This window comes from Avrilella dinanensis (genome assembly GCF_002807015.1).
Classification (GTDB): Bacteria; Bacteroidota; Bacteroidia; order Flavobacteriales; family Flavobacteriaceae; genus Flavobacterium; species Flavobacterium dinanensis.
Genome location: NZ_NIPO01000003.1, coordinates 1 through 52,510 on the forward strand (window position 1 = coordinate 1; position 52,510 = coordinate 52,510).

48 protein-coding genes, 3 tRNA genes and 1 riboswitch are annotated in these 52,510 nt (G+C 38.2%); of the genes, 27 read left to right on the plus strand and 24 right to left on the minus strand.

The window, feature by feature from the left end:
• Positions 1-295: 295 nt before the first annotated feature.
• The 6 genes from CDL10_RS11075 to clpX all read left to right on the plus strand — a co-directional run bounded on the left by CDL10_RS11075 (position 296) and on the right by clpX (position 6,884).
• Entirely contained in the window at positions 296-1,540 is a 1,245-nt protein-coding gene (locus CDL10_RS11075) for an OmpP1/FadL family transporter (protein WP_100678740.1), read from the plus strand.
• Between the two features lie 11 nt (positions 1,541-1,551).
• Entirely contained in the window at positions 1,552-3,129 is a 1,578-nt protein-coding gene (locus CDL10_RS11080; protein ID WP_100678741.1) for an SGNH/GDSL hydrolase family protein, read from the plus strand.
• Positions 3,130-3,131: 2 nt separating this feature from the next.
• Complete coding sequence (locus tag CDL10_RS11085) at positions 3,132-3,470, plus strand: phage holin family protein (RefSeq protein ID WP_100678742.1); 339 nt, start codon at positions 3,132-3,134, stop codon at positions 3,468-3,470.
• A 99-nt stretch (positions 3,471-3,569) separates the two neighbouring features.
• Positions 3,570-4,892, plus strand: coding sequence for a trigger factor (gene tig, locus CDL10_RS11090; RefSeq protein ID WP_100678743.1), 1,323 nt, complete (start codon positions 3,570-3,572; stop codon positions 4,890-4,892).
• 78 nt (positions 4,893-4,970) lie between these two features.
• Positions 4,971-5,642 carry an ATP-dependent Clp endopeptidase proteolytic subunit ClpP gene (gene clpP / locus CDL10_RS11095; RefSeq protein WP_100678744.1) on the plus strand — a complete coding sequence of 224 codons (672 nt, stop codon included), beginning with the start codon at positions 4,971-4,973 and terminating at the stop codon, positions 5,640-5,642.
• Between the two features lie 3 nt (positions 5,643-5,645).
• Entirely contained in the window at positions 5,646-6,884 is a 1,239-nt protein-coding gene (gene clpX, locus CDL10_RS11100) for an ATP-dependent Clp protease ATP-binding subunit ClpX (protein WP_100678786.1), read from the plus strand.
• Between the two features lie 76 nt (positions 6,885-6,960).
• Here the strand turns inward: clpX and CDL10_RS11105 are convergent, their stop codons facing one another.
• A complete protein-coding gene (locus CDL10_RS11105; protein WP_100678745.1) occupies positions 6,961-7,959 on the minus strand; it encodes a T9SS type A sorting domain-containing protein in 999 nt (332 codons plus the stop codon).
• A 314-nt stretch (positions 7,960-8,273) separates the two neighbouring features.
• Here CDL10_RS11105 and CDL10_RS11110 point away from each other — a divergent pair, with 314 nt between their 5' ends.
• The 6 genes from CDL10_RS11110 (at position 8,274) to CDL10_RS11135 (ending at position 13,357) form a co-directional block, all read left to right on the plus strand.
• Positions 8,274-8,813 carry a hypothetical protein gene (locus CDL10_RS11110; protein WP_133119494.1) on the plus strand — a complete coding sequence of 180 codons (540 nt, stop codon included), beginning with the start codon at positions 8,274-8,276 and terminating at the stop codon, positions 8,811-8,813.
• An 11-nt stretch (positions 8,814-8,824) separates the two neighbouring features.
• Positions 8,825-9,334 (plus strand): hypothetical protein, encoded by a 510-nt coding sequence (locus CDL10_RS11115; protein WP_100678747.1) that lies wholly within the window; start codon positions 8,825-8,827, stop codon positions 9,332-9,334.
• Between the two features lie 200 nt (positions 9,335-9,534).
• Positions 9,535-10,557 (plus strand): ferrochelatase, encoded by a 1,023-nt coding sequence (gene hemH / locus CDL10_RS11120; protein WP_100678748.1) that lies wholly within the window; start codon positions 9,535-9,537, stop codon positions 10,555-10,557.
• A gap of 3 nt (positions 10,558-10,560) precedes the next feature.
• Entirely contained in the window at positions 10,561-11,118 is a 558-nt protein-coding gene (locus CDL10_RS11125) for a CopD family protein (RefSeq protein WP_100678749.1), read from the plus strand.
• A 34-nt stretch (positions 11,119-11,152) separates the two neighbouring features.
• Positions 11,153-12,571 (plus strand): sensor histidine kinase, encoded by a 1,419-nt coding sequence (locus CDL10_RS11130; protein WP_100678750.1) that lies wholly within the window; start codon positions 11,153-11,155, stop codon positions 12,569-12,571.
• Positions 12,572-12,577: 6 nt separating this feature from the next.
• Complete coding sequence (locus tag CDL10_RS11135; RefSeq protein WP_100678751.1) at positions 12,578-13,357, plus strand: enoyl-CoA hydratase/isomerase family protein; 780 nt, start codon at positions 12,578-12,580, stop codon at positions 13,355-13,357.
• A gap of 70 nt (positions 13,358-13,427) precedes the next feature.
• Here the strand turns inward: CDL10_RS11135 and CDL10_RS11140 are convergent, their stop codons facing one another.
• Complete coding sequence (locus CDL10_RS11140; RefSeq protein ID WP_100678752.1) at positions 13,428-14,696, minus strand: mechanosensitive ion channel family protein; 1,269 nt, start codon at positions 14,694-14,696, stop codon at positions 13,428-13,430.
• Positions 14,697-14,875: 179 nt separating this feature from the next.
• Here CDL10_RS11140 and CDL10_RS11145 point away from each other — a divergent pair.
• A tRNA-Gly gene (locus tag CDL10_RS11145) sits at positions 14,876-14,948 on the plus strand.
• An 87-nt stretch (positions 14,949-15,035) separates the two neighbouring features.
• Here the strand turns inward: CDL10_RS11145 and panB are convergent.
• Positions 15,036-15,854 (minus strand): 3-methyl-2-oxobutanoate hydroxymethyltransferase, encoded by an 819-nt coding sequence (gene panB, locus CDL10_RS11150; RefSeq protein ID WP_100678753.1) that lies wholly within the window; start codon positions 15,852-15,854, stop codon positions 15,036-15,038.
• Positions 15,855-15,978: 124 nt separating this feature from the next.
• A complete protein-coding gene (locus CDL10_RS11155; protein WP_100678754.1) occupies positions 15,979-17,694 on the minus strand; it encodes an AraC family transcriptional regulator in 1,716 nt (571 codons plus the stop codon).
• Positions 17,695-17,930: 236 nt separating this feature from the next.
• On the opposite strand from CDL10_RS11155, the gene CDL10_RS11160 reads away from it, so the two are divergent.
• The 4 genes from CDL10_RS11160 (at position 17,931) to CDL10_RS11175 (ending at position 20,484) form a co-directional block, all read left to right on the plus strand.
• A complete protein-coding gene (locus tag CDL10_RS11160; protein ID WP_100678755.1) occupies positions 17,931-18,521 on the plus strand; it encodes a basic helix-loop-helix domain-containing protein in 591 nt (196 codons plus the stop codon).
• 310 nt (positions 18,522-18,831) lie between these two features.
• The gene (locus tag CDL10_RS11165; protein ID WP_100678756.1) at positions 18,832-19,431 is read left to right on the plus strand and encodes a hypothetical protein; all 600 of its coding nucleotides are present in this window, start codon (positions 18,832-18,834) and stop codon (positions 19,429-19,431) included.
• Positions 19,425-19,982, plus strand: a complete 558-nt coding sequence (locus tag CDL10_RS11170) for a hypothetical protein (protein WP_100678757.1) — start codon at positions 19,425-19,427, stop codon at positions 19,980-19,982. Before CDL10_RS11165 ends, CDL10_RS11170 begins: the two co-directional genes overlap by 7 nt.
• Before the next feature lie 133 nt (positions 19,983-20,115).
• Positions 20,116-20,484, plus strand: coding sequence for a hypothetical protein (locus CDL10_RS11175; RefSeq protein WP_100678758.1), 369 nt, complete (start codon positions 20,116-20,118; stop codon positions 20,482-20,484).
• A gap of 682 nt (positions 20,485-21,166) precedes the next feature.
• On the opposite strand, the gene CDL10_RS11185 is transcribed toward CDL10_RS11175, so the two are convergent.
• Both CDL10_RS11185 and CDL10_RS11430 read right to left on the minus strand, forming a co-directional pair.
• Positions 21,167-22,585, minus strand: a complete 1,419-nt coding sequence (locus tag CDL10_RS11185; protein WP_100678760.1) for an L-serine ammonia-lyase — start codon at positions 22,583-22,585, stop codon at positions 21,167-21,169.
• A 5-nt stretch (positions 22,586-22,590) separates the two neighbouring features.
• Entirely contained in the window at positions 22,591-22,767 is a 177-nt protein-coding gene (locus tag CDL10_RS11430) for a hypothetical protein (RefSeq protein ID WP_165773018.1), read from the minus strand.
• Positions 22,768-22,862: 95 nt separating this feature from the next.
• Here CDL10_RS11430 and dnaK point away from each other — a divergent pair, with 95 nt between their 5' ends.
• Positions 22,863-24,758 carry a molecular chaperone DnaK gene (dnaK, locus tag CDL10_RS11190; protein ID WP_100678761.1) on the plus strand — a complete coding sequence of 632 codons (1,896 nt, stop codon included), beginning with the start codon at positions 22,863-22,865 and terminating at the stop codon, positions 24,756-24,758.
• 250 nt (positions 24,759-25,008) lie between these two features.
• On the opposite strand, the gene CDL10_RS11195 is transcribed toward dnaK, so the two are convergent.
• The 4 genes from CDL10_RS11195 to CDL10_RS11210 all read right to left on the minus strand — a co-directional run bounded on the left by CDL10_RS11195 (position 25,009) and on the right by CDL10_RS11210 (position 28,268).
• Positions 25,009-25,081: transfer RNA gene (locus CDL10_RS11195), tRNA-Lys, on the minus strand.
• 24 nt (positions 25,082-25,105) lie between these two features.
• Positions 25,106-25,187, minus strand: a tRNA-Leu gene (locus CDL10_RS11200).
• Positions 25,188-25,390: 203 nt separating this feature from the next.
• Entirely contained in the window at positions 25,391-26,431 is a 1,041-nt protein-coding gene (locus tag CDL10_RS11205) for a YncE family protein (RefSeq protein ID WP_100678762.1), read from the minus strand.
• A 4-nt stretch (positions 26,432-26,435) separates the two neighbouring features.
• Positions 26,436-28,268, minus strand: a complete 1,833-nt coding sequence (locus tag CDL10_RS11210; protein ID WP_100678763.1) for a TonB-dependent receptor plug domain-containing protein — start codon at positions 28,266-28,268, stop codon at positions 26,436-26,438.
• Between the two features lie 27 nt (positions 28,269-28,295).
• Positions 28,296-28,471: riboswitch (cobalamin riboswitch) on the minus strand.
• Positions 28,472-28,577: 106 nt separating this feature from the next.
• On the opposite strand from CDL10_RS11210, the gene CDL10_RS11215 reads away from it, so the two are divergent.
• The 6 genes from CDL10_RS11215 to CDL10_RS11240 all read left to right on the plus strand — a co-directional run bounded on the left by CDL10_RS11215 (position 28,578) and on the right by CDL10_RS11240 (position 35,315).
• Positions 28,578-29,699, plus strand: a complete 1,122-nt coding sequence (locus CDL10_RS11215) for an ABC transporter substrate-binding protein (protein ID WP_165773019.1) — start codon at positions 28,578-28,580, stop codon at positions 29,697-29,699.
• Positions 29,700-29,734: 35 nt separating this feature from the next.
• Positions 29,735-30,721, plus strand: a complete 987-nt coding sequence (locus CDL10_RS11220) for an iron ABC transporter permease (protein WP_317045752.1) — start codon at positions 29,735-29,737, stop codon at positions 30,719-30,721.
• Between the two features lie 128 nt (positions 30,722-30,849).
• Positions 30,850-32,712, plus strand: a complete 1,863-nt coding sequence (gene mutL / locus CDL10_RS11225) for a DNA mismatch repair endonuclease MutL (protein WP_100678766.1) — start codon at positions 30,850-30,852, stop codon at positions 32,710-32,712.
• Entirely contained in the window at positions 32,709-33,476 is a 768-nt protein-coding gene (locus CDL10_RS11230; protein ID WP_100678767.1) for a rhomboid family intramembrane serine protease, read from the plus strand. The genes mutL and CDL10_RS11230 overlap by 4 nt, the downstream gene beginning before the upstream one ends.
• A complete protein-coding gene (locus CDL10_RS11235) occupies positions 33,466-34,284 on the plus strand; it encodes a rhomboid family intramembrane serine protease (protein ID WP_100678768.1) in 819 nt (272 codons plus the stop codon). Before CDL10_RS11230 ends, CDL10_RS11235 begins: the two co-directional genes overlap by 11 nt.
• Positions 34,284-35,315, plus strand: a complete 1,032-nt coding sequence (locus CDL10_RS11240) for an endonuclease/exonuclease/phosphatase family protein (protein WP_100678769.1) — start codon at positions 34,284-34,286, stop codon at positions 35,313-35,315. Before CDL10_RS11235 ends, CDL10_RS11240 begins: the two co-directional genes overlap by 1 nt.
• A gap of 33 nt (positions 35,316-35,348) precedes the next feature.
• On the opposite strand, the gene CDL10_RS11245 is transcribed toward CDL10_RS11240, so the two are convergent.
• The 11 genes from CDL10_RS11245 to bshC all read right to left on the minus strand — a co-directional run bounded on the left by CDL10_RS11245 (position 35,349) and on the right by bshC (position 46,122).
• The gene (locus CDL10_RS11245; RefSeq protein ID WP_100678770.1) at positions 35,349-36,218 is read right to left on the minus strand and encodes a tetratricopeptide repeat protein; all 870 of its coding nucleotides are present in this window, start codon (positions 36,216-36,218) and stop codon (positions 35,349-35,351) included.
• Positions 36,209-37,294 (minus strand): hypothetical protein, encoded by a 1,086-nt coding sequence (locus tag CDL10_RS11250; protein WP_100678771.1) that lies wholly within the window; start codon positions 37,292-37,294, stop codon positions 36,209-36,211. The genes CDL10_RS11245 and CDL10_RS11250 overlap by 10 nt, the downstream gene beginning before the upstream one ends.
• A 21-nt stretch (positions 37,295-37,315) precedes the next feature.
• A complete protein-coding gene (locus CDL10_RS11255; RefSeq protein WP_100678772.1) occupies positions 37,316-37,936 on the minus strand; it encodes a WbqC family protein in 621 nt (206 codons plus the stop codon).
• 95 nt (positions 37,937-38,031) lie between these two features.
• On the minus strand, positions 38,032-39,645 hold the full coding sequence (lepB, locus tag CDL10_RS11260; RefSeq protein ID WP_100678773.1) for a signal peptidase I: 1,614 nt from the start codon (positions 39,643-39,645) through the stop codon (positions 38,032-38,034).
• Positions 39,646-39,682: 37 nt separating this feature from the next.
• Positions 39,683-40,393, minus strand: a complete 711-nt coding sequence (gene dapB, locus CDL10_RS11265; RefSeq protein ID WP_100678774.1) for a 4-hydroxy-tetrahydrodipicolinate reductase — start codon at positions 40,391-40,393, stop codon at positions 39,683-39,685.
• 1 nt (position 40,394) lies between these two features.
• Positions 40,395-40,865, minus strand: coding sequence for a DUF5683 domain-containing protein (locus tag CDL10_RS11270; protein WP_133119495.1), 471 nt, complete (start codon positions 40,863-40,865; stop codon positions 40,395-40,397).
• Between the two features lie 90 nt (positions 40,866-40,955).
• Positions 40,956-41,849, minus strand: a complete 894-nt coding sequence (locus tag CDL10_RS11275; protein WP_100678776.1) for a ParB/RepB/Spo0J family partition protein — start codon at positions 41,847-41,849, stop codon at positions 40,956-40,958.
• Positions 41,849-42,616 (minus strand): ParA family protein, encoded by a 768-nt coding sequence (locus CDL10_RS11280; protein ID WP_100678777.1) that lies wholly within the window; start codon positions 42,614-42,616, stop codon positions 41,849-41,851. Before CDL10_RS11280 ends, CDL10_RS11275 begins: the two co-directional genes overlap by 1 nt.
• Before the next feature lie 270 nt (positions 42,617-42,886).
• Positions 42,887-43,768, minus strand: coding sequence for an SDR family oxidoreductase (locus tag CDL10_RS11285; protein WP_165773020.1), 882 nt, complete (start codon positions 43,766-43,768; stop codon positions 42,887-42,889).
• A 102-nt stretch (positions 43,769-43,870) separates the two neighbouring features.
• Complete coding sequence (locus CDL10_RS11290; protein ID WP_100678778.1) at positions 43,871-44,530, minus strand: class I SAM-dependent methyltransferase; 660 nt, start codon at positions 44,528-44,530, stop codon at positions 43,871-43,873.
• A 2-nt stretch (positions 44,531-44,532) separates the two neighbouring features.
• A complete protein-coding gene (gene bshC / locus CDL10_RS11295) occupies positions 44,533-46,122 on the minus strand; it encodes a bacillithiol biosynthesis cysteine-adding enzyme BshC (RefSeq protein ID WP_100678779.1) in 1,590 nt (529 codons plus the stop codon).
• Between the two features lie 98 nt (positions 46,123-46,220).
• Between bshC and CDL10_RS11300 the strand changes: the two genes are divergently transcribed.
• Positions 46,221-46,619: a putative signal transducing protein gene (locus CDL10_RS11300; RefSeq protein WP_100678780.1), complete on the plus strand. Its 399-nt coding sequence runs from the start codon at positions 46,221-46,223 to the stop codon at positions 46,617-46,619.
• Positions 46,620-46,645: 26 nt separating this feature from the next.
• Here the strand turns inward: CDL10_RS11300 and CDL10_RS11305 are convergent, their stop codons facing one another.
• Genes CDL10_RS11305 through CDL10_RS11315 form a run of 3 tightly spaced genes read right to left on the minus strand, consistent with a single transcriptional unit; the run spans position 46,646 to position 50,334 of the window.
• Positions 46,646-48,562 carry an LTA synthase family protein gene (locus tag CDL10_RS11305; RefSeq protein WP_100678781.1) on the minus strand — a complete coding sequence of 639 codons (1,917 nt, stop codon included), beginning with the start codon at positions 48,560-48,562 and terminating at the stop codon, positions 46,646-46,648.
• 58 nt (positions 48,563-48,620) lie between these two features.
• Positions 48,621-49,853 (minus strand): 3-deoxy-D-manno-octulosonic acid transferase, encoded by a 1,233-nt coding sequence (locus CDL10_RS11310; protein ID WP_100678782.1) that lies wholly within the window; start codon positions 49,851-49,853, stop codon positions 48,621-48,623.
• Between the two features lie 10 nt (positions 49,854-49,863).
• A complete protein-coding gene (locus tag CDL10_RS11315) occupies positions 49,864-50,334 on the minus strand; it encodes a DinB family protein (protein ID WP_100678783.1) in 471 nt (156 codons plus the stop codon).
• 97 nt (positions 50,335-50,431) lie between these two features.
• On the opposite strand from CDL10_RS11315, the gene CDL10_RS11320 reads away from it, so the two are divergent.
• Both CDL10_RS11320 and CDL10_RS11325 read left to right on the plus strand, forming a co-directional pair.
• Positions 50,432-51,562 (plus strand): DegT/DnrJ/EryC1/StrS family aminotransferase, encoded by a 1,131-nt coding sequence (locus tag CDL10_RS11320; protein ID WP_100678784.1) that lies wholly within the window; start codon positions 50,432-50,434, stop codon positions 51,560-51,562.
• 20 nt (positions 51,563-51,582) lie between these two features.
• Positions 51,583-52,398 (plus strand): M23 family metallopeptidase, encoded by an 816-nt coding sequence (locus tag CDL10_RS11325; protein ID WP_100678785.1) that lies wholly within the window; start codon positions 51,583-51,585, stop codon positions 52,396-52,398.
• Positions 52,399-52,510: the final 112 nt, after the last annotated feature.

The following is a 52,510-nucleotide window of genomic DNA, read 5'->3' on the forward strand; positions in this document are numbered from 1 at the left end:
GCTATAACTGCGTTAAATTTTAAAACGATAGCTCTGCTATCCTTTGAAAATTTGCCTTGTTCTACCTCAAAAATAACCTATAAACATTTTTACAATACAAATACAGGCTCTAACAAAAAACCTGAAAAAGGTGGTATTGTTTAAATAGCATTCTTGTACCAGCGAGGAAAAAACCAAATTAATAGTTTTTCATCAGATTTTAAATCTTATTTAGTAATCAGATTTCTCTTAAAAAAAGTTTAAAAATTTCAAAAAAATAAGTATATTTGGAATTGTACATTTAAAAAACAATGATATGAAAAAAATAATTATTCTGTCTGCGGCCGCGATGCTGGCCGGAAGTGTTTATGCAGGAGGATATCGTATCAGTATGCAAGGACAAAGACAGTTGGCAATGGGGCACACCGGAGTCGCTGTTATCAACGGCAACGCTGAAAGTATTTTCTTCAATCCTGCCAATGGAGTTTTTCTGGAAAACCGGTTCAGTTTCTCAGCCGGAGCATCGGCTTTGTTTGCTAATACGAAGTTTCAGAACTCTACTTATAACTGGACAAACAGTTCCGAAAATTTAGGAACACCTGCGTACTTTTATGCTAATTACAAAATTTCTGACCGTTTTGCTGTCGGATTAGCCGTTTACACGCCTTATGGTAGTGCGGTGGACTGGGATACCGACTGGCAGGGTTCGCATTTGGTAAACAACATCGACCTCAAAGCATTTTTCATTCAGCCTACTGTTTCTTACATGGTTAATGATTATGTAAGTATCGGAGCCGGATTGATTTATGTTAATGGCGGCGTAGAGTTCAACAGAAACCTGTCCAGAAGCATGACTGACGACCAAGGTAACCGCTCTGATGTTACCCTTGATGCCAAAGGCGTTACTGCCTGGGGATACAATGTGGGATTAACCGCCCGGTTAGACGACTATGTTACTTTTGGGGTTAATTATCGCTCTCATATAGATATGGAAGTTGAAAACGGCGAAGCTACATTCTCGGATTTGCCTGATTTTCTGAAACCTACTTATGAAGGAACAACTTTTTCAGCAAGTATGCCTTTACCTGCCGAGCTGACTTTCGGTTTTTCTTACCAAATCAATGAACAATGGCTGGCAGCAGTCGAGATGAATCATACTTATTGGAATAAATATGAGTCATTGGATATTGAATTCAGTAACGGAACAAGTTCAGTTAACCCGAGAAGGTATAAAAATTCTAATACATATCGTGCCGGAGTGCAATACACGCCGAGCGAAAAACTATCTCTCAGAGTAGGAGGGTATTACGACGAAACACCCGTTCGGAGTGGTTATTTTGCACCGGAAACACCAAGAAACAACTCTTTAGCAGGTACATTAGGATTTACTTATAACATTACGCCGAAATTGGGTGTAGATGTATCGGCATTGTTCATTCACTTTGATGAATTTGAAGGACATTATGACCATTATATCGAAGATGGATTGCCAGTGTCGTTCGGAGGAACATACCGTTCGGCGGTTGGCTCTGTTGGATTGGGATTATCGTATAATTTTTAAAATTTTGAGAGATGAAAAATAAATTTATATATCTGTCTGTATTAGCTCTCGGATTAGTTGCCTGTGAGCCTGAGTTTGACAACGAATTAACACCCGACTCATACAGCAGTGGCGAAGCTGATTTTACGACTTATGTGGCGATAGGAAACTCGTTAACTGCCGGATACATGGACGGTACCATGTTCAGAAGCGGACAGCAGAACTCATTCCCTAATTTGCTGGCACAACAATTCAGTGTAGTTGGCGGAGGCGAATTTACACAGCCTTCTTATGCCGATGATGTAAATGATTTGGGAGGGCTATTGCTTGGTGGACAGCCTATTCAGGGCTTTCCAACCCGTATGGCAATATTGATGACGGCTGATGGTTCAGGACCGGTTAATTTAGCCGGAACATCTTCTATCGAAGTGAGTGATTTGCAACAAACGGCATACAATAATATGGGTGTTCCCGGAGCGAAATCATTCCATTTGGTTGCACCGGGTTATGGTAACATCGCCAATTTAGCTACCGGGCGAGCCAACCCGTATTTTGTCAGACACGCTACTTCGCCTGACGCATCGGTTTTGTCAGATGCTTTGAGTATGAATCCGACATTTTTTACCAACTGGATTGGTAACAACGATGTGTTGTCTTACGCCACGTCGGGTGGAACAGGTGTTAATCAGGAAGGAAATATTGACGTAACAACTTACGGTGGCAATGATATTACCGACCCGCAGGTATTTGCATCGGTATATTCTACCCTTATAGATGGATTAACAGCTAACGGAGCGAAAGGAGTTGTAATGACTATTCCTTCTGTTACTTCAATTCCGTATTTTACAACTGTACCGTACAATCCGCTGACAGCAGAACAGCTTGGCGGCGATGCGGTAATTGATATGCTTAACGCTCAGTTGGGGCAATTAAAACAAGTGTTGGCAGTATTCGGCGAAGGCGACCGCTTGCAGTTGTTTTCCAAAACAGCCGCCAATCCGGTGTTGATTAAAGACGAAACACTAACTGATTTGTCACAACAGATTACTGCGGTATTGCTATCATTGCCTGATGCTGGTTTTTCTCAGGAAGAAGCCACGGCGATAGGGACTATATTCGGACAGGCACGACATGCAACAGCAGATGATTTGTTTACTTTAACAGCAAGTGGAGTAATTGGGCAAACGAGCTTGGTCTTGCCTAATCCTTTTAATATCATGGGAGTTACTTATCCGTTAGATGATATGTATGTGTTGATTCCGGCAGAACAAGCGGAAATCAGTACGGCAACTACGCAATTCAATCAGATAATAAGAAGTATTGCCGCATCGAAAAACTTAGCTGTAGCTGATATGAACGATATTTTAAATCAACTGGTTTCCGGGATACGGGCGACAGATGGTCAGATTTATACTGCTGATTATTTCAGTGGTGTAGGAAATATGAACAGAGTTTTGTTCTCTTTGGACGGTGTTCACCCGAATGCCAGAGGATATGCTTTTGTGACCAATGAAATCATTAAGGTAATAAACAGGCATTATAAAGCACATTTGCCTTTGGTAAACGTAGCTGAATATCCGGGACCGAAAATTGTAACTTCAAATAATTAGATATGAGATTTATTATAAATTTACTGATTACGGCATTGGTCGTTTTCGGATTGGCACATCTTCTGCCAGGTGTCAGCGTAGATAGTTATATCACTTCGTTGTGGGTAGTGGTGGCTCTCGTGCTGCTCAACCTGATTGTTAAACCGATTTTGCAGATATTGACATTTCCTATCACTATTCTCACGTTAGGTTTGTTTCTCTTTGTCATCAACGCAGTAATTATCATGTTGTGTGATTACTTTGTGGGCGGATTTAACGTAGAGAATTTCTGGTATGCTTTGCTGTTTAGTCTGGTGCTTTCTTTGGTAGAGTCCGTTATCGGCGGAATGCTTACCGAATAACATTCACTAAGCGTAGCATAATCAATCGATTAAAAAATTGGTTGGCTTGTAAAAATATCTTAATTTTGCAAGCCAATTTTATTATGTAAATATCAAACAATGAATATCACAAAAAATAATGTAGATGCATTAAATGCAATTGTTACGATTGATGTAACCCGAGATGATTTCCAAAATAACGTAGAGGAAGTGCTTAAAAACTATAAAAAAAACGCTTCAATCCCGGGATTCAGAAAAGGACAAGTGCCGATGTCTTTAATCAAAAAGCAGTATGAAACAGCTGTAATGATTGACGAAATCAATAAATTACTTCAGGAAAAACTCAGCGAATATATCCAGGAAGAAAAACTTGACATATTAGGAAATCCACTACCGGTAGCAAAAGATATAGACTGGAATTCAGATACTTTTTCTTTCGATTTTGAATTAGGTTTGGCACCGGAATTTGACGTTGATTTGTCTGCAAAAAATGACATCGTAAGATATGAAATCGAAGCTGACGAGGAAATGTTGAATGAGCAAGTGGAATATATCCAGAAACAATACGGCAAAGAAGTACACAAAGAAAACGTGGACGAAGACGATGATATTACCGTAAAAGTAAGCAATGAAGAAGAAAACATCGAGAACACATATACTTTCAATGTGTCTGAAATCAGAACAAAAACCAATCAAAAGAAATTTATCGGTAAAAAAACAGGCGATACCGTAAAAATTTCAACCAAAGGTTTGTTTAAAGACGACCATAAGTTGATGGAAATGCTAAATGTGGATCACGATAAAGTTCACGGATTAGAAATCGACGTTGACTGCACGGTTGAAGATATCGTAAACAGAGAAAAAGCAGAACTAAACCAAGAGTTTTTCGACAGACTTTTCGGCGAAGGTAAAGTAACTTCGGAAGCTGAATTGAAAGAAAAAATCAAAGATGACGCCGAAAAACAGTTTGCTCAGCAAGCCGACCATAAATTTACTAATGATGTGGTGGAGTTTTTGGTAGCCAACACCAAAGTTGATTTGCCGGAAACTTTCCTGAAAAAATGGTTACAAACCGTAGGCGAAACCAAACTGGACGAACAACAAGCCGAAGAAGAATACAACAAATCAGAAAATGGATTGAAATACCAGCTGATTGAAGGTAAACTAATTAAAGATAACGAGTTGCAGGTAACGATTGAAGAAATAAAAAATCATGCAGCAGATTTAATCAAACAACAACTGGCACAATTCGGGCAAGCTGATATAGCTGAAGACGAAGTAAACAACATCGTTGGAAGAGTATTGACTAATCAGGAAGAAACACAAAGAATCTCTGAGCAGATAATGAACGAAAAAATGCTCAAATTGTTCTCTGATAACGTGAAAGCCAAAGCCAAAAAAGTAACTTACAAAGATTTTGTTAAGGAAGTATATGGCGAATAATTAAGTCAGAAAAAATAATTACCTTTGAACGTCAAATCACATTCGGTTTGACGTTTCTTTTATTTAAAAAACAAAATTATGGATTACGGAAAAGAATTTAAAGAATACGCAACTAAACATCACGGAATCAATAGTATGTACTACGACAAAATCGTATCAAGCATGACTCCGTATATTATCGAAGAACGCCCGATGAATATCGCCTCAATGGACGTTTTCTCTCGTTTAATGATGGACAGAATCATTTTTTTAGGCACAGGAGTTGACGACTATGTTGCCAATATCATTCAGGCACAGCTTTTGTTCCTGCAAAGTGTGGACAGTAATAAAGACATCAGCTTGTATATTAATTCACCGGGAGGGAGTGTTTATGCCGGATTAGGGATTTACGACACCATGCAGTTGGTTGAGCCGGACGTGGCGACTTTGTGTGCCGGAATGGCAGCGTCTATGGGAGCTGTTTTGTTGTGTGCAGGAGCTGAAGGAAAACGTTCTGCGTTGCCACATTCTCGTGTGATGATTCATCAACCGTCGGGTGGAGCACAAGGCGTGGCTACCGATATGGAAATCAACCTCAAAGAAATGTTGAAACTCAAAGAAGAATTATATCAAATCATCTCTCAGCATTCCGGACAGCCATACGACAAAGTGTTTAAGGATTCAGAAAGAGATTACTGGATGAGAGCCGATGAAGCCAAAGAATATGGTATGATTGATGAGGTTTTAGTGAGAAATAAGAAATCAGAATAGATGATGGATAACGAAGAATATGGTGGATGTTCATTTTGCGGAAGACCCAAAGCCGAGACGCAGATTTTAGTTGGTGGTATAGATGCCAATATCTGTGAGAGATGTATTGAACAAGCCCACCATATAGTATTAGAGGAAGCTGCACACCGTGGTGGAGAAAATCTGCAAGATGAATTATTGTTGAAAAAACCAATAGAAATCCGGGAATTTTTGGATAAATATGTGGTAGGACAAGACAAAACCAAAAAAGTATTGTCCGTAGCGGTATATAATCATTACAAAAGATTGTTGCAGCCGGAAGACAGAAATGATGTAGAAATCGAAAAAAGTAATATCATTGTTGTTGGACAAACCGGAACAGGTAAAACCTTGGTAGCGAAAACAATAGCAAAAATGCTTAATGTGCCTTTGGCTATCGTTGATGCAACCGTATTGACAGAAGCAGGTTATGTCGGCGAAGATGTGGAAGGTATTTTGACTAAACTTTTACAAGCCGCCGATTATGATGTGGAAAAAGCTGAAAAAGGAATTATTTTTATTGATGAGATAGATAAAATTGCCCGGAAAAGCGACAATCCGTCGATTACCAGAGATGTTAGCGGAGAAGGTGTGCAACAGGCATTACTGAAATTGCTGGAAGGGTCAATCGTGAATGTGCCGCCAAAAGGAGGTCGTAAACATCCTGACCAGAAATTTATTGAAGTAAATACGCAAAACGTCTTGTTTATTGCCGGTGGGGCGTTTGACGGTATTGAAAGAATCATTTCTAAAAGAATGAATTTCCAGGCAATCGGTTATGGTTCCGGGGAGGAAAAAGCGAATGTAGATAAAGAAAATCTTTTGCAATACGTTATTCCAAAAGATTTGAAAGATTTCGGATTGATTCCCGAAATTATTGGTCGTTTGCCGGTGCTTACCCACATGGATCCATTGGACCACAAAACCTTACGAATGATATTGACCGAACCGAAAAATGCTTTGGTAAAACAATACCAAAAACTTTTTGATATGGACGGTATCCGTTTGGAATTTACAGAAGACGCCTTGGATTATCTGGTAGATAAAGCCATGGAGTATAAACTCGGTGCACGAGGATTGCGTTCGTTGTGTGAAGCCGTACTGACCGATGCAATGTATGAATTGCCGGGCAGTGATATAGCTGAATTAACGGTGGACGAATTATATGCTAAAAATGCCATCGACAGAAATTTGAGTACGCAATTAGAGGCAGTAAGTGCATAGCATTCTTAAAAATTGGTAAATAAAAAAACCGGCAAGATTTTAAAATCTTGCCGGTTTTGTATTGACTGTGAATATATTATTGTTTACTCACTTTCACGGTTTGGATAGTTCCGTTGATGTTTACTTTCACAAAATAATTCCCTGTTGGCAATGCACTCATGTCAATTTGAGTAGTCGTTGCATTTACAGCTTTTGTGATTACGGTTTGACCGAGTGTATTAATAACCGCTACATCAGTAATTTCTTCATTATAAGAAATATGGAAGAAATCTTTGGTAGGATTAGGATAAACTTTGAATGCTTGTTTGTCAAAATCGTTAGCACTTGTGGTAAGTGTTACGGTAACTGCCAACGCATCATCACTTGTACAATCGCCTACAGTTTGTGTTACAAAATAAGTGGTGTTGTCCTCAGCCGGTGTGTCAGCCGGAAGTTCATTTTCTAAATCAGCATCAGCATACCAGGTAAAAATTGCATCTTCCTCGCCTGTAATAATTAAATCAGCCAATGTTTGTCCTTCGTCAAGTGTTTGCTCAGCATCTCCTGACGGAGCATCGAGGTCACAAGGTTCGACTTCGCTATATCCCGTCCATTCGATGTTGTCTAATGTTATTTGTGCTCCGGTTGCACGTATTTCTATAGTAAATTCTCCTTCAATATTGATATCGTTAACCTCAAAAGGATAAATAGTTGGATCTTCCCCACTTTCAAAGTTTAATACAAACTCGTCGCCAATAAGAACACCGTTAATAAGTAATTCCAAACCTCTCGCTCCGCCTCCGGTAAATGCTTTGCGTGTGTCAACAGAGAAATTTCCAATACCTCCCTGAATGGTTGCTGTTAAATTACCACCTTCGTTGTTATTTCTCAGCATTATACCTTCTTCGGTAATAGGGTAACTACCCTCGTCTCTCGCTTCGGTATATTCCCAAGTGATGCCGTCATTTCCTACAAAAGAACCGTCAGAATAACTGTTTCCTGGTAGTTCTGTAGCATTGTCAAAAGTTTCCAAACCTTGTGCAGATACTATCATGACAGATAGCAATGCAAAAAGCATACATGTAATCTTCTTCATAGTTATAAAATTTAATAGTTAGTGGTACAAAATTAATAAAAAAATTAATTAGATAATATGCTGTGGGGATTTTTTGAGGTTATTTTATTGTAAAGTAATTATTTTGTTTGTTGTTTTCCTACTTCAAATCCTGTTACCGCACGACTCAAGCGAACAGGCGAAGTAATCCTTTCGTGTGGTGGGGCATTGTATTACTTTAAAAAAAAGAGTATATTTACAAAACGGTCGTAGAAAAGACGTTTAACGAAGATCCAAAACAACCTCTAAAAATTTGTAAAACTTCATTAACAGATTAGATGAAAAATAGATGGATTATGAGATTATATATTTTACTGATTTTAATTGTATGTAACACAAATGTTTTTTCTCAAAAATTAGATATAAGATTTGATGAGGAGTGTCATAACGAAAATTCAGAAATATTATTAGATGTTATGGAAGATGTTTTGGGAGAAAAAAGAGTGAAAAAGATTGTCAAAAAAGGATATAAAATAGAGTTTATAGATCCAGATATAAATATTTTCAAATACCAAAGAGAGGTTAGAGCGTCTGTAACATTTGATGTGTTGGGTACGATTAAAGATGTTGAATTTAATGCTTATGACAATTTATTGACGAATAGAGATAAGAAAAAAATCTGGAATTATATATTAGAGAATCAAACACCGTTTAATATATGCTGGTATAATATGTACGAATTAAAAAAGCGTTTAAATGCAGGTATAGATATAAATACCATAAGAGAGGCATTCTATATTAGTTTGTATAGAAATGATTTAGGAAATAGTAGATATACGCTTGATATTGAATTCCCTGGACTTATAACCCAAGAATTCTATGATAAATATCTTTAAAGATTTGAAATATGAAAACTAGTTTTACAATCATAACATCACTATTTATTTTGTTAACGAGCTGTACCAAGTCAAAGAAAGAAGAATTAAAAGCTTATCTAACCAACGACTCTATATCAATGTGGGATATTACAATGAAAAGATTAGCCGTATTGAGTGACACTACATATTATCATCATTACTTTAGAAGTATTAGTTTTGGTGGAAATTTTGAATGTAATCAGTATGCTTATACAATATATGGAGATAGAATTATAGATTTTTTAGGGCCTAAACCCAATTATTTAGGCTTATGCAACAAATGGGAAATATTAAACGACTCCACAGTAAAACTCAATTGTAGAGATGTCTTCGTAGTAAAGGTAATTAGTAGAGACACGGTACATTTGATAGATACTTTAGGAGTAAAACAACACGAAATGTATAGAGTACAACCTCCATGGAATATTGACGAAGAGACTGTGAAAATAAGAGATCAAAAAGTGAAAAGTGGTGAATATTTAGATAAAAGAGTATATTAACAACGACAATACCCCAGCTATGTTGCTATCTGATGACCTCTAAAAAATAAATGCAAATTAATTTTTAAACGAATTACACCTATAATTATAATTATTTATGATACGGAAAGCTGTGTTATTAATCTCTTAAACCAGACTTCTGAAATCTGATTCCTACCGGCTATAAAGCTAAAATCCGTATCTTTGCTAAAATTACAATAATGAAAGGTGTTTTAATAGTCAATCTCGGCTCACCTGAGTCGCCTACGCCGGAAGCGGTCAAACCTTACTTGGAAGAATTTTTGATGGACAAACGCGTGATTGATCTTCCATATTGGTTGCGAGCTCTTATTGTGAAAGGAATTATACTAAGAACCCGCCCGGAGAAATCAGCGGCGGCATACCAAAAAATATGGTGGGACGAGGGTTCGCCGCTCATCGTTATCTCTGAAAGAACAGTACAAAAAATAAAACCGCAGGTGGAAATTCCGGTTGCTTTGGCGATGAGATACGGACAACCGTCTCTCAAAAAAGGACTGACAGAATTGTATCAAAAAGGTGTGACGGAAGTATTGCTTTTGCCGATGTATCCGCAATATGCCATGGCAACCACCGAAACCATCGAAGTGCTGGCACAGGAATTGGTTGGAAAATATTTCGTCGGAATGAAATTAGAATTTTTTCCACCTTTCTATAACAAACAAGGCTATATTGATTCATTGGCAGCCGTGATGCAACAGGGAATTGAAGGTTTTGACTATGACCATTTGTTATTTTCATACCACGGTGTTCCCGAACGCCATATTAAAAAAACCGACCCGACCAAAAGTCATAAAAAAATTATCGATGGCGAATATTGCTGTCAACCCGACACACCACCGGCTGAAAAATGTTATCGGACACATTGTTTTGAAACAACCAGACTGGTGGCGGAAAAATTACAGCTCAACCCTGATAAATACAGTATTTCGTTTCAATCCCGATTAGGAATGGATAAATGGCTCGAGCCGTTTACGTCTGATAGAGTAGAGGAATTAGCGAAAAACGGTGTGAAAAAAATAGCGGTCGTTACGCCTGCGTTCGTTGCGGATTGTATCGAAACTTTAGAAGAAATCGAAATGGAAGCAGGCAAAAGTTTTAAAGAAAACGGCGGTGAAGTTTTTAAGATGATTCCTTGTCTGAATGATGAAGAAATCTGGGTAAACACGCTTAGCGACTGGATTAACGACTGGACAAAAAAATAGAAAATGTACTTATATCTCAAAGCACTACATATCATATTTGTCGTTTGCTGGTTTGCCGGATTGTTTTATGTCGTTCGGCTGTTTGTGTATTATGCTGAAGCACAGGATAAGACCGAAATTGAAAAAAATATACTGAGCGACCAATACCGGTTGATGATAAAACGACTGTGGAGTATCATCACTTTTCCGTCAGCGATTCTGGCAACAATTTTCGGAGTTGGTATGCTTGTTGAAAACCCGTCTTTGCTGCAAATGCCGTGGATGCACGTCAAATTGTTGTTTGTGGTATTGCTGTGGATATACCATTTCAGGTGCCAACAGTTTGTCACGCAGATTAACCAAAACCAAATGCACAGGAAATCTTCTTTTTTCCGGGTTTGGAATGAAGGAGCGACTTTGATTTTATTTTCTGTAGTTTTTTTAGTAGTTTTAAAAAACGCAATCAACTGGATTTTTGGTGTGATAGGTTTATTATCTTTGTTTATCCTGTTGATGATAGGATACAAATGGTATAAACGCGTTCGGCTGCGAAAAAATAAAGATGAAAAGCATAAGTTTTAAAAATCCATCGCTAAAAGTCAGAATATTTCTTTCGATGATATTCCTGACGCTGATTTCGTCGGTGCTTATCGCATTGGTGGCGGTCTATCAGTTTGACAGCGAAGCCAAAACTTACCATCAACAGAATTTAGAGAGAAAAGAAACTGCGGTTAATGAGCATATTAATTTTGTGCTCAGTACGTCCAACACTGTGTTGAGTACAGACAAGCTGCCGTCGATTTTCCGTGATAAAATTCATGAGCTGGCAGCTATTCACAACACCCAGATTGATATTTATGATTTGAAAGGAAAGCTGTTGATTTCTTCCAAAGGAAATTTTAACAGCCGTCCCGTTTATCCCGCAGGAATTTCCCAAAATATACTTCGGATAATCGAATCAACACCGAGCAAACGCTTTGTGGATTTGAAGCTGATTGACGGCGTGCGACATCGTTCTACCTACAACTATATCCGCGACCCGCAGTTCAAACCGTTAGGGATTGTTAATCTGCCATACACCGAAGACACTACTTTTTATGACGAGGAAATGAAAGGTTTTCTGATAAGATTCAGCCAGATTTATCTTTTTGTATTCCTGCTGTCGATTGTAATTGCTTATTTTTTATCGACCTATATCACACGGACTTTGCAGATGATTAGCGAGCATTTACAACAGACACAAATCACAAGAAAGAATAAAAAAATCAAGGCAGAAGATGCCTCGCATGAAATATCTTCACTAATTGATTCTTACAACAAAATGGTTGATTTGCTGGAAGAAAGTGCGTCGAAACTGGCTCAGAGCGAACGGGAAAGTGCCTGGCGGGAAATGGCAAGGCAGGTGGCACACGAAATCAAAAATCCGCTTACACCAATGCGACTGACTGTGCAGAGTTTTCAACGGAAATTTAATCCCGCAGACCCTGAAATCCACGACAAAATCACTGATTTTTCCAAAACGTTGATTCAGCAAATCGATACGATGAGTTCGGTAGCGTCGGCATTTTCTAATTTTGCCTCCATGCCGGCTCAGAAGAATGAAACCCTGAATATTGTCGAGGTGGTTGAACTGGCATTGGAAATTTTCAATCAGGATTATATCCTTTTCGAGAGTGAGAAAGAAGAAATCATTACCACTTTTGACCAAGCACAGATTATCAGGGTAATTACCAATTTAGTTAAAAATGCGATGCAGGCAATTCCTGATTATGAGCCCTTTCCGAGTATTCGGGTACATTTGTATAGTGATGATAAACAGGTGGTTATTGAAGTGAAAGACAACGGAACGGGAATTCCGCCTGAAATTCAGGAAAAAATATTTGAACCTAAATTTACCACCAAAACCAGCGGTATGGGGCTTGGATTGGCAATGATTAAAAATATTGTGGAATCCTATCAGGGAAGTATTACCTTTGAAACTGTAAAAAATAAAGGAACAGTTTTTTATGTTCGATTACCAATAACTCAAAAATAACCAGATATGAATTTTGAAAACATTTTAGTAGAGAAAAAAGAGCAGATTGCCCAAATTACCATCAACAGACCGAGTAAGCTAAATGCATTAAATAAAGCGACTATTGAAGAATTGCACGGGGCTTTTAAGGCATTGCAGGATGATAAATCGGTACGTGCAATTATCATCACAGGAAGTGGCGAAAAGGCGTTTGTTGCGGGTGCAGATATTTCAGAATTTGCTGATTTTGACGAAAAACAAGGTGCTGAATTGGCAGCGAAAGGGCAGGAGTTATTATTTGATTTTGTAGCTAATATGAGCAAGCCGGTTATTGCAGCAGTAAATGGTTTTGCTTTGGGCGGCGGTCTGGAACTCGCGATGGCGGCACATATCAGAGTGGCGTCGGACAATGCCAGAATGGGACTTCCGGAAGTGACTTTAGGTGTTATTCCGGGATATGGCGGAACGCAGCGTTTGCCGCAATTGGTCGGGAAAGGACGTGCCAACGAAATGATTATGACAGCTCAAATGATTGATGCTCAAACAGCATTGCAATATGGTTTAGTCAATCATGTAACGGCTCAGCCGGAATTGTTGCAGAAAGCAGAAGAAATCGCTCAGAAAATTGCTAGAAATTCCCCATCGGCAATCAATATGGCGATTGAGGCTGTGAATGCTAATTTTGAAGATGGCGTAAACGGATTTGAAACCGAAATCAAAAATTTCGGTATTTGTTTTGGTACAGCTGATTTCAAAGAAGGGACAACAGCATTCCTCGAAAAGAGAAAACCAGAGTTTAAGTCTTAAGTTTATGGATTGAAACAACTAAAAACCTGCAAAACGTTAGTCTTGCAGGTTTTTTAGCTAATACCTATAGCTATGGTTTCTGATTTACCACCTGCCGGATATCGTCTGATGCCGGCGATTCAAATATTTCTAAGTCGAAGAATTTAACCGCTGCAAACAAATGGTCGAAAATATTGGATATAATACTTTCGTATTCGCCCCAAACGGTACTGTTTGTAAACATATACAACTCTAATGGTAATCCTTTTTCGGTTGGTTGAAGCTGGCGTACCATTAAAGTCATTCCGCTGTGTATATTGGGGTTGTGTCTGAGGTATTGTGTGATATAAGCTCTGAATAAACCGACGTTGGTCATTCGTCGTCCGTTTACCGGCATGTTTACATCAATTTGATTAACCTCGTTATATTGCTGGATTTCTGTTTTTCGCTGGTCAATAAATTCTTTAAGAATCTCGATTTTGTATAGCCCATTAATTTCTTCGTCGGTCATAAAACGAATAGAAGATATTTTAACATTCAAAGCTCTTTTTACTCGTCTTCCCCCTGCATCTTGCATTCCACGCCAGTTTTTGAAAGCTTCAGAGAGTAAGAGGTAAGTCGGGATAGTGGTAATAGTCTTATCGAAATTCTGAACTTTTATATTGTTCAAGTTAATTTCTATTACATCGCCATCGGCCCCGTGTTTAGGCATTTCAATCCAGTCGCCCACTCTAACGGAATCGTTGGTTGAAACCTGTATGCTAGCAACCAGACCTAAAATAGTGTCTTTAAAAACCAACATTAAAATGGCAGATGCTGTTCCTAAAGAAATAAAAAAACTTTTCGGGTCGGTGCCCGTAATGATAGAAAAAATAAATGAACCCCCGATGAAATACAACACAATGTCGATTACCTGCAGGTAGCTATTCAGAGGTTTGTCTTTGAAAGCAGGTTTTAGAGCAAGTACATCTTTGGCAGTTTTGAAGCCGGAATGAACAATACGCAAAAATGCTAAAAGCATGAGAATATTGATAATAGTGGCAAGAACCTCTGCTGTATTGGGAAAAGGTTTGAATACAATCGGAATAAAGATTTTCAGAACGATCAACGGAATATAACTGCCGATATGATTGAGCGTTTTGTTTTTAATCAGAAAATCGTCTATTTGATTTTTGGTGTTAAGAATGAACTTAACAACTTTATTGATGATTAATTTATTGGTCACCCAGTGAATGATTAAAAAAGCAAGAATAAGAATAACCACCCAAATGGCGGTGTTGAGAAAATGCAAGGTGTTGTCGGAAAGGTTAAGGGCTTGTAATTTTTCGAAAGAGTAATTGTATAGATTTAAAGTATCCATGTAATTGATTTAGATGGTTTGTTTTGTTTGAGAGACAAAGTTAAGGGATTCCGTATGTATTATCAAATTATACATGGAAGAATAGGGAATGAAATGAATAGGAAAACAAGGTATATTTTTTATAGAAAAAATATTTGCGGTAAAAAAAATTAAGTTTTATATTTGCACTCACAAAATAAGCGGAAGTAGCTCAGTTGGTAGAGCGTCAGCCTTCCAAGCTGAATGTCGCGAGTTCGACCCTCGTCTTCCGCTCAAAGTGAAAAAAAACCGTTGATGAATATCAGCGGTTTTTTAATTATTATCTTTGTCCCGTCCTGAAATAGCGATACAGGCTCTAAATTAATACTGCTCATTTTCATTGGGAAAATCACAACTTTTCACATCTTCGACATATTGCCCGATGGCTTGTGTCATTTCTTCGTATAAATTGAGGTATCTGCGTAAAAAACGTGGATTAAATTCGTGTGTCATACCAATCATATCGTGAATTACCAACACCTGACCATCTACTCCGGAACCCGCACCGATACCAATTACAGGAATGCTGACTGATTCGGCGACTTGTTTGGCTAATGTTGCCGGAATTTTTTCCAGAACAATCGCGAAACAACCAATTTTCTCGAGCATTTTGGCATCTTCAATCAGTTTAGCGGCTTCGGCATCTTCTTTTGCACGAACGGTATAAGTTCCGAATTTGTATATCGACTGAGGTGTCAGTCCCAAATGTCCCATGACCGGAACGCCTGCACCCAGAATCTTTTTAATTCCGTCTTTGATTTCCTTGCCACCTTCCATTTTGATGGCGTGAGCCCCGCTCTCTTTCATGATACGGATAGCCGAATGTAAAGCTGTTCTTGGGTCTGACTGGTATGTGCCGAAAGGCAAATCAACCACAACCAAAGCTCTTTTTACTGCCCGCACCACTGATGCCGCGTGATAAATCATCTGGTCAAGCGTAATCGGCAAAGTGGTTTCGTGTCCTGCCATCACATTACTCGCAGAATCGCCTACCAAAATCACATCTACTCCAGACGCATCAACAATCCTCGCCATTGAATAATCATAAGCGGTTAGCATAGAGATTCTTTCGCCATTGGCTTTCATATCGAAAAGTGATTTGGTTGTAATCACTTTATAGTCTTTTTTTGCTACTGACATATTTAGTTTTGTTGTTTTTACGAAAGGTAAAGTTAGAGAAAAAGATTAAGAACCTGTTTAAAATTTATCCAATAATTTGTTTATGCTTCTTTTTGGTTATAGCTGTTTTTTCTTGCAATATAGGCTAAATATTTTCTATTTCTAATTGTTGGATAAAATACATCGGTGGCAAATCGGTTTGGGCTTTGAACTGTATTGCCAAAGATTTCGCATTAGCAAAACCATATTGATTGGCGAGCTGAGTTAATGACAATCTTCGTAGTTCTTTTTGATTTTTTAAATCAATCATGAGTTGCTCGATACGAAGTTTGTTTAAGTAAGTATTAAAGCTCCCTTTGTGTGTATTGATTAGTACAGACAAGGTGCTGCGATTGGTGCCCCACTGTTGTGCCAACTCTTCTAATTTGACCGGTTTGAGGTAGCCTTTTTCGTTTTCGAATTGTGCCAATTCTCTCAACAGTCTTGCCTCGGTGGCTTTTACTGCTATGGGTGGTCGGTTATTACCTGGCTCATTTGAAACGATTGGAGGGTTTTCTTTAACCAAAGCTTTGGTGTTTATTTGTTTAACCAACTCATCAAACTTATTTTTTAATCTTTTTTTTGCTCTATACTGCTCATAAGCATACCACAATATTCCTACCAAACCTAACCCTAACAAGCCCAACCATAGGTTGGTTGATTTTTGTTTGTTTTGCAAGACCGATTTTAACTGTTCTCTTTCGGCTTCCAGCTTTTTAGTGTCTATCTCCCGATGCATGGTTTTGGTAATAGACAGCTGCTCTCTCTCAAACTGTTTATTGAGTGCAATCAGACTTTCCGTGGCATGCAGTTGTTGTTTAGTATTACTTGTTTCTTTATAATACGCTATAAGATATTCGTAGGTTTCACGCAGCTCATAATTCAAAAAGTTTTTTTGATGAAACAGCTCATCTATCATATTGAAATACTTTACCGCCTCACTCTTTTGATTTTGCCGCCAAGCGATTTTGCCCAAGTACAAATAAATAATATGCTCGGTATTAAAATCATTGTTTTGTTGAATGAGCGGTAATGCTTGCTCTAAAAACTGCTTAGCTTGCTCATCATTGTTTTGTAAAAAATATAACCCTCCCTGCAAGTAGTTGAGATACGCCATTTCAACCGCCTGATATTTAGGCTTTATATAAGCAATCGCTTGCTTGCTCTCGGCTATAGTCTCTGATAATAAGTTGGTGTTACCCAACTGCAAATACGTTTTAGCCAAATTATACAAGGCTACAACATACGCTCGGCGGTAGTTGTAATCACTGCTTGATTGGAAATAGTCTTTGGCTTGGGTAAAATATAAGATTGCCTTATCGTAATCGCGGGTGTGGTAATAAATATTGCCAATATCTATACGAATTGAATTGAGATTGTATAAACTGTTTATATCTCTATTGAATTTCTCTGACTCAATGGCAAAATCAAGCGCTTTGCTGTAAAAACGGTTGCTATAGTACAAAACCGCAGCCCTGTTTAAAAAATAACCTTTTAGACTATCGTTGGGGATTTTTTCTACCAATGGTCGCATTTTGTCGAGTAGCAAAACCGCGTTATCAAAAGGTACCATAAAAGATTTTTCCTCTAATGCACGGTATTCTTCTAAGGTATTATTTTCTAACTGGGCTTTACGGTAATAGACTTCTAAAAAATAGAGTTTTTTTTGCTTGTTGGTGCTATCCGATACGATTACTTCCCATAACTTTTTATAGGTATCAGTCGTGCTTTGTGCCGAAACACAAAAAGCAAACGGAAAAATCGTCAATAATAATAGAAAAAAATAGCTTTTTTTGGACACAATAATCAATACATTGCTCATTAGACAACAAATATACAAAAAAAATAAAATCAGCCGCATTTAAGGATTTAAATACTTTAAAATCAGTGTTTTAAAAATAAAAACCACATTGGAAACGGACGGAAAAATCGTCAATTTGAGGGAGAAATCGTCAATTTTTTAAAATCCTGACGATTTTTCCCTTTGGTTATTTCAATCCTTTTCATATTTGCCACGAAAGAAAATGCTACCCGGGCAGCACAAAAAATCTCGAAACAATGAAAAAATTATTTTTGAGTGCTGTAGCCATTTCAGCCTTATGCAGTTCGTGCGAGACTGCCGACGATATTTATGCAGAAAAAACAAGTCATAAAACGTACACAACATCGACACACCACGGCACAAACAAAGCGTATGACCAATACCGAAACATTGTCAATAGCTTTGTTTATGACCAAAAGTTGGATTATCACAACAATATGCGATTGTTTGAACAACATGTGAACCATCACATACAGCAAAACACAGACAAAATGCTGTATGAAACCATGGATTGGGAAATACTACAGCAGTTGTGCTATGCTGACGAATCGTTGATTAAGCAACTGGATTATTCAGATGCGTTTAAAGAAAACCTGCAGGCTATTTTGCAAGGGAAAAATGCTTCGATACCAGAGCTCACAATTGCAACGGAAAAACAGATAGCAGCAACTGTGTTAAAAATGCATGGCGACTATGCAGGGAATGGCGATGACAACAAATTAGGTGGTAATAGAATAATCGCCTACGTCTATGGTGCACAGCATAGCTTTACGCAGGCAGTATTATATGCCGGAGCCATTGAGCTAAAGAGCCGATTTGCGAATTAGCGAATTAGCGAAATGAGGTAATTAGATAATGAAGGAACTAGCGAATGCTGAAAGCTAACGGCTAATTGCTAAAAGCTATTTAAAGTTTAATGCAAAAAATTTGTTTCGAGAGCCGGTAGTCGCGAATACCGGTTTTTTCGGAACGATAGAAAATGTTTAACTTAAAAACAGATAGCAAGAACCAGAAAGTAACATACAATAAAAGCAGACAGGCAACAAGGTTGTACTGCTGCATAGCAGGAAAAAGTAAAAAAAATACAATTAACCGCAGTTAAAAAAAAAGAAAAACAACTGCATAAAATTTTAAATTATGAAATTATTCAAAAAAGTAATTTTTAGTATATTTGGTATGGCTTTATTGGTCACAGGGTTTGTCGCTTGTAGTAGTGATGATTCAAGTACAGAGACAAACACTCAAATGGAAAATAGTATGAAAATCACTGCTTCAGATTTTGATTGGTCTAGACTTGGAAGGTTTGATATATATAGACGTAGTAGGTTTTGCAGAAAAGGGTTCGGTATATGTACTATGAAAGATGTTGACGATGCAAGAGCAGAAGAAAAGCGTATACAAGAAGAATTAGAAAGGCTTGAAGAAAGAAATTTAGGGTTGCATAGCGTTAATTCTATAGTTGCTCCTATTGATCCAGTTGAAGACTTCCATGGTGGGGTAATGTATGTTAAGTATGATTTGCGAGATGTAATGCGAGATGGGTATCTTCAACTAAATATAGCATTATCTGAAGCTCCTACTTCTGATCCTGAACCTTTAGTGGTTGAAGAAGATATTACAACAGAATTAGATGGTATCAAAGATAAGTTTTTGGTTTTAGAAAAAGGAAGCTATAATTATGATACTCACATTGGAGAATATGGAGGTTATAGCATTCGAATAGAATTATTATGGTAAAAAGGTTAATTTTCTTATTATTGGCAGCTGTGGGACTGGCATCTTGTGTTCAAGTACGAGGGCTTGGAGATAGTTACAAATATCTTACTATAGACGAAAAATCGCGTGTCGTTCCCTTCAAAACCGGAATGACTATGCAGAAAGGTACTGTGTACAAAACCAATGCCGATGAGTTGCTTAAAGAGATTGAAAAATATCCGAAGGCTTTCGTTTACCTGTTTACACCGTTGTGTAGCTCAGATGCTTGTTTGCCGCTGAATATTTATGAATCGTATGCCGAGGATAACAATTACAAAGTCTTTTTTGTACTTTCAAGCTACAACGATATGGGAGTAGCATTAAAAGAACCTATTTCGGAACCTCTATTTGTGATAGACAGTGATTATTACGGACACAAACTTTTTTGTAAATACGTAGATTACTTCGAAAATGAATTACAAGGTGTTGATAAAAAACAAAAACTAACCAAATTTCATAGCCTATTTTTCTATGAAAACGGTGTGTTTGTCGGTGGACGTACTTATTTACCGGCTGGCAATAACAAAGAATAAAGAGTATTTACAAAAGATTTCTACTACCGCACGAAAAATCCTTTCGTGCGGTATTTTTGACAGCAATAACAGCTACCGCTTTGCAGGTTGCAGTTGATATTTATTAACTTTACACTCTTTAATAATCTAAATTATGAGCTACCGATTAATAACACTGATTGTTTTGGTCTTTTTCAATATTGATGCCTACAGCCAGTATATATACAACAGTACGGAAGAATATTTTAACCAAGGCATGTTTCAAAGAACAGGGTTTGATGAATCAAAAGTTGTTTTTTTAGAGGGAGATAGTTATATTGACTACACGAATGATGTTTTCGATGGTCATATGTTCACGTATTACGGTATTGTCTATAATTCGGAGTTGTATAGTGCATCGGAGCTAAAAGAACCAAGTTGTTGGGGAGGCTTTTTAGAAATGTGCAAAAATTTTGATAATCAAAAAGGTACAGCTAACCGCAAAGTAGAAGAAATATCTTACTTAAAAAGACATACCGTTTGACAAAAATAAAAAAACGGTTGTTTTTATCTATGCCAATATGGCACTAAAGAAAAGAGATGTAAAAAAGCTTATTCGACCGATTTTTTGATTATATTAAGGAAAATCCGGAATTTGATTATATAGTCCTTCCGTTAGACGCTAACTCTGTGAAAAAAGATAGTGGTCAGATAACCAGTCTTTGATTATGTTATCTTGCTATTAGGTTCATTAATTTTATGTAAGAGATTTGTTGTTTTTAAGGACTTTTATAATCCCAAAATAAAGTGCGATTTATTTAATTTTAAAAAACCACCACGTTTTAATGCGTGGTGGTTATATAGCTACCACAACTGCACAATATTTTAAAATGATGAAAAATTATTTATTAATACTAATTTATTCTATTGCAATTATTGTTATAATAATTGACAATTATAGATATAGTAGAAAAAAGAACTCCAATGTACAAAAAAAGAGTTACAATCCTCGCAAATATCTTTGGTTAATAATCCTCTTTTTGATATTAATTATTGATTTACTATTAGATAGTAACTAAAGAGGCATCTTTCAAAAAGCATTTTTTACCACACGAAGATCTAAATCCTCGTGTGGTAGCTCTATATAATTACTACAACTGCACAACATTTTAAAATGATGAACAAGTTAAAGAAACGGAGCTATTCGCTATAAAAAAAGCAAGAGACTAACAATCCGCCAGATTTACGGCAACTGCCAATCCGCCTTCGGAAGTTTCCTTGTATTTATTGTTCATATCCTGAGCAGTTTGCCACATGGTGTCGATCACTTTGTCTAAAGGCACTTTCACGTTTTTCGGGTCGGTATCTAAGGCTAATTCGGCCGCGTTAATGGCTTTTATCGCTCCCATCGAGTTACGTTCGATACATGGAATTTGCACCAATCCGCCGATAGGGTCGCAAGTAAGCCCCAAGTGATGTTCCATAGCAATCTCTGCAGCAATCAGCACCTGCTCTGGGCTCCCTCCCATGAGTTCGCATAAACCTGCAGCAGCCATCGCCGAAGATACGCCAATCTCTGCCTGACAGCCTCCCATCGCAGCAGAAATGGTTGCTCTTTTTTTGAATACACTACCAACCACACCGGCAACTTTCAAAAACTGACAGATTTCTTTTTCTCCGGCTTTGTGGTTTTCAATCACGAGATAATACATCAATACTGCCGGGATTACTCCTGCACTACCGTTTGTCGGAGCAGTAACTACGCGTCCTAACGAGGCGTTTACTTCATTAACGGCTAAAGCAAAACAGCTTACCCATTTAAGAATTTGTCTGAAATATACTTTAGTTTTCCGGATAGATGTTATCCATTCTGTTGTATTCTGATAAGGTGTTTCCCCTTTCAGGTTTTGGTACATATCGTAAGCTCTGCGACGCACTTTCAGTCCTCCGGGCAGAATTCCTTCGGTGTGACAACCTGTGTAAATACATTCGAGCATGGTGTTCCAGATTCTCATCAATTCAGCATTGACCTCATCATTAGTTCTGAAAACCAATTCGTTACTGGTAACAACGTCAGATATGATTTTGCCATTACCCAAAGTATGCGTCAGGATATCCTGTGCTTTTTCTATCGGATAAGGCACCTTTTGGTCCTGCTCATTCGGGGCGATATCTTCTTCTCCTTCTTTAACAACAAATCCGCCTCCTACAGAATAAAACGTAGATTGATATTCTCCTTCTTTATCCCAAATAGTAAAAGTCAAACCATTGGCATGGAAAGGCAAAAACTCTTTATTGAAAACGATTTGTTCTTCCGGAATAAAATCAATAGACTTTTCGGCACCCAGCCGAAGTTGATGTGATTTTTTGATATTATCGACAATAGAGTCAATATCTTCCACAGGCACATATTCTGGGTCGGTACCACTCAGTCCGAGCATAACCGCCAAATCGGTAGCATGCCCGATACCGGTCAGTGACAAAGAACCATACAAATCTACCCGCACATGCTCTCCCTTACTGAACCAGCCATTACTTCTGATTTCACGCAAAAAACTTTCCGCGGCACGCCATGGTCCGAGAGTGTGTGAGCTGGAAGGTCCCACCCCTATTTTCAACATATCAAATACTGAAATATAGCCCATATCTTTTAACTAAATATCTTGATACGAAGATACAGAATTAACCTTGATAAGCAATGAGATTCTTCATCTTTAATCACGATGATGACAAACTGAACTGATGATGCCTGAAATTGTGCTATTATTTCATTCAACCAACCGTTTTTTTGCTCTAAATCTGACAAGCTGTCAGTAATTTCCGACAAAAAATAGTTTAATCACGTCTTGGCATAATGATTGACAAATACTAATCGAAATTTTAATCATTATTATTGAATCTGAAAAAAAAACATTATAAATTATGAGTAAGATAATAGGAATAGATTTGGGTACTACCAACTCCTGCGTTTCCGTGATGGAGGGTAGCGAACCGGTAGTAATCCCTAATGCAGAGGGAAAAAGAACGACACCTTCTGTGATTGCTTTCGTTGAAGGCGGAGAAATTAAAGTGGGCGACCCTGCGAAACGTCAGGCAGTAACCAACCCTACAAAAACTGTGGCTTCTATCAAACGGTTTATGGGAGAAAAATTCTCGAGCGTTGAAAAAGAAACAGGCAATGTCGCTTACAAAGTAGTTAAAGGAGATAACGATACGCCACGCGTGGATATTGATGGTCGTTTATATACTCCGCAAGAATTGTCTGCAATGATTTTGCAAAAGATGAAAAAAACAGCCGAAGATTATTTAGGACAAACTGTTTCTGAGGCGGTTATTACTGTGCCGGCTTATTTCAATGATGCACAACGTCAGGCAACCAAAGAGGCAGGAGAAATCGCCGGACTAAAAGTAAGACGTATCATCAACGAGCCTACCGCTGCGGCATTGGCTTATGGTATGGACAAAGGTAATGAAGATAAAAAAATCGCCGTGTATGACTTAGGTGGAGGTACATTCGATATTTCAATTCTTGAATTAGGAGACGGTGTATTCGAAGTATTATCAACCAACGGAGATACACATTTGGGAGGAGATGATTTCGACCAGGTAATCATCAACTGGTTGGCAGATGAATTCAACAATGCTGAAGGTGTTGATTTGAGAAAAGACGCTATGGCATTACAAAGATTGAAAGAAGCTGCCGAAAAAGCTAAGATTGAATTATCGTCTTCTACACAGACAGAAATCAACTTGCCGTATATTACAGCAACCGCATCAGGACCAAAACACTTGGTGCAGACACTGACCAGAGCTAAGTTTGAGCAATTATCAGACAGTTTGGTAAAACGTTCGATGGAGCCTTGTAGAAAATCATTGCAAGACGCCGGATTATCAACTTCCGATATCGACGAAGTGATTTTGGTTGGAGGTTCTACACGTATTCCGATTATTCAGGAAGAAGTAGAGAAATTCTTCGGTAAAAAACCATCAAAAGGAGTAAATCCTGACGAAGTAGTGGCTATCGGAGCAGCTATTCAGGGTGGGGTTTTGACAGGAGATGTAAAAGACGTATTGCTTTTGGACGTAACGCCGCTTTCATTAGGTATCGAAACCATGGGAGGTGTGTTTACCAAACTGATTGAATCAAATACGACCATTCCTACCAAAAAATCACAAATATTTTCTACAGCCGTAGATAACCAGCCGTCGGTAGAAATCCATGTTTTACAAGGAGAAAGACCAATGGCAAACGATAACAAAACTATCGGTCGTTTCCACTTAGACGGCATTCCGCCTGCACAAAGAGGCGTGCCGCAAATTGAAGTAACGTTCGATATTGATGCCAATGGTATCATTCAGGTTTCGGCTACTGATAAAGGAACAGGAAAATCACATGATATCCGTATTGAAGCCTCGTCCGGATTGACCGATGAGGAAATCGAAAGAATGAAAAAAGAAGCGGAAGCTAATGCCGAAGCGGACAAAAAAGCCAAGGAAACCGCAGACAAACTGAACGAAGCTGATTCAATGATTTTCCAAACAGAAAAACAGTTGAAAGAGTTTGGCGATAAATTGTCTGACAACAATAAATCAAACATCGAAAGTGCTTTGGACGAATTGAAAAAAGCATACGAAACTAAAGATGTAAACACCATTCAGCCTGCTTTGGATAAAATCAATGAGGCATGGAAAAACGCATCTGAAGAAATGTACAAAGCCCAAGCCGATGCACAACAAGGCGGTGGAAATCAAGCCGAACCTACTCAGGAAGGCGGAGATGATGCTACACAAGATGTTGATTATGAAGAAGTAAAGTGAAAATAGTAGTAATGTAGTTTTTCATGATTGGAAAAGTCGTTTCGATAACCGGAACGGCTTTTTCGCTTTTATATATAGATTCACAGAATTTGCTTTGAGAATTTGCTTTAAACTTCTTTGGTTAAAATAAGGATTATGAAATTTGTGTTGTAAAGTATAACTATTTCGAAACCAAGCCTTATGTGCAAAGTATTCCAAAGATATGATAAAAAAAGGACAAATCTGAAAACAACAGACTTGTCCCAAGAAGTGACCCGACTGGGGCTCGAACCCAGGACCCCAACATTAAAAGTGTTGTGCTCTACCAACTGAGCTATCGAGTCTAAGCTTTTCTGCAAAAAGCCGAGTGACCGTGATCAGATTCGAACTGACACGTCTTGCGACACCACCCCCTCAAGATGGCGAGTCTACCAATTCCTCCACACGGCCAATTGTGCGTTTTTTTTCTAACTTTTTATCAAAAATAAAAGGAAAATAAATTCCGTTTGAAGTAAAATCGTGTTTACATTTTTGATGGTGCAAATTTAATGTCTTTTTTTATTTTGACAAACTTTTTCTTCAAAATAAAACCATAGAAAACATAATGATTTCTCCTTGTGTCTTCTATGGTTTTAGCAGATAAAAAAGATGAATTAATTTTTATAAAACTTACTTGTGCCAACTCCCCCCTGGAACCACTTAACAAAATCTCCTTGTAGGTTATAAATAAGCACAGAGCTGGTTCCTGCTAAGAAATTGGTATCGGCAACAAAAACGTTTCCGTTGATGATGTTAAATCCATATAGATAATCGGATATACCGATGTTGAATGAAGGATTGGACGGGAAATTAGGCATGGTTGCATTGATTTTGAAAACCTGATTTCCGTTGGCAACAGTATATAAATAACCATTGTCAAGAGCCAAAAACTGAGCATCTCTAGCAGCGGTGGTCGTTATGTTTTTAACCAAAGTCGTACCGTCTATTTTGCTGATAGCAGATTTTTCGGAAGACGATTCGAGTACATAAATTCCGTCGCCACTGTTTTTAAGCATTCCGGTTATTTTATTCTCTAAGGTTATGGTGTTTACAAGTTCGTCACTGGACAAGTCAAAAATACCGATTTTATGTTGAATAGCCCACGGGTCTGAACCGACATACAGATAATTGTCATTAGCAAAAATTTCTTCAGCAACAATATCAACGTCTATTCTTTTGATAAATGAATTGCTTTCCAAATCATACACCGTAATAAATTCATCGCCTTTTTCCATCACGTCGCCAGAATTGGTCACATACAACTTACCGTTTGCCACAGCAGCATATCGCGGCAAGGTCATTTCCTCAGTAATTTCTCCGATTTGCTTGAATGTGTAGCGGTCAACAATCCGAATCATATTGGAATTGTTCATTACGATATACGCCACATCGCCGTCAAAAGTGATGGACTGTGCGACGTCGCCCAACAATTCTCCTTTGTTTTTTGCAGAGAAAATATTAGAATGAATCCGCGACATAGTCGGCGAAATGTAAGAAACAGAAGCGTTGTTGTAACCATACCCACCTTCGTTTACAACAAGGTAGCCATATTTGAAACTTTCTTCAGTTCCTCCGTTATCGATCGTGTTGTCATCAGAATTGCTACACGAAAATAAAAATGTGGCGGCAAATACGCCAAGTAATACTTTTTTCATTTGTTTATAGATTAATTATCATTTGTACATTATAATTTCTGCCCGGCATAGGGCGGTTTTCCACATTTTCATACTGGCTGTCTGTCAGGTTTCTGATGTTAAAATACAAGCTCATTTTTTCATTAAAAGCATACCCAAGGTCAGCATTCAGTATTCCGTACGGATTTATGGTGTTGCGTTCATTGTTTTCAGCAGTGGTATAAACCTTGCCGTTGTAATAACCCTGCAATCTAAATAAAAAATCGTGAAATTTGAAATTTAACCCACCAAATATTTTATGTTTCGGAGTATAAATAAGCAGTTTGTCGGTTTTTTTATCAACAGATTCATTAAAAGTATAGCCAATATTCGCAGTTAAAGGAAAATGTTTAATTATCAGCGGAATATGATAATTAATTTCCATTCCTTTAATTTCTACTTTTTCGGTGTTTTCAGCTGCCCAAAAACCACCGGAAGTCGGTAGCCAGCGAATCATATTGTCGATTTGTATCCAATATACATTGGTTTGCAAAGTCGTTTTGCCGATAGCAATCGTTTGTTCCCAATCAACCTGATAGCTGCTTTCGGACTTTAAATCTTTGTTTCCGCCGGGTTTCCAATAAATATCGTTGAGGGTCGGAGCTCTGAAATTCCGTGATAAATTTATTTTTGCGGAATAATTATCGGAAAATTTTTGATACCATCCGGCAGAAAATAAATTCGGCGAATCATAGATACCTGTCCATTCCCGCTTCAGTCCGGCTTCAATACCAGTATTTTCACTCCATTCATAACGCCCTAAAACAGCTGCCGAAAAAACATTTTGATTAACATTTTCCAGAGAAGATTTGTCGCCGCCGTTTCGATGATTTCTGAAATAAAGAATAGATGATAAGCTGAACCGCTCGCTGATTTTATAATCCAAATCATGTTTTGCCAGCAAAGTATTGATCGCTCCGTCAGAATAGGAATTGGTGTTGAGGTTTTCGGAATATTTGAATTTTTCATACAAATAACCTAATCTCAAATTACTGACAAGCTGGCGATTGTTCAGTTTCCATACTAATAGATTTCTAGCAGTTTCATTTTGATATTTCGATTTGATTTGACGTGGCGAAACTAAGGCAAAATGTCTTTCATCTTGGTAATAATTAGACAAAAACTGAATTTCATTGTATAGGTTAATCCGATAGGCGAGGGTAGTGCTAAGGCTGTGGTTTTCATATTCTCCGTTGGTGTTTTTCCAGCTCCGGTTTTTTACTTCGTAATCATTCTGGCTCTGGTTGTGATTGTAATTTGCCTGAACAAACCAATGATTGCTGCCGGCACTCACGTTGTAATTTGCCCGGTAAGTGTCAAAACTTCCGGCAGACAGCTGTATTTGCTGGTCAAAATGCGGGGCGAACCGAACCGTATTATTCAGATGAATCGTTCCGCCAATCGCTCCCGAACCATACAAAACGCTTCCGCCTCCGGCTTTGATAGCGATATGGTCATATTCTTTGAAAGACAAAGAATTAAAATCTGATTGCCCCAATAGTAAGGAGTTGATTTCTATACCGTTCCACAATACGGCAGTTTGCTGTGCGGTCGTTCCGCGAAAAGAAGGTGACGAAACCATTCCGGCTCCGTTTTCCTTAAAATAAACCGGTGAATTAACCAACAAAAAATCAGTAAAAGTGCTTGTGTTTCTGTTAATTAAAGTGTCTGAAAGTATGTGTAAATTCTGAGAATTGTTGTGTGTCTGTAATCTGTTGTCAACGATAATCAATTCATTCAGTTCGGTATGAACCAAACTGTCCTGAGCATACACCGGAAGTATGCAAAAACCTGTGATAAAAAGATAAATCAGTTTCATAAAACCTTTATTCCCGAAGGTTGTTTGTCGTTATTCAGTCAATCAGGCAGGTCTCCTGGCTCGTTTCTTATTTTTGCGTCTTCCCGAATTTCTTCAGTGACTTTATGCAAAAAACAGTCATAAACATACAGTTGCGGGTACAGCACAGGCTTATCCTGTTTCCCTTTTCATGCACTTCGGCAACCTGATTGCTGATGCAAAAGTAACTTTTTATTTGTTCAAAATCACATATTATTTGCAGAGCTTTATCAAAAAGTTCTAAATTTGCTGTAAAATACTCTTCGAAATATGTTTCAAAACAAGATTTATTTGCTCCTTTTCATTGTTCTTTCGTTAGTAACGGGGTGTAAAAAAACAATAAAGGAAACTGGAAATATTTCCGGAATTTCCAATGAAATTCAATATGCCAAAGGGTTTGAAATGTATGATTTTGAGAATTTTAAAATACTGAAAATCACTCAGCCGTGGCAGGGAGCTGCGGAAACGTCTGTTTATGTACTGGCAAATGATGTAAACAATATTCCGGATTCATTGGCTCATTTAACAAAGGTTCAGATTCCCGTAAAAAGCATTGTTGTGACCTCGACAACACATATTCCGTCGTTGGTAACTTTGAACGAAACGACTTCTCTCAAGGCTTTTCCCGGACTAGATTTTATTTCTTCAGAAGAAGTTCGAAGGCTTATTAGCGAAGATAAAATCAAAGAAATCAGCGACGGAATCGGTGTTAATTTTGAATTGACCATCGACGTTAATCCTGAAGTGGTTATTGCTAACGGTGGTAACGATAGCTTTGAAAAATACCGTCAGATACAACAAGCGGGTATTCCGGTAATTTATAACGGAGATTGGGTAGAATATACACCTTTAGGAAAAGCCGAATGGATAAAGTTGTTTGGAGTTTTGTATGATAAAGAGGAGGAAGCGACAGCTTTTTTTAACCAGGTGGTTGCAGAATATGAGAAAGCGAAACAAACGGTAAGCAAAACAACCAGTAAACCGACAGTTTTCAGCGGGGCGATGTATGAAGATATTTGGTATGCACCGCAGGGCGACAGTTGGACAGCACAAATTATTGCAGATGCCGGTGGCGATTATGTATGGGCAAGCCACAGCGGAACAGGCAGTTTGTCGATGGCGTTTGAACAAGTGCTGGACGATGCTCAGGAAGTCGAATATTGGATTGGTCCTGCTCAGTTTGTTTCCTATTCCGAAATGCAGCATACGAATATTCACTATAAAGAATTTACCGCATTTCAGACAAAAAAAATATATACCTACAGTGCCAGGAAAGGCGTTACGGGTGGATTGATTTTTTACGAAGAAGCAACTAATCGTCCGGATATACTTTTGAAAGATTATATCTGCGTATTGCACCCGGAAGTGTTTCCTGAACATGAATTGTATTTTCTGACTCCTTTGACTGACTGATGAATAACAGCAAAACATATTCGATATTTATTTTTTTGTCCATAGTATTGGTGGCGATGTTTTTCGTCAATCTGGCGGTGGGTAGTCTGGCAATTCCGGTATCGGAAGTTTTTTCGGTTTTGTTCAAAGGAGAAGCAGGTAAACCAAGCTGGGAGTATATCGTTTTAGGATTCAGATTGCCCAAAGCAATTGTCGCCATATTAACCGGAATTTCGTTACCCATTGCCGGAATGTTAATGCAGTCTTTATTTCGAAATCCGATGGCAGAGCCTTATGTGCTGGGATTGAGTTCCGGGGCGAGTTTGGGTGTTGCCTTAGTGGTTTTGGGGGCAGGTTTGCTACCTTTAGGAATTCAGCAATATGCAACGTCGGCATATAGTTTGGTGCTGGCGTCGGTGGCAGGAAGTTTTTTGGTTTTATTTGCTGTTTTACTGGCAATTAACAAAGTGAAAAGTACCGCTACTTTATTAATTATCGGATTGATGTTCAGTAGTTTTGCCGGAGCTTTTGTTGGTGTTTTGTCTTACTTTTCTACGGCAGAGGATTTGAAACGGTTTACCTTCTGGGCAATGGGAAGTTTGAGTAACCACAGCTGGCATGATATTTTTATTCTATTTGTGGCTACATTTGCCGGAATTATCATTTGTCTTTTTTTGATAAAATCCTTGAATACACTGATGTTGGGCGAATCTTACGCACAAACGATGGGCGTGAATATCAGAAAAACCCGTTACCAGATTATTATTGCTACCGGAATTTTGACCGGTAGTATCACAGCTTTTGTCGGGCCGATTGCTTTTATCGGTTTGGCAGTGCCACATATCAGTCGAATTGTTTTTAAAACCGGTAACCATTTTGTGCTGTTTTTTGCCAATATGATTATCGGAGCGATTGTGTTGCTGCTTAGCGATACACTGAGCCAGATTCCGGGTTCAAGCATGGTACTGCCGATTAATGCTGTTACTTCTATCATCGGAGCCCCGATAGTGATTTCGATGCTGTTGAAACATAAAAATATTTAATAATTTTCTTTCGGGTGTTTGATGTCAGGTGTTCTGGCAACTCTTTACGATTTAAAAATTAAATTTTAATCAGACACATGAAAGCACCTCGTCCAAAAATTGTAAATTTGTCTTTTTAAAACAAAACTATGTCAGCCAATATCATTCGGTTACTTCCCGACCATGTTGCTAATCAAATCGCTGCCGGCGAGGTGGTACAGCGACCTGCATCGGTAGTAAAAGAATTGCTGGAAAATGCAGTAGATGCCCAATCCACTTCTGTCAAGCTCATCATTAAAGATGCAGGGAAAACACTTATTCAGGTGGTGGATAACGGTGTGGGAATGAACGAAACCGATGCGAGACTGTGTTTTGAACGGCATGCGACTTCCAAAATTACCAGGGCAGAAGATTTGTTTAACCTGCACACCAAAGGCTTTCGTGGCGAGGCATTGGCATCTATTGCGGCGATTGCTCATGTAGAACTCAAAACCAAACCCGAAGATGCCGAATTGGGTACACACTTGGTTATCGAAGGAAGTAAAGTAGCGTCGCAGGAATTAGCGGTATTGCCCAAAGGAACGTCGATATTGGTCAAAAATCTGTTTTATAACATTCCGGCAAGGCGTAATTTCCTTAAATCTGACAAAGTAGAATTCCGTCATGTGATTGATGAATTTCAGCGTGTGGCATTGGCACACCCCAATGTGGCTTTTGAAATGTTTCACAACGGCAGTGACGTTTTTCAACTACCTGCCGGCAACTTGCGAAAAAGGATTGTCGGGATAATGGGCAACAAGCTCGATGAAAAACTCGTGCCTGTGCACGAACAAACCGAAATCGCTGAAATATACGGATTTGTAACTAAACCGGAAGCTGCCAGAAAAACCCGTGGCGAACAGTTTTTGTTTGTCAATGACCGTTTTGTAAAAAGTGCTTATCTTCATCACGCTATTGTGGCGGCATACGAAGGTTTGCTGAGAGAAGGCACACACCCGGCATATTACATCTACCTGAACTTACCGCCAAACACGATTGATATCAACATACACCCGACCAAAACTGAAATTAAGTTTGATGACGATTCGGCTTTGTATGCGATTATCCGGGCAACGGTCAAGCACAGTCTGGGACAGTTCAGCATTGCACCCGTTTTGGATTTTAACCGGAATCCGGAACTGGATACGCCCTATGAAATGCAGGGTAATGCCAGTGTGAAACCAACTGTTGAGGTCGATACCAATTACAATCCGTTTGCTGAAAAAAGCACTTCTGGCTTTAAACCTTCGCGAAGCATAGGCGGAACAGCGAAACCCGCAAACTGGGATACTTTGTACAGTAATATTCCTTCATCTACTGATGAAATTTTGTCATCGGGCGGACATACGGTTGAAAGTGAACTGCCATCAGAAAACCTTTTTTCCGGACAAGTTAGTGAGGAAAAACAATCCAATCTGGTCTTTCAAATTCATAAAAAATACATTGTCAGCCCGATAAAATCGGGTATGGTAATCATTGACCAAAGACGGGCTCATCAAAAGATTTTGTTTGAGCGATATATAAACATATTTCAGAACAAAAACAGTTCGAGCCAGCAGTTGTTGTTTCCATTGCAGTTGTATTTTTCTGCCTCAGAAATTATCATGTTGAAAGAAATGCAAACGCATTTGAGCGAGCTGGGTTTTGTTTTTGAAAAAATTGAACAGGAAAGTATCGTTATTTCCGGAGTTCCGGTCGGGATTTCCGAAAGTGAGGCATCAATCGTGTTGGAAGATTTGCTGAATGACTGGCAAAACGATTTGCCTGATGACACCGAGGTGTTGCAGGAACATTTAGCCAAAGCCATGGCACAAAGTCTGGCGTTGAAAAGCGGAACGATTTTGTCTGCCGAAGAACAGCAAAACATTGTGAATTCGCTTTTTGCCTGCCCCGACCCGCAGGTGTCGCCGTTTGGCAAACCTACTTATGTAATCCAGAATATAGAAGAAATTGATAAAAAATTTATCTTATGATGCAGTTAACCAATGCAGTAAAGCAAATATTAATCGTTAATATTATTTTGTTCATCGGAGCGATGTTAGTTCCGACACTCAATATATATCTGCCTTTGTATTATTTTGAAAACCCGATGTTTGGCTGGTGGCAGATGGTCTCTCACATGTTTATGCATGGCGGACTGATGCATATTTTCTTTAATATGTTTGCTTTGGTATCGTTTGGTACGGTGCTAGAACATTTTTGGGGAAGTAAAAAGTTTGTTCTTTTTTATTTCTTATGTGGATTGGGAGCGGCAACCGTTAATCTGGCTGTGAATTATTTTCAGTTTCAGGGAGCTTATGATTATTTGATTAATGCCGGAATGACAAGCAATGAAGTGCAAACATTATTAATGGAGGGGACAGTGAATCCGCAGGCAGTTGTTCAGAATACGCCACAATTACAGGAAGCTATTAACCAGATATCGTCTGTTTTTAATACAAGAATGGTCGGAGCTTCCGGAGCGATTTACGGTTTGTTGATAGCATTTGTGTTTATGTATCCCAATGCTGAACTGGCGTTGATGTTTATTCCTGTGCCGATTAAGGCAAAATATTTTGTGCCGGCTATTTTATTGTATGATTTTCTTTCAGGACTTAATGGAAGTTCGATTTTTGGATTAGGAGGAGGTGTTGCCCACTTTGCCCACTTAGGTGGTGCGTTGGTAGGCTTCTTGCTGATGTGGTACTGGCGGAAAACTCAGTTTAACCAAAATCGTTGGGACAGATATGGACACTAATTGGAAAGACAAAATAAGGTATCAGTTGAGTGTTGCCGACACGTCGCAAAAGTTGATTTATGTGATTGCGGGTTGCAGTTTGCTGTCATTGTTAATCGGAACTTTTTTTCCGGTTAATGAATGGGTGGCTTTGAGTTCCAATTTCAATATAAGCTTATCCAGATTCTGGACTTTTCTGACTTATACGTTTTTTCATGCGACCATATTTCATCTGCTGTTCAACCTGATAGCACTTTTTTATTTCAGCCAATTATTCAAAGTATTTTTTACACAGCGACAACTGTTGTCGGTGTTTCTGTTTGGTTCGGTCTTTGCGGGTATATTTTTTGCAGGAATTATTTCACTGTTTGAGAACCATAATAATTATTTACTCGGGGCGTCGGGCGGAATCATGGCGATTTTGTTTGCTACAGTCCGTTATCAGCCGAATATGTCCGTTCGTTTACCTTTGATTGGCAATGTTAAAATCTGGCATATCGCAGCGGCATTTTTGCTGATTGATTTACTGATGATGCCTTATGGGAATTTTGGCGGAAGGCTGGCTCATATCGGCGGGGCGTTGTTTGGTGTGCTATATACCACATTTTTATTTCAAGGAACGGATATGTCAAAATGGATATATTGGGATAAGAAAAAACCACAAAAAAGCCGACCTGCCAGCGGACAATCAACGGCGTTTTCTGAGCGGTACAGCAAAGCAGATAACCAAAAGAAAGTCAATGAAATCCTGGATAAAATCCGAAAATCGGGTTATGAAAGTCTGACCAAAAAAGAAAAAGAATTTTTATTTAAACAAAAATCAAAATAATGAAAAGGTTGTCGTGGTTTAACAAAGCAGTTTATGGCACCAATATTTTGGTGGCGGTGCTCACTTTGCTGGCTTATATTCTGCCTTATCTTGCCCCGAAATTATTTCCGCTTTTGTCGGTACTGACGCTTTTTCTACCTGCTTTTTTAATAATTAATGTACTTTTCGCTGTCTATTGGCTGATTCAGTTCAAAAGACAATTTTTACTTTCGACCATTGTTTTCCTGATTGGACTTACTTTTTTCAATAGTTTTTACAAATTTTCGGCAACTAATCAACCCGAAGATAAAACTGATTTTACCGTGTTGAGCTACAATGTGCGGCTGTTCAATCTTTTTGATTGGATAAAAAACCAAAATGTGGCTGAAAATATCAAGTTGTTTGTTGAAGAAGAAAAACCGGATATCATTTGTTTTCAGGAATACTCTTCCTCGGCTGGTTTTGAATTTAACGATTACAAATTTCGGCATATTGTGATGCACGGTAACAAAATCAAAACCGGACAGGCGATATTTTCCAAATTCAGAATTATTAACCAGGGCGAAATTGCTTTACCTAAATCAGACAATAATGTGGTGTATGCCGACATTGTGAAAAATAAAGACACGATAAGAGTTTACAGTATTCATTTGCAGTCGGTTAATATTAGTCCGGATATCAACGAAAGCCTTGATGAAGCCAAATCTAAAATGATTTTTAACCGAATCAGTAAGGCGTTCAGCGAACAACAGGTTCAATCGGAATTGATTATGTCACACATGAATGATTTCAAGGGGCGAAAGATTATTTGCGGCGATATGAACAACTCTGCTTTTTCGTATGTTTACCGCAATATCAAAGGCGACATGAAAGACGCCTTTGTTGAGGCAGGAAAAGGTTTTGGTGCGACTTATAACTACAAATATTATCCGGCACGAATTGATTATATTCTGACAGACGACATATTCGAGGTCAAACAATTCGATACTTTTAACGATTTTAAAAATTCCGACCATTATCCGATTATGGCAAGGCTGAAAGTGAAAGAGTGATTTTCTTTTTAAATATAGAAGGTCTGAAAATAATCATAAAAGCTGTTCCAACGCTTCGTCCACCTGATGAACGAAAACTTCATCAAACCTTTCAATATAAGGTTCTTGAATAACTTTATAATTTTCTGAAAACAGCTTTTTGGCAGTTTCCAAATGCCTTACAGCCATTGGTTTGTTCCCTTGTTCAGCATACAACAGCCCGAGATAATAATGAGCTTCAGTGAAATTTTCGTAATCGTCGATTAAACTCTGATAAGCTTCCATTGCCTTTGCCGTGTCGTTTTGTTGGGTATAAATCCTTGCGATGTAAAAACGAGCAAAGAAATTATCCTGCGGGTCAAAACCATATTCTTCTTCGATTTTTAATAACTGATGAAAACAATCCAAAGCTTCCTGATATTTTTTCAACTGATACAAAGCCTGAGCTTTCAGCAGCAAACAAGGTTCGCCGTGGCAGGTATTATACGGATTCGGGCTGTTCATTTGCTCAATCTGGTCAACGTCTTCAATGGCGGATTCATAATCTCTGTAAAAATAAAGCATCGACCACGCCTTGTATTCCAACGCATTGGTTTTTCCGTTTGCCACATCTGTGTCCACCGCTTTGTTCAGCAATTCCATTGCCCGAACGTGTTCGCCACTTTTTTTATACGAATAAGAATATCGTTGTGTATATTCAACGTGGTCAGGAACTGCCATCAGGGCACTGTCTTTGTACATTCGGTGTAATTGCCCGGTTTGAGCTCCATAATGATATTTTGTTATTGATATATTATGGTAAAATGTCGCTAGTTCTTCCCGTTCTTCTGTAGAAAGATGGGCAAAGATGTCTTCGTTTTTCGAGCTTTTACAAGCAAGAAAAAATACAGCGACAAAGATGATGTAAATATTTTTTATGGACATATATCTGTGATTTTTCCGTTTTCGATTTTAAACATATAAAAAGCATGAACATCGCGATACATTCCACTGTCTATTTTATCGGCATTTTCCCATTCATCTAACTGAGCAATAAAATTAACCAGATATTGAATCAATTCAGCATCAAATTGTGCAGGTTGGTATTTTCTGTTCATTTGTTCCAGTCCAAAACGACCAACATTTTGGTGGCAATTAATGGTAAAATGAACCGTAATGTAGCCATTGTCACTACCACTTTCAGGTGCATTTTGCTGAATTTGTCTCAGCAAATATTGGTTGCCTTTTGCATAGCCAACGTCGTTATTAAAATAATATTCTCCCGGACGAGAGTCAAGGCAGGTAGAGTAGGTGCTGTAATCAGAAGTGTTTGTTTCAGATTTCGCCTGATATTTTTCAATAACAGGTAGCGTTTCTCCATAAGACAGCAACTCAAAATCATTTCCTTTTGGAATGATTTGATAAAATCTGCTGAAATTGCTCTCACTATTTTCATTCACAAATAACCGATTATCAATTTCAATATAATTGACAGGCAGGGACTCTTTTTCGGCGTAAATTTTTATGTCATCGTAATAATATTCGTAAGAAATATTGACAGAATCTTTCAGGAAAACTACGTTTTTGACAATATCAAAGTCACTATTCGGGCTGCTCAGCGTTTTAGGAATTTCCGTAGAAAAAGTTTTGTTTAAAAATTTCTCTGTAAATGATGCTTTGGATAACTCGTTGGGTTGTGTTTTAAAATAATGAAAATCAGTAATCTGACCGGTTTCTGTATTTGTTTGTATAAGGGAAAACTTATTTCCGTTTTTGATACAACGCTGTTGGAAATTATTACTGATTATTTCATTCGTTGAGAAACTAAATTCGATTTGCAAATCTTTATTCAGCATAAAAACAGAGTCTTTGTGCACATAAATAAAGCTTTTAAAAGGAATGTTCCGGGCTTCGTTCATATATCCACTCACGTACAATTCCTTATCTTCTGCAGTTTGTTGAGATTTGCAGGAAATCAGAGTAAACATGAATAAAATAATGTAAATAAGGTTCTTTTTCATAGGCTAATTTTTTGTTTTTCTTTATTCAATTTTTTGTCTTTTTAGATATTCCAGACTGTGCAAACCCTCATTAAATAGCAAATCCAATATGCTTAGGTTATTGATAAAACCGTACTTTTCTTCAAATACCTGCATGTAAGGTTCAAATTCGTTATGGTCTTTTTTGCCGTCAGTCAGGTAACGCAAATCGGTCACATTTTCGGGTGCAATTTTGTGGTATTCGTCAGATTGGACAAACGGCAATTCGGTTTGTAGACAACTGCACAAAATTTCGTGTATCTGAAGATTCAAATCCATCATAAATCGATGCGTTTTCTCAAAAACCGGTTGCCTGAATTCATCTTCAAAATATTCAAAATACGGCGACGAACGATAGGCGGCTTCCAGCGATTTAAAGTGTTGTTTCTGCCAGTCGGTATAAGGGTCTAATTCAATATCCTTGAATTTTTGGCGTATGCCTTTGGTGTGTTTAACCGGAATGTTTAGTATTTGCTTGCCGTTCGGACTATAAATATACATTCGGTTGCGGTTGGTTTGTTTCTGGAAATTGTCTTCTACCTCAAAGCAAATTTCATCGGCCTGTATCATTGCAACAAAATGACTTATAGAAGGGAAATAAGTAGGATGAATTAATATTTTCATGGTCGATAATAATATATTATCAGACCTCACAGGTTTTAAATCTGTGAGGTCTTTTGTTAAAAAGCAAAAATTGTTATAATCTGAATCAAGGCTATTTACACTTTATATGCCGATTTTTTCTTCTTTCTTCTTTGAACAAAACCGTAAACCGCCCAACCAGCTAAGAGCAGAACCACCACAAAAAGATAAGAGCGAGGTTGCCCGCTTCCGTGTACGGTAGTGAACATTCTGTCCCAACGGAATTTATCGAAAGCTTTGCTCCAAGGCACGTTTTGGTCTAAACTCATCCAAATTAATACCGGTTTTCCGACAATGTGATCTTGCGGTACAAAGCCCCAGTAACGGCTGTCTTCCGAGTTGTGACGGTTGTCTCCCATCATGTAATAATAATTCTGCTGAATGGTGTATTGTGTTGTCACTTTTCCGTTAATATAAATCTGACCATCTCTGACTTCAAGTGTGTTGTTTTCGTAATCTTTGATGATAGCTTTATAAAAAGGCAGGTTATCTAAGGTTAAATTTACCACTTCGCCTTCTGCAGGAATATGTATCGGACCAAGGTTGTCGGCTGACCATGCTGGTTGATTGTGAGGGAAGATACCTAATTTTTCAGTACTTACTACATCTCCATTAGCTAATCTTTTAGCTTTGTATTCAGGAGCACGCATTACTTTTTTTTCAACACTGATAACAGATGAAAGGTCTTTAATTTTATCACGAGCTTCATCGGTCAGAGTCATTATGATTCTTGTAGGATTATTCTGGTCAGGTACGCCATATTCGGTAATATTGAAATCTTTAATAACCTGAGCCAATTCAGCATTATTCCCGTTAGTATTTACATCATAAGTATATTGAATTTTAGCTCTGTCGCCCAAATCCAAAACTTCGTTGTTGATATAGACCACACCGTCTTTCACAGACAAATCATCTCCCGGCAAGCCCACTAATCTTTTCACATAGTTGGATTTTTTATCCACTGGTTTGTCATAACGAAGAGGCCCGCTGTATCCGAAATATGGAACAGTGTCTGTTGGCCAGTTAAATACCACAATATCATTGTGCTTAGGAGTCTGGAAACCCGGTAATCTGAATGATGGTAATTGTGGGAATTTAGTATATGATTTTATGCCGGCTAAAGGGATTGTGTCGTGAACCATCGGGAACGCTACGGCTGTTTTTGGTGTTCTTGCTCCGTAGTTCATTTTGCTGACAAACAGCCAGTCGCCCACCAATAATGTTTTTTCGAGTGATGAAGTCGGAATAGTAAACGGCTGAATGAAATACGAGTGAATAATCGTTGCCACTACAATAGCAAAGAGGATAGAACTAACCGTTTCGCCAGATTCTGTTTTTGGTTTGGTACTTCGGTCAGGAATATGCGTTACATTTTGTGTGTAATTGATGTAATAAATGTAAAACCCTAAGGTAACCACACCCAAAATAGTGTCGACAGGTTTGTTTTTGCCAAAACTTCTCAATATTTCCACCCAAACGACCGGAAACATAATCAGATTGACAACAGGAATGAAAAGCAGAATAACCCACCATGTTGGTCGATTGATGATTTTCATCAGAACTACTGCGTTATAAACTGGTACGGCAGCTTCCCAGGCTTTGCGTCCGGCTTTGATGTATAATTTCCAGGTTCCGGCAAAGTGAATCAGCTGTACTACCAGAAAAAATATAAGCCATTGTGTTAGTGTCATAATTTTAATATTTTAATTAAAAGTAATAGTTTCTTTTTTAATTGCCTAAACCTAAAACGTCTTTCATAGAAAAAACACCTTTTTTTCCGATAAGCCACTCTGCAGCAATCACAGCACCAAGAGCAAATCCTTGACGGGAAAATGCTTCGTGCTCAATACTGATTTTGTCCACTTCGGAGGTGTATGTAATGCTATGTGTTCCGGGAGCTTTTTCAATGCGTTTCGCAGTAATCGGAATGTCGTTTTCGGTCACTTCGTCGGGCATCAACACCCAGTTGTTGTAATGAGTATTGGCGATGATATCCTGCGTCAGCGTGATAGCTGTCCCGCTTGGAGCATCAAGTTTTTGTGTGTGATGAATTTCTTCGACTTCTACCCGGTAACCGTCTGTCTGATTAATGAGTTGAGCCAGTTTTTTGTTGAGTTCAAAAAAGATATTTACACCCAAACTGAAATTGGACGCATAAAGAAAAGCACCGTTTTTGTTTTGACATAATTCTGTTATCGCACCGTAATCATCTAACCAGCCGGTAGTGCCGGAAACCACAGGAACATTGTCGTTGATGGCGGCAGAAATATTTGTTATGGCAGCTGTCGGAACGCTGAAATCTATTGCAACATCTGCATTTTTCAGTCCGTCGAAATTGTTGTTTTCCGTTTTTCGTAATATAACTTCATGACCACGGGCAGTGGCAATTTTTTCAATTTCCTGCCCCATTTTGCCATATCCTAATAATGCTATTTTCATTTTAAAAATTATATTTAAAACTCATTCCAAACTGATAAGAATAGTTTCCCTGATTGAAATTAAAGCTGGGTTCGACCGTTAAATCTTCGCTGATATCGAACTGCTTCAAATGTGCATCGACATTGGCATCGACAATATTCAGAATATAAATCCCGACCGTAATAGCGAGAGATAAGTCCCGTTGTCGCTGGGCAATCCGCATAGAACGTCTGATTCGGTCATCGTCCACATAATAATATTTGTCGTCGCGGTGTCCGCTCAACCTTCGTTTATATATGTCCCGAAATTCCTGATAAGCACTCTGATTGTCGAAATAAAAATACAAACCAACACCAATTCCGCCATAAACCAATGGAAGTTTCCAGTAACTTTTGTTGTAAATCTGTCCCAATCCGGGCAAAACCGCCGAATAAAAGGCTGCTCTGGACGGCGACAGGGGGTCTGATGCTCGGTCAAAGGAAGTTTTTTGCATGATGGGCTCAGACCAGGTCAGACTATCGTTCTGTCCGTAAAAATTACAGACAGAAAAACAGCATAATATCAATAACAGACCGGTTCTCACTTAATTTTCCAATAACTTAATAATACGTTCTAAATCTTCGGACGAATGAAACGGAATGTTGATTTTTCCTTTTCCGTTTGCGGCTACTTTTACATCAACTTTAGAGCCGAAAAACTGACTGATTACTTTTTTCTGTCTGTCCGAAATGGTATAGGTTACTTTTTTGGCTGCTGCTGTTTGTTTTTTCGGATTTTGCAGTTGTTTAACCAGATTTTCTGTTTCTCTTACCGACAGATTCTCACTAACGATTTTATGGTATAAATCCACCTGAATATCTTGGTTTTCCACACCAAGCAAAGCTCTGCCGTGCCCCATGGAAATAAAATTGTCCCGTATGCCGGTTTGGATAATCGGGTCGAGTTTCAGCAATCGCAGATAGTTGGTAATCGTTGAACGCTTTTTTCCAACACGCTCGCTCATTTGTTCCTGCGTCAGTTCGATTTCGTCAATTAACCGTTGGTAGGACAAAGCGATTTCGATAGGGTCTAAATCGTGACGTTGGATATTTTCTACCAATGCCATCATCAGAGAGTCGTTGTCATTTGCCAGACGAATATATGCCGGAATGGTAGCTAATCCTGCCAGTTTAGACGCTCTCAAACGGCGTTCGCCTGAAATAAGCTGATATTTGTTAAACCCTGTTTTACGGACAGTAATCGGTTGAATAACACCTAATTGTTTTATTGAAGACGACAATTCCTGTAAGGCATCTTCATTAAAATGTGTTCTCGGCTGGAACGGGTTGATTTCTATAGCATCAACGTCCAGTTCTATGATATTTCCAACGACCTTGTCGGCGTTGGCATCTTCTGCTGTTTTTATGTCGTTTTCAGGGTCTTTCAACAAGGAAGATAATCCTCGTCCCATAGCCCTTTTTTTTGTTGCTTTAGCCATTACTTCGCATTTTTGTTAATGATTTCTTCTGCCAGGCTCAGATAGTTGGTAGCACCGCGGCTGGTAGCATCGTAGTTGATAATGCTTTCGCCAAAGCTCGGTGCTTCACTCAATTTGACATTTCGCTGAATGATGGTTTCAAAAACCATATTGTTGAAATGTTTCTGTACTTCTTCTACCACCTGATTAGACAATCGCAGGCGGGAATCATACATCGTGAGCAACAATCCTTCGATATCTAAATTTGGGTTATGTACTTTCTGCACACTTTTTATTGTATTGAGCAATTTGCCTAAACCTTCGAGGGCAAAATATTCACATTGTATCGGGATAATCACCGCGTCGGAAGCGGTCAGAGCATTCAGTGTAAGCAATCCCAAAGAGGGGGCACAATCAATGATGATGTAATCGTAATTGTCTTTAATCGGTTGAAGTGCTTCTTTGAGCATATATTCCCGTCTTTCGATATCGACCAGCTCAATCTCAATAGCTACCAAATCAATATGAGCAGGAATTACGCTTACATTCGGGGCATTGCACGCCAAAATAGTTTCCTGTGCGGTGGCGGTATGTTCCAAAAGCTGGTAAGTTCCCAGTTCTACACTGTCCACATCTATTCCTAAACCGGAAGTCGCATTTGCCTGCGGGTCGGCATCAATCAATAAAACTTTCTTTTCCAAAACGCCGAGCGACGCAGCCAGATTAACTGATGTCGTTGTTTTTCCGACTCCACCTTTCTGATTAGCTATAGCAATGATTTTACCCATTTGATTTCATTAGATTTTTAAACGGTAAAATTACAATAATTTGTGGTTTTTGAAAATCTTATTTATTAACAATTTGCTAAACTTAGAAGATACATAGAGAAAAGAGAAAAGAGGCAAGACAAGGGCACAGTTGCGATTTTCAGTTGTACTACTGCGAACTGCGACTTATCGGACGTGAAAATTTCTCCGAACTTTTGTTTGTAAGATTGTTGTAATGAATATTTTTTACAGCTTATTGCCTAATGCCTATTGCTTACAGCCAAACTAAACTCACTTGTTCCCTTTGGATTTAATCATCGCTTCAAGCATATCCCACATTTCGGTTGGAATCTTTTCTAACATATTAAATTGTCCTGCACCTTGTAGCCACTCGCCGCCGTCCATAGTAATCACTTCGCCGTTGATATATGCCGAAAAATCTGAAACCAGATAAGCCGCAAGATTTGCAAGTTCCTGATGTTCGCCCACGCGTTTTAGCGGTACTTTTTTGCTAAAGTCAAATTTTTCCTGCAAATCTCCTGGTAGTAATCTGTCCCACGCACCTTTGGTCGGGAAAGGACCGGGTGCAACAGCATTCATACGGATACCGTATTTTGCCCATTCCACTGCCAGACTGCGGGTCATTGCGAGCACGCCGGCTTTTGCCATTGCACTTGGAACTACATAACCCGAACCGGTCCACGCATAAGTGGTTACGATGTTTAGAACTGATTTGTTTTTTTTGCCTTTATCAATCCAGTGTTTTCCTAATGCCAGTGTACAGTTTTTAGAACCTTTTAGCACAATATCAATAATCGTGTCAAAAGCATTTGCCGACAAACGCTCGGTAGGCGAAATGAAATTCCCGGCTGCATTATTGACTAAAATATCCACTTTCCCGAACTGATTCAGCACTTCGTTCAGCATGTTTTCTACTTGATCATAATGACGTACGTCGCAAGCGATAGGTAAACACGTTCCGCCGGTTTGTGCGGTCAGTTCATCAGCGGTGTTTTTCAGCTTTTCCAAATCACGTGAGGTAATAGCCACTTTTGCACCTAATTCCAGAAAATAGGTAGTCATTGCTTTTCCCAATCCGCTTCCGCCACCTGTTACGATGATGACTTTATCTTCCAATGCGTTGTCACGCAGCATTTTGTCTGTATAATTCATTGGTATATTTTTTGGTAAATGAAAATTTCTATTCACATTTAAACAGGCTCTTAATGAGCTATCTTTTTACGCTTTACCAAATATAATGAAAATCTATGAACCTTATGATAACTTTTCCAATACGAGAGTATAAAATAATCGATGAACCATTTTGCCCGATTTACTTTTTACATGATCTTTCGCCTGTTGCGTTTCAACTATTGAAAATCCGGAATCTATGCACCATTTTTTGATCATGTCGAGATCGTAAAGCTGAAATCCGAAATCGGTAAAAGGCAATGTTTTCATAAAATCTGCATCGGCAAAAGTCAGGCAAAAATGTCCATTCGGAGAACAAACCCGATAGATTTCTTGTAGAAATGCTTGAGGGTTTTCCAAAAAATATACCGTGTTTACAGAGAAAATTCCATCAAAAAGATTTTTAGGATAGGGAAGTTCCAAACCGTCATACAGCTGAAAATCAGCTCTGTTGTTTTGTATATATGTTTGATTGGCAGTAACGGCTTCTTTGTGCATAAGTGCAGAAATGTCAATGCCAAAATATTGAATTTCAGTATGTGTTTTCAATATTTTAGTGACGTGGTGTGCGTTGCCATGACCGATTTCGAGTATTTTTTGCTTGCCTTTAATCTGAAGTAACTCAACAGCGTGATTTGTCATGGAAATATTCCCTTCGTGCATGTTTTTAGCGACGATTTTACCGAATTCCCCGGAAGGATTTCCTAATTGTTTTGCCAGTTCCTGCAATTCGTTTTCAGTCATGGTTATAGCGTGATAATCGTGAATTTTTGGTCTAACGGATTAAGATTTTCATACAATTTACTTAACAAATCATTACCGGCAATTTTGTAAAACTCAGCAAAATTAACTTGTCTTTCCTGCAAACTTCCGTTCGGGAATAATGATTCCTGTAGTTCCGATATTCGTTCCAGTTGCTCCCGATGTAGTTTTTTTTCTGCTTTCAGCATGCGTTTTTCGAGGTTTTGCAAACCTTTGATTTGCTTTTTTTCCTGAGCTTCTACGGCACCGATAAACGATTTGTCTGTTTGTTGAGCAATCAATCTCAGTGATTCAAACTGTTTTTGCAAAAATTGTTTTTGCTGTTCAAAATCAAATGTATTTGTAGATAATTCACTGGTTTTGGCAGTAATGAGTTTTTCTTTTTTTAGGAATAAATCCTGCCAAGTTATACCTAATTTGTCTGCTTTTTTACTTTGCTTTTCAGTGGATAATAAGACCGAATTTCGTAGTAAAAGCATGGGAAATGTAACGTTATGATTGTCAAAGACAGCCTTTAATTCCAACCAATAAGCCAGCTCTCCGCCGCCTCCGATGTAGCATAAATTCGGCAAAATCACTTCCTGATACAATGGTCGAAGAATCACATTCGGACTAAATTTTTCAGGATTATCATGCAATAATTGTGTAATTTCCTCTTCGGAAAAAGCAAGTGAAGTGTTTAATACCCTGTATTGATTATCTTCAAAAACAATTCGCTCACGTAAGTTATTTTCGATATAAAACAGATTGATTTCCCGAGGATTAACCTGAATGTTGTAATCAGACAAAATCGTGAAACTTTCTTCTGTCCACGATTTAGATTGTCTTTCAGTCAGTTCACGCTGAATGTAGGGGGCAAACATTTGCTTCAGTTCGGTATCGTCACCGTCGATGATAACCAACCCGTCGTTTCCGAAAAGTTCGTTGGCGAGATATCGCGTTGCGTCTGCCAGATTTTCGTGTTGCAGATAAGCATCGATAAACCATTTTTTGATTTGTTCTGCATTTTTTCCGATACCCAGATGTGTGGAAAAAGCTTCGTAAATTTCTTTCAAACCGTCAGTGTTCAATCTGCCTACTGGTCCCGAAGCATTTTTGTTCCATTTGAATTTGATATTTTCAAAATTGAAGAAACAAATTTCGTCAAAATCGTGGTCTTCCGTTGCCATCCAATATACCGGAACGAAGTTATAATCAGGGTATTGCTTTTTCAGTTCTTTACACAGATTGATGGTCGAAATGATTTTGTACAGGAAATACAACGGTCCTGTGAATAAATTGAGCTGATGCCCCGTCGTTACTGTAAAGGTGTTGTTTCTTTGCAGTGCGTCAATGTGATTTTGCGTGGACAGAGAAACAGTAAAACCTTGATATTGCCGGTTCAGGACACGGTGCAGTATCGCCCGATGGTTCGGATTAAAATTAGTGCTTTTTTCCTGAATTTGCGGAAGAAAATTTTCCTTGTTCGGAAAACGGTTATAAAGCGGTTGCAGTTCACTTTTCTGGTTGAGGTAGTCCGTAATTAACGCTGAAAACCACCCCGAATTCTGATAGCTCACACAGTCTGAAGGCATAAAATCATTTTTGGGCTAATTTACGAAATTATTTTGCTATTTAAGACTTTCTTTGAATGGCTTTTGATATGTAAAATGAAAGCATTAATTTTGTTAAGATGGTTACTTTAAAAACGTTTGATAACCTTGTTGATGCTCATTTGTTAAAAACAAAATTAGAGAGTGAAGGCGTTACGTGTTTTTTGTTTGATGAAAATATTGTGGCTCTTGACCCTTTGTATAATATGGCTGTGGGCGGAATAAAACTTAAAGTTGCTCATAAAGATATAGCGAATGCTTCCGAAATTCTCAGGCAGATAGAGCAAGCACATTACACAAACGAACAAAATGAAGTGATTCTTTGTGCCCGGTGTAAGTCGAAAAATATCGGTTATTTCCGGTCTTTTCGTGGGGCAAAAGGAACTTTGTCAATTTTATCTTTACTTCTATTTATGGTATATCCGATTTATTTCAAATATGTCTATAAATGCAAAGATTGTGGGCATGAATTTAGCTAAACAAAACCGTTCAATAGTTCTTTCTTCTATCCGAGTTTTTTCTCAATAATCCGATAAAAATAATCTTGCAGAAACGCTTTACAAGCCGTTTCGATAGCCAGCATTTCGTTGTTTTTGTTTCCGATAAGATTATTCTTCAGATGTGTGTCGTCTTTGTCATAAAATCCGGTAGCATTTTTACCGTCGAAAGTGCAGATATAATCGCCTTGAGCAAACACATATTGATTGTTCAGATAACCGACGAAAAATGGTGTTTCTTTCTCGCTGATTAAACTTCGCCCCCAACTTCTGAACGGTTTGTTATAACCGATGTAGTCAATCAACGTAGGGTAAATGTCGATTTGCTGAGCCAAATCGGTGCGTTTGCCCACCAGTTTTTTGTTTGGCGTGTAGAACAAAATCGGAACGGCAGACAGTTGCGTGCCATGCAGATAGAAATCATACAATTTTTGGTTGGTGTGGTCGGCAGTAATCACGAAAACGGTGTTGTCAAACCAAGGTTGTTTTTGAGCTTCTTCAAAAAAACGTCGGAAAGCGTAATCTGTGTAGCCTACGCATTGGTGCATCGGCAATTGTCCTTTCGGAAATTTGCCTTCATATTCAGCCGGAATCTGAAAAGGTTCGTGCGAAGTACAACTGAACATCGTTGCCATAAAAGGTTTGTTTTTCTGGTCTAAAGTTTCTTTCATAAACTGAAAAAACGGCTCGTCCCAAATTCCCCAAACCCCATCAAAATCGTCGTCATTATTGTATTCGGTTTTGCCATAATAATGGTCAAATCCGAGTATTTTACTAAAGCCTAAAAATCCCATTGAGCCATTTGGTGCTCCGTGAAAAAACGAGGTATCATAATTCATTTCATTTAAGATAGAAACCAGCGATTCGATATTTTGATTAGGAAAAGGCGAAGATGTGAAAGCATCTTTAAACGACGGAATTCCAGACAAAACCGACGACATACCGTGAATGGATTTACTTCCGTTGGCAAAAGCGTTGGTAAAATACAGACTTTCTTGTGCCAATGAATCTAAAAATGGTGTATAGCTCTGATAGTTTTCTATCGGATAATCTTCGTTGAACGCACCTACATATTCTCGTCCAAAGCTTTCGGTAATAAAAATGACGATATTGGGTTTGTCCGGATTGGTTCTGTCGTATTTTTTTATAGGATTTGCTTGATTTTCGGCTTGACTAACGGGCATATAATCAGGAATGACAAAACTCGTTTTTCCTACAGTACGCAGGATAGTAAACGGTGTGTTGAGAATCACGTCGGCGTGTGCCAGTTGTGTTACATGGCGGCTGGCATCAACGATGTTGAGTGGTCGGGTAGATTTTTTCAAATCGCCACGGATTCCGCCAAGCACAATCACGGCAGTCAGTAGCAGATAAAGAAAAGAGAAAGAAAAATAAACTTTTTTATTCGTGATGGTTTGAGGCTGGATTTTTACCTTTCTATATAGCCAAATCCAGATTGCTGCTGAGACGAAAAACAGTAAAAAAATGTACCAATATCGGGTCAGAAAACCAAAAAAAAGTGTCGAAAGATTGGATTCGTTTTCTAAAGTATCGAATACGTTGATGGTTGTTCGGGCTAAGGTAAATTTATAGTAAATGAAGTCAATAAAATTAGCAGAATACGGAATCAGGTTGCATACAAAATAAACGTAAAACAACATTTTCTGATAACTTTTCGATGTGTTTATCCACAGCGGGAGTACCGAAAGAAGAATAAATAAAGCGTTGGTGTAAAAAATACTGATAGTATCAAATGTGAGCCCGAATCCCTGTAAACGGAAAAACGTTCCGATGCTGTCCACATGCACCAAATTATCATTGAAAATCACAAAAAGCAAACGGGCTAAACCATAAAAAAGAAAAGCCAGCAATAGTCTGTATAACAACAAAAGTGCTTCCTGAAAACGCAAATTATTTTTTAACATATCCGAAACCTAATATTTACACAAAGGTAAATCATTCGAACGAATTGATGTTTTTTCCTTAATTCTTTCTCAGGTAACTAATGATTTTATCTGTGGCACCTCGTTGTTTTTCGACATAACCGGAATTGTTTTGCCCTGATTTTCGTCGCAGTTCTTCGTTGTTAATCAACTGATTCATCGTTTGGTCAAACGTCGCTTGGTTGGTCACAACCATACAGGATTTTTGACTGACCAAATCTCTCGCCTCTTTGAATTTTTCATATTCCGGACCAATAATAACAGGTAAGCCATACGTTGCTGGTTCCAAAATATTGTGAATACCTGCTCCAAAACCGCCACCCACATAAGCCATGTGGGCATAACGGTAAATCCGGGTCAGCAAGCCAATGGTGTCGATAATGAAAACCTCACTGTTTTTTATTTCTGTGGTCGTACTTTTGGTGTATCTGACCGATTTTTTCTTCAGTGAACTTTCGAGCCGGGCAATGTTTTTTTCTTTAATGTCGTGCGGAACGATGATGTATCTGATATCTTGCTTATTCTGGTTGATGAAAGAAGAAATCAGTTCTTCGTCTTTTGCCCACGTACTGCCGAAAATGACACATAATTTATTGTCAATAAAAGTTTCTATGTCGGGCAAATTAGTTTGTTGGAGCGTGATTTCATATACCCGGTCAAAGCGAGTGTCGCCGGCAATAGTTACGTTGCTATAACCGATAGATTGCAACAGCTTTTGCGAATTGTCGTCCTGTACAAAAAAATGTTCAAAAGCCTGTAACGATTTGCGGTAGAACTTTCCTGATTTTTTAAAAAACAGTTGTTTTTCGCGAAAGATTCCCGAAACCAGAAATGTGCGTATGTTTTTGTTTTTCAGTTGCTTTAAATAATTTGGCCAGAAATCATATTTTACAAAAAAAGCTATTTTCGGCTGAACTAAATCAATGAATTTCTTAGCATTTTTTGGTGTATCCAAGGGCAGGTAAATCGTAATATCAGCCACAGGATTATTTTTACGGATTTCATATCCCGATGGAGAAAAAAAGCTCAACAGGATTTTATATTCCGGGAAATTTTTCCGCATTTCCTGTATAATCGGCAAGCCTTGCTCGTACTCGCCCAACGAAGAAACATGAAACCAAATATATTGTTCCTGCGGATTAATTTCTTTGTTCAGATAATCCCAGACATATTTTCGTCCGTGGATAAAGCTTTTCATTTTACTGCTGAAAATTCCGGTAACAGGCAGAAAAAATGCAGTCAGACGAATAAGCAGATTGTATAATTTTTGCATAAGCGGATTTTTAAGGTCTGTCCCAAAACGGTGCTGGTTCAATGTTTAAAGCCCGCAAATATACGTATCCTTGTCCGCGATGATGAACTTCATTGTCAATAAAATATAGAATGTTGCTGTAAATAGGAAAATTAAACATTCCGAAAAGATTAAATGTTTCCTGAAAACGTTCTTCCGGAATCAGATTATACAAGCGGTTAATTTCCGGTGTAGCTTCGTCCCACGCTTCCAGAAGTGCTGCTTTGGTATGGTAAGGTAAATCGTGACTGAAAGGCTCGTCTTTATGATTAACCATCGCATCTAATCCAGGTACGGCAATAGAGATTAATTCTTTTACCATTTCGGAAAAAGGTCGCATTCCGCCAATACTGAATTCAAATAATTCCTTTTCCGGGAATTGTTCAATAATCTTTCTTGTCAGAGCTCTGTGCCCTTGCCAAGTGGTTAATAACTGTTCTTTGTTGATGATTGTTGCTGTCATTGTGTAAGGGTTTCGTTATTTATCTATACAAAAGTAAAAAAATAAGTGATGTTATCAGAATGATTATTTGTATTTTTGAATATCAAAATTCAACGAGATGAAAAATATACAAATGGTTGACTTACAGGGTCAATATCAAAAAATAAAAAATGAAGTTAATGATGCTATTCAACAAGTTTTAGATACTTCGACTTATATTAATGGTCCTTTGGTGCATGAATTTCAGCAAAATTTGGAAAGATATATGGAAGTCAAACACGTGATTCCTTGTGCTAACGGTACAGATGCACTTCAGATAGCGATGATGGCGTTAGGATTACAACCCGGCGATGAGGTTATTACGGCAGATTTCACTTTCGCTGCAACCGTTGAAGTGGTCGGATTACTTGGTTTAACGCCCGTTTTGGTTGATGTGGAAGAGGATACCATGAATATTTCGGTGGAAGCTATCCGTAAAGCAATTACACCAAAAACCAAAGCGATTGTTCCGGTACATTTGTTTGGTCGTGCGGCTAATATGGACGAAATCATGGCAATTGCTAAAGAGCATCAGCTGTTTGTGATTGAAGATAATGCACAGGCAATCGGTGCGAATTATACTTTTGCAGATGGCAGAAAGCAAAAAGCAGGAACGATTGGCGATGTCGGAACGACTTCTTTTTTTCCGTCTAAAAATTTGGGGTGCTATGGCGACGGCGGTGCGATTTTTACCAACGATGATGATTTGGCACATACCATCAGAGGAATCGTAAACCACGGTATGTACAAAAGATATTACCACGATGTAGTTGGCGTGAATTCCCGATTAGATTCTGTGCAGGCAGGAGTGCTGAATGTGAAACTATCATATTTAGACGCTTATAATACAGCTCGTCGAAAAGCCGCTGATGCTTATAATCGGGCTTTTTCGGCTTGTTCACACATTATTACACCACAATTCGATATGCAGGGTGATAACCATGTTTTTCATCAGTATGTACTTCGAATTACAAACGGAAAACGCGATGAATTATTAACACACCTACAATCTCAAAATATCGCTTGTGCGATTTATTATCCAATTCCGCTGCATTTGCAAAAAGCGTATGCTGATGAACGCTATCGGGAAGAAGATTTTACCGTGACCAATCGCTTGTGCGAGGAGGTTCTTGCCTTGCCGATGCATACAGAACTTGATGATGAAACTATTAGTTATATCACGAAAACGATTTTGGAATTTTTGGATTAGAAACGCATAATATATAGAATATGAAAATTATATTTTCCTTAATCTTCGGTATGTTTTTTATGTATATTGGGAGGGCTCAGGAGCATAAACATAAAGTTTATTATGAAGAAACTGATACAGGAGAATTTACATTTTTTGCTGAAAATGATGAATATTATCCAATAAGTATTAAGCTAAATTTTCTTTTAAAAAATATGCAACTAAATGATATAGGTTATAAAATTTACACAATTGCTGGGAAGGCAAAACAAGAATTGACAACCTTGAAAGTAATAAGTAGGACCAGACCATATCAATTTTCATATACGTACATATATAATATGGGAGATGATAGTTTAGAAGACTATGATAAAGATTATGTGTATCATTTACCTTATCAAAAAGGTTTAATTTTTAGACTTATACAAGGTTATAACGGCTCATTTTCTCATAAAAACGAAAATTCTTTAGACTTTTCAATGCCTGTTGGTACAGAGATAACAGCTATTCGAGAAGGAATTGTTGTGAAAGTAGAAGATTCTAATAATAAGAACTGTGCTTCAATAGAATGTGCAGAATATAATAATTTTGTGACTATATATCATTCAGATGGGACCTTTGCAGATTATTTGCACATTAAACAAGGTGGAGCTTTAGTTAAAGAAGGAGATAGGGTAGTGAAGGGACAAGTTGTCGCACTAAGTGGAAATACTGGGTTTAGTTCAACACCTCATTTGCATTTAGAAGTTTTTAAACAAAGACTTAATGCTAAAGAAACTTTACCAACTAAATTTTTATTGGAAAATGGCAAAATTGATTTTTTGGAACAGAATGAGTCTTATAAACGGGTCTTATAGTGGGAAAAATACATTAAAGAAGTAACTTAAAATATGGCATAATACTGAAAAATAGTTGGTAAAAACCTTTGTAAGTCTTATGAATAAAGGGCTGGGTAAAAGTTTTATGAAA

Excerpts from the sequence above, each read along its gene's own strand:
- mutL (WP_100678766.1), top strand. The coding sequence starts at position 30,850 with ATGTCAGCCAATATCATTCGGTTACTTCCCGACCATGTTGCTAATCAA.
- CDL10_RS11280 (WP_100678777.1), bottom strand. The coding sequence starts at position 42,616 with ATGGGTAAAATCATTGCTATAGCTAATCAGAAAGGTGGAGTCGGAAAA.
- hemH (WP_100678748.1), top strand. The coding sequence starts at position 9,535 with ATGAAAGGTGTTTTAATAGTCAATCTCGGCTCACCTGAGTCGCCTACG.
- CDL10_RS11085 (WP_100678742.1), top strand. The coding sequence starts at position 3,132 with ATGAGATTTATTATAAATTTACTGATTACGGCATTGGTCGTTTTCGGA.
- CDL10_RS11135 (WP_100678751.1), top strand. The coding sequence starts at position 12,578 with ATGAATTTTGAAAACATTTTAGTAGAGAAAAAAGAGCAGATTGCCCAA.
- CDL10_RS11075 (WP_100678740.1), top strand. The coding sequence starts at position 296 with ATGAAAAAAATAATTATTCTGTCTGCGGCCGCGATGCTGGCCGGAAGT.
- tig (WP_100678743.1), top strand. The coding sequence starts at position 3,570 with ATGAATATCACAAAAAATAATGTAGATGCATTAAATGCAATTGTTACG.
- CDL10_RS11325 (WP_100678785.1), top strand. The coding sequence starts at position 51,583 with ATGAAAATTATATTTTCCTTAATCTTCGGTATGTTTTTTATGTATATT.
- CDL10_RS11140 (WP_100678752.1), bottom strand. The coding sequence starts at position 14,696 with ATGGATACTTTAAATCTATACAATTACTCTTTCGAAAAATTACAAGCC.
- CDL10_RS11175 (WP_100678758.1), top strand. The coding sequence starts at position 20,116 with ATGAGCTACCGATTAATAACACTGATTGTTTTGGTCTTTTTCAATATT.
- lepB (WP_100678773.1), bottom strand. The coding sequence starts at position 39,645 with ATGACACTAACACAATGGCTTATATTTTTTCTGGTAGTACAGCTGATT.
- bshC (WP_100678779.1), bottom strand. The coding sequence starts at position 46,122 with ATGCCTTCAGACTGTGTGAGCTATCAGAATTCGGGGTGGTTTTCAGCG.
- CDL10_RS11165 (WP_100678756.1), top strand. The coding sequence starts at position 18,832 with ATGAAATTATTCAAAAAAGTAATTTTTAGTATATTTGGTATGGCTTTA.
- dnaK (WP_100678761.1), top strand. The coding sequence starts at position 22,863 with ATGAGTAAGATAATAGGAATAGATTTGGGTACTACCAACTCCTGCGTT.
- CDL10_RS11290 (WP_100678778.1), bottom strand. The coding sequence starts at position 44,530 with ATGACTGAAAACGAATTGCAGGAACTGGCAAAACAATTAGGAAATCCT.
- CDL10_RS11210 (WP_100678763.1), bottom strand. The coding sequence starts at position 28,268 with ATGAAACTGATTTATCTTTTTATCACAGGTTTTTGCATACTTCCGGTG.
- CDL10_RS11315 (WP_100678783.1), bottom strand. The coding sequence starts at position 50,334 with ATGACAGCAACAATCATCAACAAAGAACAGTTATTAACCACTTGGCAA.
- CDL10_RS11115 (WP_100678747.1), top strand. The coding sequence starts at position 8,825 with ATGAAAACTAGTTTTACAATCATAACATCACTATTTATTTTGTTAACG.
- CDL10_RS11205 (WP_100678762.1), bottom strand. The coding sequence starts at position 26,431 with ATGAAAAAAGTATTACTTGGCGTATTTGCCGCCACATTTTTATTTTCG.
- CDL10_RS11270 (WP_133119495.1), bottom strand. The coding sequence starts at position 40,865 with ATGCAAAAAACTTCCTTTGACCGAGCATCAGACCCCCTGTCGCCGTCC.
- CDL10_RS11275 (WP_100678776.1), bottom strand. The coding sequence starts at position 41,849 with ATGGCTAAAGCAACAAAAAAAAGGGCTATGGGACGAGGATTATCTTCC.
- CDL10_RS11125 (WP_100678749.1), top strand. The coding sequence starts at position 10,561 with ATGTACTTATATCTCAAAGCACTACATATCATATTTGTCGTTTGCTGG.
- CDL10_RS11305 (WP_100678781.1), bottom strand. The coding sequence starts at position 48,562 with ATGTTAAAAAATAATTTGCGTTTTCAGGAAGCACTTTTGTTGTTATAC.
- CDL10_RS11155 (WP_100678754.1), bottom strand. The coding sequence starts at position 17,694 with ATGAGCAATGTATTGATTATTGTGTCCAAAAAAAGCTATTTTTTTCTA.
- CDL10_RS11130 (WP_100678750.1), top strand. The coding sequence starts at position 11,153 with ATGATATTCCTGACGCTGATTTCGTCGGTGCTTATCGCATTGGTGGCG.
- CDL10_RS11160 (WP_100678755.1), top strand. The coding sequence starts at position 17,931 with ATGAAAAAATTATTTTTGAGTGCTGTAGCCATTTCAGCCTTATGCAGT.
- clpP (WP_100678744.1), top strand. The coding sequence starts at position 4,971 with ATGGATTACGGAAAAGAATTTAAAGAATACGCAACTAAACATCACGGA.
- CDL10_RS11320 (WP_100678784.1), top strand. The coding sequence starts at position 50,432 with ATGAAAAATATACAAATGGTTGACTTACAGGGTCAATATCAAAAAATA.
- CDL10_RS11185 (WP_100678760.1), bottom strand. The coding sequence starts at position 22,585 with ATGGGCTATATTTCAGTATTTGATATGTTGAAAATAGGGGTGGGACCT.
- CDL10_RS11110 (WP_133119494.1), top strand. The coding sequence starts at position 8,274 with ATGAGATTATATATTTTACTGATTTTAATTGTATGTAACACAAATGTT.
- CDL10_RS11230 (WP_100678767.1), top strand. The coding sequence starts at position 32,709 with ATGATGCAGTTAACCAATGCAGTAAAGCAAATATTAATCGTTAATATT.
- CDL10_RS11235 (WP_100678768.1), top strand. The coding sequence starts at position 33,466 with ATGGACACTAATTGGAAAGACAAAATAAGGTATCAGTTGAGTGTTGCC.
- CDL10_RS11250 (WP_100678771.1), bottom strand. The coding sequence starts at position 37,294 with ATGAAAAAGAACCTTATTTACATTATTTTATTCATGTTTACTCTGATT.
- CDL10_RS11240 (WP_100678769.1), top strand. The coding sequence starts at position 34,284 with ATGAAAAGGTTGTCGTGGTTTAACAAAGCAGTTTATGGCACCAATATT.
- dapB (WP_100678774.1), bottom strand. The coding sequence starts at position 40,393 with ATGAAAATAGCATTATTAGGATATGGCAAAATGGGGCAGGAAATTGAA.
- CDL10_RS11285 (WP_165773020.1), bottom strand. The coding sequence starts at position 43,768 with ATGAATTATACAGACAAAATGCTGCGTGACAACGCATTGGAAGATAAA.
- CDL10_RS11105 (WP_100678745.1), bottom strand. The coding sequence starts at position 7,959 with ATGAAGAAGATTACATGTATGCTTTTTGCATTGCTATCTGTCATGATA.
- panB (WP_100678753.1), bottom strand. The coding sequence starts at position 15,854 with ATGTCAGTAGCAAAAAAAGACTATAAAGTGATTACAACCAAATCACTT.
- clpX (WP_100678786.1), top strand. The coding sequence starts at position 5,646 with ATGGATAACGAAGAATATGGTGGATGTTCATTTTGCGGAAGACCCAAA.
- CDL10_RS11300 (WP_100678780.1), top strand. The coding sequence starts at position 46,221 with ATGGTTACTTTAAAAACGTTTGATAACCTTGTTGATGCTCATTTGTTA.
- CDL10_RS11245 (WP_100678770.1), bottom strand. The coding sequence starts at position 36,218 with ATGTCCATAAAAAATATTTACATCATCTTTGTCGCTGTATTTTTTCTT.
- CDL10_RS11255 (WP_100678772.1), bottom strand. The coding sequence starts at position 37,936 with ATGAAAATATTAATTCATCCTACTTATTTCCCTTCTATAAGTCATTTT.
- CDL10_RS11080 (WP_100678741.1), top strand. The coding sequence starts at position 1,552 with ATGAAAAATAAATTTATATATCTGTCTGTATTAGCTCTCGGATTAGTT.
- CDL10_RS11310 (WP_100678782.1), bottom strand. The coding sequence starts at position 49,853 with ATGCAAAAATTATACAATCTGCTTATTCGTCTGACTGCATTTTTTCTG.
- CDL10_RS11170 (WP_100678757.1), top strand. The coding sequence starts at position 19,425 with ATGGTAAAAAGGTTAATTTTCTTATTATTGGCAGCTGTGGGACTGGCA.